Annotated in this window: 37 protein-coding genes and 4 pseudogenes (2 of these 41 cut by a window edge); 14 read left to right on the forward strand and 27 right to left on the reverse strand. The window is 70.4% G+C overall.

Going from position 1 to position 57,671, the window contains the following annotated elements:
- The 4 genes from ACWDEN_RS23250 to ACWDEN_RS23265 all read right to left on the reverse strand — a co-directional run.
- A protein-coding gene (locus ACWDEN_RS23250) for an HEXXH motif domain-containing protein (protein ID WP_450860025.1) crosses the window boundary here: on the reverse strand, positions 1-988 show its 5' portion. It extends 770 nt beyond the left edge of the window; 988 of the gene's 1,758 nt are visible here — the first part of the coding sequence; it begins with the start codon at positions 986-988; its stop codon lies beyond the left edge, outside the window.
- A 93-nt stretch (positions 989-1,081) separates the two neighbouring features.
- Complete coding sequence (locus ACWDEN_RS23255) at positions 1,082-1,309, reverse strand: hypothetical protein (RefSeq protein ID WP_351612507.1); 228 nt, start codon at positions 1,307-1,309, stop codon at positions 1,082-1,084.
- A 105-nt stretch (positions 1,310-1,414) separates the two neighbouring features.
- The gene (locus ACWDEN_RS23260) at positions 1,415-2,545 is read right to left on the reverse strand and encodes an effector-associated domain 2-containing protein (RefSeq protein ID WP_450860026.1); all 1,131 of its coding nucleotides are present in this window, start codon (positions 2,543-2,545) and stop codon (positions 1,415-1,417) included.
- Positions 2,542-3,606, reverse strand: coding sequence for a hypothetical protein (locus ACWDEN_RS23265; protein WP_450860027.1), 1,065 nt, complete (start codon positions 3,604-3,606; stop codon positions 2,542-2,544). The genes ACWDEN_RS23260 and ACWDEN_RS23265 overlap by 4 nt, the downstream gene beginning before the upstream one ends.
- Positions 3,607-3,877: 271 nt before the next feature.
- On the opposite strand from ACWDEN_RS23265, the gene ACWDEN_RS23270 reads away from it, so the two are divergent.
- Positions 3,878-5,200, forward strand: a complete 1,323-nt coding sequence (locus tag ACWDEN_RS23270) for a cation:proton antiporter (RefSeq protein WP_351618863.1) — start codon at positions 3,878-3,880, stop codon at positions 5,198-5,200.
- Positions 5,201-5,261: 61 nt separating this feature from the next.
- Here the strand turns inward: ACWDEN_RS23270 and fxsT are convergent, their stop codons facing one another.
- The 6 genes from fxsT to ACWDEN_RS23300 all read right to left on the reverse strand — a co-directional run bounded on the left by fxsT (position 5,262) and on the right by ACWDEN_RS23300 (position 17,770).
- Positions 5,262-9,719 carry an FxSxx-COOH system tetratricopeptide repeat protein gene (fxsT, locus tag ACWDEN_RS23275; protein ID WP_450860028.1) on the reverse strand — a complete coding sequence of 1,486 codons (4,458 nt, stop codon included), beginning with the start codon at positions 9,717-9,719 and terminating at the stop codon, positions 5,262-5,264.
- A 75-nt stretch (positions 9,720-9,794) separates the two neighbouring features.
- Positions 9,795-10,877: an AAA family ATPase gene (locus ACWDEN_RS23280; RefSeq protein ID WP_351618857.1), complete on the reverse strand. Its 1,083-nt coding sequence runs from the start codon at positions 10,875-10,877 to the stop codon at positions 9,795-9,797.
- An 11-nt stretch (positions 10,878-10,888) separates the two neighbouring features.
- Positions 10,889-12,424: a VMAP-C domain-containing protein gene (locus ACWDEN_RS23285; protein WP_450860029.1), complete on the reverse strand. Its 1,536-nt coding sequence runs from the start codon at positions 12,422-12,424 to the stop codon at positions 10,889-10,891.
- Positions 12,425-12,602: 178 nt separating this feature from the next.
- Positions 12,603-15,179 (reverse strand): polynucleotide kinase-phosphatase, encoded by a 2,577-nt coding sequence (locus ACWDEN_RS23290; RefSeq protein WP_450860030.1) that lies wholly within the window; start codon positions 15,177-15,179, stop codon positions 12,603-12,605.
- Positions 15,176-16,660: a 3' terminal RNA ribose 2'-O-methyltransferase Hen1 gene (locus ACWDEN_RS23295; RefSeq protein ID WP_450860031.1), complete on the reverse strand. Its 1,485-nt coding sequence runs from the start codon at positions 16,658-16,660 to the stop codon at positions 15,176-15,178. The genes ACWDEN_RS23290 and ACWDEN_RS23295 overlap by 4 nt, the downstream gene beginning before the upstream one ends.
- 45 nt (positions 16,661-16,705) lie before the next feature.
- Positions 16,706-17,770: a DUF6215 domain-containing protein gene (locus ACWDEN_RS23300; protein WP_450860032.1), complete on the reverse strand. Its 1,065-nt coding sequence runs from the start codon at positions 17,768-17,770 to the stop codon at positions 16,706-16,708.
- 122 nt (positions 17,771-17,892) lie between these two features.
- Between ACWDEN_RS23300 and ACWDEN_RS23305 the strand changes: the two genes are divergently transcribed.
- The gene (locus ACWDEN_RS23305) at positions 17,893-18,186 is read left to right on the forward strand and encodes a hypothetical protein (RefSeq protein WP_351618842.1); all 294 of its coding nucleotides are present in this window, start codon (positions 17,893-17,895) and stop codon (positions 18,184-18,186) included.
- Between the two features lie 430 nt (positions 18,187-18,616).
- Here the strand turns inward: ACWDEN_RS23305 and ACWDEN_RS23310 are convergent, their stop codons facing one another.
- The 5 genes from ACWDEN_RS23310 to ACWDEN_RS23330 all read right to left on the reverse strand — a co-directional run bounded on the left by ACWDEN_RS23310 (position 18,617) and on the right by ACWDEN_RS23330 (position 22,483).
- Positions 18,617-19,540 (reverse strand): LLM class F420-dependent oxidoreductase, encoded by a 924-nt coding sequence (locus ACWDEN_RS23310; protein ID WP_450860033.1) that lies wholly within the window; start codon positions 19,538-19,540, stop codon positions 18,617-18,619.
- A 132-nt stretch (positions 19,541-19,672) separates the two neighbouring features.
- Positions 19,673-20,203 carry a DUF6099 family protein gene (locus tag ACWDEN_RS23315; RefSeq protein ID WP_450860034.1) on the reverse strand — a complete coding sequence of 177 codons (531 nt, stop codon included), beginning with the start codon at positions 20,201-20,203 and terminating at the stop codon, positions 19,673-19,675.
- A gap of 166 nt (positions 20,204-20,369) precedes the next feature.
- Positions 20,370-20,738, reverse strand: coding sequence for a nucleotide pyrophosphohydrolase (locus ACWDEN_RS23320; RefSeq protein ID WP_351618835.1), 369 nt, complete (start codon positions 20,736-20,738; stop codon positions 20,370-20,372).
- Positions 20,735-21,931, reverse strand: coding sequence for an AAA family ATPase (locus tag ACWDEN_RS23325; RefSeq protein WP_450860035.1), 1,197 nt, complete (start codon positions 21,929-21,931; stop codon positions 20,735-20,737). The genes ACWDEN_RS23320 and ACWDEN_RS23325 overlap by 4 nt, the downstream gene beginning before the upstream one ends.
- 132 nt (positions 21,932-22,063) lie before the next feature.
- On the reverse strand, positions 22,064-22,483 hold the full coding sequence (locus ACWDEN_RS23330) for a cell division protein SepF (protein ID WP_351618830.1): 420 nt from the start codon (positions 22,481-22,483) through the stop codon (positions 22,064-22,066).
- 196 nt (positions 22,484-22,679) lie between these two features.
- Between ACWDEN_RS23330 and ACWDEN_RS23335 the strand changes: the two genes are divergently transcribed.
- Positions 22,680-24,461: a hypothetical protein gene (locus tag ACWDEN_RS23335; RefSeq protein ID WP_450860036.1), complete on the forward strand. Its 1,782-nt coding sequence runs from the start codon at positions 22,680-22,682 to the stop codon at positions 24,459-24,461.
- Between the two features lie 29 nt (positions 24,462-24,490).
- Here the strand turns inward: ACWDEN_RS23335 and ACWDEN_RS23340 are convergent, their stop codons facing one another.
- Positions 24,491-25,006 carry a YceI family protein gene (locus ACWDEN_RS23340; RefSeq protein WP_450860037.1) on the reverse strand — a complete coding sequence of 172 codons (516 nt, stop codon included), beginning with the start codon at positions 25,004-25,006 and terminating at the stop codon, positions 24,491-24,493.
- 137 nt (positions 25,007-25,143) lie between these two features.
- Between ACWDEN_RS23340 and ACWDEN_RS23345 the strand changes: the two genes are divergently transcribed.
- The 4 genes from ACWDEN_RS23345 to meaB all read left to right on the forward strand — a co-directional run bounded on the left by ACWDEN_RS23345 (position 25,144) and on the right by meaB (position 30,730).
- Positions 25,144-25,653, forward strand: a complete 510-nt coding sequence (locus tag ACWDEN_RS23345) for a MarR family winged helix-turn-helix transcriptional regulator (protein ID WP_351618824.1) — start codon at positions 25,144-25,146, stop codon at positions 25,651-25,653.
- Between the two features lie 85 nt (positions 25,654-25,738).
- Complete coding sequence (locus ACWDEN_RS23350) at positions 25,739-27,538, forward strand: methylmalonyl-CoA mutase family protein (RefSeq protein WP_450860038.1); 1,800 nt, start codon at positions 25,739-25,741, stop codon at positions 27,536-27,538.
- Entirely contained in the window at positions 27,538-29,736 is a 2,199-nt protein-coding gene (gene scpA / locus ACWDEN_RS23355; RefSeq protein WP_450860039.1) for a methylmalonyl-CoA mutase, read from the forward strand. The genes ACWDEN_RS23350 and scpA overlap by 1 nt, the downstream gene beginning before the upstream one ends.
- Before the next feature lie 7 nt (positions 29,737-29,743).
- Positions 29,744-30,730, forward strand: a complete 987-nt coding sequence (meaB, locus tag ACWDEN_RS23360) for a methylmalonyl Co-A mutase-associated GTPase MeaB (protein ID WP_351618816.1) — start codon at positions 29,744-29,746, stop codon at positions 30,728-30,730.
- A gap of 161 nt (positions 30,731-30,891) precedes the next feature.
- Here the strand turns inward: meaB and ACWDEN_RS23365 are convergent.
- From ACWDEN_RS23365 to ACWDEN_RS23380, 4 genes and pseudogenes are all read right to left on the reverse strand, one after another.
- A pseudogene (locus ACWDEN_RS23365) lies at positions 30,892-31,192 on the reverse strand (LysR family transcriptional regulator); the annotation flags it as partial.
- A 163-nt stretch (positions 31,193-31,355) separates the two neighbouring features.
- Positions 31,356-31,452 (reverse strand): annotated as a pseudogene (locus tag ACWDEN_RS23370) (LysR family transcriptional regulator); the annotation flags it as partial.
- Positions 31,453-31,804: 352 nt separating this feature from the next.
- Positions 31,805-31,990: a hypothetical protein gene (locus ACWDEN_RS23375; RefSeq protein WP_351618813.1), complete on the reverse strand. Its 186-nt coding sequence runs from the start codon at positions 31,988-31,990 to the stop codon at positions 31,805-31,807.
- Between the two features lie 318 nt (positions 31,991-32,308).
- Complete coding sequence (locus tag ACWDEN_RS23380) at positions 32,309-32,686, reverse strand: hypothetical protein (protein WP_450860040.1); 378 nt, start codon at positions 32,684-32,686, stop codon at positions 32,309-32,311.
- Between the two features lie 1,306 nt (positions 32,687-33,992).
- Here ACWDEN_RS23380 and ACWDEN_RS23385 point away from each other — a divergent pair.
- The gene (locus tag ACWDEN_RS23385; RefSeq protein WP_450860041.1) at positions 33,993-34,955 is read left to right on the forward strand and encodes a hypothetical protein; all 963 of its coding nucleotides are present in this window, start codon (positions 33,993-33,995) and stop codon (positions 34,953-34,955) included.
- 40 nt (positions 34,956-34,995) lie between these two features.
- On the opposite strand, the pseudogene ACWDEN_RS23390 reads toward ACWDEN_RS23385, so the two are convergent.
- A pseudogene (locus ACWDEN_RS23390) lies at positions 34,996-35,604 on the reverse strand (tyrosine-type recombinase/integrase); the annotation flags it as partial.
- Positions 35,605-35,691: 87 nt separating this feature from the next.
- On the reverse strand, positions 35,692-37,764 hold the full coding sequence (locus ACWDEN_RS23395) for a bifunctional polysaccharide deacetylase/glycosyltransferase family 2 protein (protein ID WP_450860070.1): 2,073 nt from the start codon (positions 37,762-37,764) through the stop codon (positions 35,692-35,694).
- A 91-nt stretch (positions 37,765-37,855) separates the two neighbouring features.
- Here ACWDEN_RS23395 and ACWDEN_RS23400 point away from each other — a divergent pair, with 91 nt between their 5' ends.
- Positions 37,856-38,194 carry a hypothetical protein gene (locus tag ACWDEN_RS23400; protein WP_351607661.1) on the forward strand — a complete coding sequence of 113 codons (339 nt, stop codon included), beginning with the start codon at positions 37,856-37,858 and terminating at the stop codon, positions 38,192-38,194.
- Between the two features lie 526 nt (positions 38,195-38,720).
- Here the strand turns inward: ACWDEN_RS23400 and ACWDEN_RS23405 are convergent.
- Positions 38,721-39,581 carry a chitosanase gene (locus tag ACWDEN_RS23405; protein WP_351607659.1) on the reverse strand — a complete coding sequence of 287 codons (861 nt, stop codon included), beginning with the start codon at positions 39,579-39,581 and terminating at the stop codon, positions 38,721-38,723.
- 183 nt (positions 39,582-39,764) lie between these two features.
- Here ACWDEN_RS23405 and ACWDEN_RS23410 point away from each other — a divergent pair.
- Positions 39,765-40,094, forward strand: a pseudogene (locus tag ACWDEN_RS23410) (IS5/IS1182 family transposase); the annotation flags it as partial.
- A gap of 79 nt (positions 40,095-40,173) precedes the next feature.
- Here the strand turns inward: ACWDEN_RS23410 and ACWDEN_RS23415 are convergent.
- The 4 genes from ACWDEN_RS23415 to ACWDEN_RS23430 form a co-directional block, all read right to left on the reverse strand.
- Positions 40,174-40,371: a hypothetical protein gene (locus ACWDEN_RS23415; RefSeq protein WP_351607673.1), complete on the reverse strand. Its 198-nt coding sequence runs from the start codon at positions 40,369-40,371 to the stop codon at positions 40,174-40,176.
- 120 nt (positions 40,372-40,491) lie between these two features.
- Positions 40,492-40,944: a hypothetical protein gene (locus tag ACWDEN_RS23420; protein WP_450860042.1), complete on the reverse strand. Its 453-nt coding sequence runs from the start codon at positions 40,942-40,944 to the stop codon at positions 40,492-40,494.
- Between the two features lie 262 nt (positions 40,945-41,206).
- Positions 41,207-41,755, reverse strand: a complete 549-nt coding sequence (locus ACWDEN_RS23425; protein ID WP_351607653.1) for an SMI1/KNR4 family protein — start codon at positions 41,753-41,755, stop codon at positions 41,207-41,209.
- A gap of 48 nt (positions 41,756-41,803) precedes the next feature.
- Positions 41,804-51,823: a LamG-like jellyroll fold domain-containing protein gene (locus tag ACWDEN_RS23430; protein ID WP_450860043.1), complete on the reverse strand. Its 10,020-nt coding sequence runs from the start codon at positions 51,821-51,823 to the stop codon at positions 41,804-41,806.
- A 340-nt stretch (positions 51,824-52,163) separates the two neighbouring features.
- Here ACWDEN_RS23430 and mycP point away from each other — a divergent pair, with 340 nt between their 5' ends.
- The 4 genes from mycP to ACWDEN_RS23450 form a co-directional block, all read left to right on the forward strand.
- Entirely contained in the window at positions 52,164-53,429 is a 1,266-nt protein-coding gene (gene mycP, locus ACWDEN_RS23435; protein ID WP_351607648.1) for a type VII secretion-associated serine protease mycosin, read from the forward strand.
- 67 nt (positions 53,430-53,496) lie between these two features.
- The gene (locus ACWDEN_RS23440) at positions 53,497-54,027 is read left to right on the forward strand and encodes a type 1 periplasmic-binding domain-containing protein (protein WP_351607645.1); all 531 of its coding nucleotides are present in this window, start codon (positions 53,497-53,499) and stop codon (positions 54,025-54,027) included.
- A 208-nt stretch (positions 54,028-54,235) separates the two neighbouring features.
- The gene (locus tag ACWDEN_RS23445) at positions 54,236-57,007 is read left to right on the forward strand and encodes an N-acetylmuramoyl-L-alanine amidase (protein ID WP_450860044.1); all 2,772 of its coding nucleotides are present in this window, start codon (positions 54,236-54,238) and stop codon (positions 57,005-57,007) included.
- Positions 57,008-57,142: 135 nt separating this feature from the next.
- Positions 57,143-57,671 carry the 5' portion of a hypothetical protein gene (locus ACWDEN_RS23450; RefSeq protein ID WP_450860045.1) on the forward strand. Its footprint extends 404 nt past the window's final position, so only the first 529 of its 933 coding nucleotides appear in the window; its start codon is at positions 57,143-57,145; the stop codon falls past the right edge of the window.

A 57,671-nucleotide genomic window follows, 5' to 3' on the forward strand; every position in this document is an offset into this window, starting at 1 on the left:
CGTAGGAGTCGCCGCTCGAGCCGGACAGGGGAACCGCGGGCGGTGCCGGTGGCAGGACGCCGGTGCGGCCGAAGGGGACGACGGCCCGAATCGCGGCGGGGTCCACACGGCCCGGCCCGGTTCCGCCGGGTGTCCCGAGAATGCCGACGGCGTCGTCGAACAGCCGCTGCCACTCGTCCGCCTCGTCGGCGTCGAGCCGGGCGGGCGGGACCGGGTCGTCGAGGTCGCGGTACGGGTCGAGGTCGTCGAGGGGAATCGCGGTGACCCCGGCCCGGCCGATGTGGGTGAGGGTGCGCAGCGGGTGCCAGGTCGCGGGGCTCCGGGTGTCCTCCGCCCTGCCGCGTCTGCCGGGGCCTTCGGCCCTGTCGTCCCCGGGCACCGGCACCCGGGCGGTCCTGCGGCTGGGCAGCGGTGCCGTGGCCGGACGGCAGGTCAGGGCCGTCGGCACGGAGTGCCGTCCGGGGCCGGTGAGGGTGAGGATGCCCCGGCTGGTGGCGGCCACGCCGACCGTCCGGCCCGGGGCCGCCTGCGGCAGCCGGGCCTGACCGAGGCCGGGGAGGGACAGGGCGCCGTCGGTGAGCGGGATCCGGAGCTCGGCCTCCGTCCCCGCGCGCAGGGACGCCGTCACCGCCAGGGCGCACAGGTGACCGGCCTCCACCCACAGCGCAGGGCCCGGCGCCGTGCCGTGCACCCGGCGCAGCATGTGGGCGAGCCAGCCGCCGGTCGCCGGGGCGAGCAGCAGCCGCTCGACCGGGCCGGGCGCCTGCTCGGCGGCATCCTTGAGGACGCGCCAGGCCTCGGCGGCCGGGGTCAGTGGCGTGGGCAGCCGGTCGAGGTGGTCCAGCAGCGTCCGCAGGAGCAGCAGCCGGCGCGTCCGCTCGCCGCGGTCGAGAAAGGCGAGGGCCTCCGCCGAGCCCCCGCCCGCGGCCAGTTCCGCGAAGAGGCGCTCGGGCATGCGGAAGGGGTCGGTGCGCGGCTCACTGGGCATGGACGGGGACCTCCGGTAGCGCGGAAGGGGCGCACGTGGGCCCCCGCGGGCAGACGGGGACCGGGCGAGGGTTCGGCCGCTCGGGCGGTACGGCTATTCCGCCCGGGCGGTACCTTCGCCTCCGCCTCTCATGCTGTTGCGGGCACGCAGGACTTCCGTCAGAAGGCGGCCGGCCGGGTGCAGCGGGGCGAGGTCGTCCACCGCGGCCAGGGGCAGCCCCGTGAGGTCGGCCAGATCCGCCTCCCAGAAGTCGGTCCCCGCGACGGCGACCGGCTCACGGACGGCGGCTTCGGCGTGCAGCCGAGCAGGCGGCTGGTCCAAGGTGCTCCCCCCTTCACGAAAAAACGGTGGCACGCAGTTCCCCGTGTCCCTTTCCATCATGGCCATTACTACCCCCGTCGAAAACCATACGATCACGCCACCTGATCACCTTCGGTCACGCGGGCGCCTGAACCATTCCCCGAACTCCCCCAGTGCCGCCTCCAGTTCGGCCCCGCGCCCGGGATCGTCGTCGACAGACACCACCGCGTCGTACAGCGACCACAGGGCCTCGGCAGGGCGCTTGGCAAGGTGGTTGAGCAGATGGGTGGCGTCCGTACGGGCCTTGGTGTGACGAGGGAGCGTCGCGGTGTGGGACGGGTCCAACGCGGCGACCACCGCCTGCCGTTCGGCGGGGTCGGCCATCAGCGGATAGGCCATCAGGGCGTCGACGGCCCGCAGCAACGGCGAGGCCGGACGTGCCGCCGAGGGCGGTGCGGAGGGGGGCAGTGTCTCGGTGCGCTCGGGGCTCTGCAGACGGATCTCGGGATACTGCAGAGTACGGCCCGCTTCCCTGAGGGCCCCGATGCGTGCCCGGACGGCGGGAAACAGTTCTTCCGGATCGGGTGGCGCGGGCAGTACGGCGGCCCGATCGGCCAGCAGGCCGAGCAGGACGTCGGAGAAGAGGCCCGTGCCACGCACGGGGTCGTTGGCGGCGGCCCGGCCGCGGCCCGCCGCGCGCAGCAGGGTCTGGTGGTGGACGAGGTTGCGCCCGCCCACGGGCAGCGCGTCGGGCGGCAGTTGCTCGCGGAAGGCGAGGTCCTCCTCGAAGGTCTCGCAGGCGTCCACGACCCACATCTGCCGGGCCAGGCCCGGCACGGCGTCCCCGGCGTACCTCTCGAGCGCCGAATCGAGGTCGATGCCCAGCTTGTCGGCGGTGGTCGCGTCCGCGCAGAACAGCCGGAGCCGCCCGGACCTGTCGAGGACGCCGTGCCCGCCCCACCACACCCACAGGATGTCGCCCTGAGCCAACGCCAGTTCGCGGACCAGCACGCGGCGCAGGGTGGCGTGGTCGGCCGCCGCGTACGGCAGTTCCGGGACGTGGGGCGGCAACGGGGCCAGATGCAGCCGCAGTTGGTGCTCGGGCACTCCGGCGGTGCGCAGCAGGCGGTGGAAGCGCACGGCGTCCCGGGCCGGTCCCGGCAGGTCCCAGGCGGGACCGGCGTCGTAGGCCTCGACGCCGACGATCAGGGCGTGCACACGGGACGGATCGACGCGGGAGGGCGAAGCGGCGCTCACGGCAGGCGGTCCGCGATGTGCCGGTACACCTCGGGGTTGGTCCAGTAGGCGCTGTGCGCGGCCGGGAACGGCTGGCGGCTGTCGACGGCGATGTCGGTCACGCGGCCCGGAAACAGACCCGCGCCGAGATAGCCGAGCAGGTCGCGGGGATCGTACAGATTCAGCCAGTCGGGGAAGTGGGGCGGCAGGGGCGCGGGGTGTTCGAGGCAGGGAAGGGAGCCCGACTCGTACAGGAACGGCCCCTGGGAGCCGGCCGTCACCAGGAGCCGGACCTGGGGCAGGGGGTCGGAGATCAGCGTGTCCAGGGCGATGATGCCGCCCAGGCTGTGTCCGACGAGCGCGACGGGCGGCTCCAGGCCCGCGACGAGGGTGCGCAGGCCGGCCCGGACGCCCGCGCCGCGGCTGAGGTAGCGCAGGACGTCCCCGGCGGCGGGGTGGGCGGCCTCGGTGAGGGCGCGCCGGCGGCGTACCACCGCACGGGAGGCGGCCGAACCGGCGACCCGCAGCAGCAGGGAGCGCATTCCGCGTTCCGTGCCCCGGGGTGGCGCGCCCAGGGCCTCGGCGAGCCGGTCGACGGCGGCGTCGCGTGTGCCGCCGACCGGGACGAGCGGGACGTCGGCGTCGAGGGCGTCGGCGATGATCCGGGCGACCAGGCTGCGGGCGGCGAGCGTCGCCAGCTCTGCCGGGGCGAGGGCCTCGGCCGCGGGCGCGAGCAGCGGGTGGGCGGCCAGGTCGGTGGCGGCGCGGGCGAGCCCCGGGCCCAGTTCGGCGGCGGGTGTGTCGCCGAGTGCGGCGAGCGCGGCCAGGTGCGCCTGGAGCTGTTGCTGAGGCGGTACGGAGCCGGGCGGACGTTCGCCCTTCGGCTCCGCTCCGGCTGCCGCGAGGGCGAGTTCGGCGTAGGGGTCGGCGTAGAGCGCGGCCCAGGCCGCGGTCGAGTCGTCGCCGGTGTCCACAGCGGCGGGTGTCTCGTTGAGTCCACGCGTGGTGCCCGCCTCCGGCGGCAGGCTCGCACCGGCGGCCGCGAGCGTGGCGCCGTGCGTGCCTCCCCAGTAGTAGGGCACGATGCGAAGTCCCCCACGCAGTGCGGTCAGCCCGGCCGCTACGCGCGCGGCCAGCGCAGAGAAGTCAGGTTCGCGAACACCCGTCCCATGAATGAAGACGACCGCTGTCATGTGCCCCCCGTGACACCTGTGGAGCGCCGTGTACGACTCCCGTCCTGGCGTCAACTTACCAGTATCATATGGAAGTTGGGATCGAGCAAACTTGCGAGAGCTGTGACACCCACAACCGGCCGGACGGACGGCCTCTGCACCTGGACACAAGGGGGACAGCGTGAGCCCTGACGAGTCGGTCATGCACATCCTGCTTGCCACAGCCCTCATCCTCGTGGTCGCCCATGCGGCGGGCTGGGCGGCGCAGCGGCTGAAGCAGCCGTACATCGTGGGCCAGCTGACCGCGGGCATCGCTCTCGGGCCCTCACTCCTCGGCAGCGTGTGGCCGGACGGGCACGCCTTCTTGTTTCCGAAGGAGATCGACACAGCGCTGACCGGCTTCGCACAGCTCGCCCTGGTGCTGTTCCTCTTCGCGGTGGGCTACGAGCTGGATCTGAAGGTCCTCGGCGACCGCGCGCGTTCGGCGGTGACCGTCGCCGTGGCCGCGTTCGTGGTGCCGATGGCGGCGGGGAGCGGCTGTGCCCTGCTCTTCCAGGACCAGCTGCGCGGTCTGGGTATGCCGGATCCGACACCGGCCCAGGTCGTGTTCGCCGGGGTCGCCCTGTCGATCACGGCGGTACCGGTGCTGACGGCCATAGTGCGGGAGAACGACATGTCCCACACGGTGCCCGGGGTGGTGGCCGTCTCGGCGGCCGGGCTGCTCGACGTGCTCGGGTGGACCGTGCTGGCCGGCGCTCTGCTGGGCGGCGACCGCGCAGGGCAGACGCTGAGCTGGGGGTGGCGGGCGTTACTCGGGGCCGGCTTCATCACGCTGATGCTCGTGGCGGCCCGGCCGGTGCTGCGCAGGCTGCTGTGGCGCACCAGCATGGAGCCCTCGCTGCGGCTGGCGCTGCTGACCGGCTTCGCCCTCGCGTCGGCCGCGGTGACACATGCGCTCGGACTGCATGTGATCTTCGGCGCGCTGCTCGCGGGTGCGGTGGTGCCCCGCGAGGAGGACGGCACCCTCGATCCGGACCTGATGCGCGCGCTGCACACCGTCAGCTATCTCCTCGTGCCGTTCTTCTTCGTCGTCTCGGGCAAGGCCGTCGCCCTGGGCAGCATGGACGGCACAGGGTGGGCCGTCCTGGTGGTGGTGACGCTGCTGGCGGCCACGACGAAGATCGGCAGCGGCACGGCGGCGGCCCGGTTGAGCGGGCTGGACCGTGCAGACGCGTGGACCGTCGGCGTCCTGATGAGCACGCGCGGCCTCACCGAACTGATCGCCCTCAACGCGGGCTACCAGGCGAACCTGCTGAGCAGGCCTCTCTACACGGTCCTGGTCTTCATGGCCCTGGCCACGACGCTCTTCACCCAGCCGCTGCTCATCCTGGTCCGCAGCCGGGCCGACCGGGGCAGGCACGGCCGTCCGGTACCGCCCCCCGAACCGTCGCTCCGGCACCCGCAGGACGGCGCGCCGACCGCCCCCGCGGCCGACATGAGCTGACCCGGACGGGATCCCGCCCCCGGCCGGGCCTGCGCACGACGCAGGCCCGGCTCCGGTCGGCCTACAGCGGCATGGGCGCCATGTCGCACTCGATGCGGCGGCGCGTCCGGGCCGCGTTGAACCAGGGGTGGTCGCCACGGACCACCCCGGCGAAGCCCTCCACCGCCGTGCGCTGGAGCTCGTCCGCCTCCTCCCCGCGACCCAGGCCGCGCAGGTCGAGGGAGAGGTTCGCGGTGCAGGACAGGGTCAGTGGATGCTTCTCACCCGCGATCTCGACGAGCCGCGGCAGGTTGGCCTCGTCGATCTCGCGCGCCCGCTCGAAGTCCAGGCGCGCCGACGCCGTGTTGGCCTGGCCGATCGCGACGCTCAGCGACGTGACGTGCTCCGAGCCGACCGTGTCGGCCAGCCGACGGGCGGCGTCGTCCTCCAGCTCCTGCGCGCTGTCGAGGGCTCCGAGCGCCCGCAGGGTGGCGGCCAGATTGGCCTTGGCCAGCAGGGTGTACGCGTGGTCCTCCCCGAGCCGCTGTTCGAGGCGCCGCACGGTCTCCTGGGCCAGGTCGCGGGAGGCCTCGAGGTCTCCGGCCAGGCGCTGGTCCACGGACAGGTTCGTCGCGGTCGCGAGCGAGTCGAAGTGGTCCGGGCCGTAGCGGTGGTTGAACCGCCGCAGCGTGTCCTCGCAGAGGCTGCGGGCGTCCTCGAGCGCCCCGTCCCGGCGCCGGCACACCGCGAGGTTGCGGGCGATGCGCAGGGTGAGCGGGTGTTCCTCGCCCATGGTGCTCCGCGCGCGGCGGTGCACGTCCTCCTGGAATTCGCGGGCGCCGGGGTAGTCGCCGGACTCCCGCATGTCGATGGACAGGGCGTTGAGGGTGTTGAGGGTGAAGAAGCTCGCCGGACCCAGCAAGAGGTCACGCTGCCGGGCGTTCTCCTGGTCCAGCGGCAGGGCCTCCCGGAAGTTCCCGCACAGCCGCAGGTCGACGCCGTAGGCATGCGTGGCACGCATCGTGAGCGGGTCGTCGGGGCCGAACAGGGACCGCGCCAGGTCCCTGGCCTCCTTGGTCAGGTCCCGTGCCTCCCGGAACCGGCCCTGGTACCCGTACGCGTCGGCCATCTCGCACAGGGAGTCGATCATCTCCTCCGGCTCGACCTCGATGCGGCGGGAGGTCTCCAGCGCCCGCTCGGTGAGCGGGATGGACTCGGGAACCTGGCCGATCTGGCGCAGCAGGAACCCGAAGCTCTTCGTCATGCGGATGACATGGATGTTCTCCTCGCCGGAGGCCGCGAGCCACGCGTTCCAGGCCTGACGGCCGAGGTTCGCCGCGCCTACGTGGTCGCCCCAGTAGTAGAGGAACCACACGGTGTCGAAGACCAGGTCGCGCACATAGGTGTCGGCGCTGGTCACCGCCTGCGAGGTGAGGACATGGGGCAACAGCGCCTGGTACGCGCGCCACTCCAGGGAGGACCCCGGCGGACCCGGCTTGGCGGCCGACAGCAGCTGGTGGGCGGCGTCCCGCATGCGCTCCCGCTCCTCCGGCCCCAGCTTGGCGAGGAGCACGGTCTGCAGCAGGCGGTGCATCTGCAGGGTGTCGGACCGGGGGTCCACCTTGACCAGCGAGAACTGGTTCAGGTCGCGGATGGCGCGGTTGAGTTTGATCGACTCGCGCAGCAGCGGGTCGACCTCGGGCGTGATGTTCACGCCACGGCTGCCACGCAGCATGGACCGCGGGATGGGCTCGGGGGCCATGCTGGCGCAGATGTCGAGGAGTTGCCGGGCACCCGGGTTGTTCTCGAGGATCCGCTCCAGGGAGATGTCCCAGGCCGCCGCGACGGAGACCGGGTAGTCCGGGGACGGGTCGAGTTCGAGGATCTCCGGGCTGCGCTGGGTGAGCAGGTCGAGGTACTCGGCGACCTGCATGCCCGTGACGGCCCGCCAGGCGCCCGCCTGCTCGACGGCGAGCGGCAGGTCGCCCAGTGCCTCGGCGAGGCGGCCGGCGTCCTCGGTGCTCAGGTCGGGCGAGCGCTTCTGGAGCAGCTCGACGGACTCCTCGCGCTCGAAGACGTTCACCGGCAGGGAGGTCGCCACGCGCTCCCAGGCGCGGTTCCGGGAGGTGATGATGACCTTGCCCGGACCGTTGGTCGGGAAGTACTGGCGCACCGCTTCGATGTCCTCGGCGTTGTCGAAGACCAGCAGCCAGTTGTCGTACGGCGCCCCGGTGCGCAGCGCCTCCAGGACGGCGGGCACGGCGGTGTTCGCGGCGGGGGCACCCGCGCTGTCCTGCGCCGTCGGGGCGACGCCCAGATGGGCCGCCAGGGTCGCGAGCGCGGTCAGGACGAGGCTCTCCCGCTCGGCCGGGATCCAGCAGATCACCCGGTAGTCGTGCTGGTGGGTGTAGACGTACTCCAGTGCCAGCTGGGACTTGCCGACACCGCCGAGCCCGTGCAGCGCGTTCGGCAGTACGGCCGCGGTGTCCTGGGATGCGAGCTGCTCCTCCACGGCCCTGAGCAGCGCCTGGCGGCCGACGAACGACGTGTTCCTGAGGGGCACGTTCACCAGTAGGGCCGGCGTTGCGGTCGTGGTGCTCGTCATGAGCGGCTCAGCCTCCGGGGCTTCGGGTTGGGTGGCGTCGGTTACCAGCACGGGTTCTCCAGGCTCCTCGGGGACGCTCGACGCTGGAACACTGCCTTCTCCGCCGCCGGATGATCCCGCGCCGCCCGCGCGTTTCACCCGCTCGGCGGCATCGGTCGTTCGCGTGGCGAGATTCGGTTCGATGCGTTTGGCGCGTTCGGAGTACGGCCCCGACAGGGCGCGCATCACAGCCAGCTCGCTGCGCGCCCAGCCGAGCTCGGCGGGGTCGGGCAGGGTGGTCCCGATCGGGTCGCGCAGGGCGGCACGCAGTGCGACGCCCCGCGCGCCGGCGGCGGGCAGGTCGCCCACCACGCTGACGGTGCGGGCGAGTTGGCTGCGCGTCGTGGTGGCGAGCAGCGCCTCGCGGACCCCGTCGGCGAACTCCGGGCGTCCCTCGCCGCCGCTGTTCCAGTCGATCAGCCCGCCCATCAGGATCTCGGCGAGATGCCCGGGCCCGGTCTCCGGCATGGTGCGCCGCCGCAACTGCTCCACCAGGTCGAACTCGAAGGGGACAGCGGCCAGTTGGGTCGCCAGTCGGCGGGCGGCCGGAGTGGCGAGGGTGAAGAAGCGGCGTACGGCGGCGGGAGCGGCGCGCGGGAAGCGCGGGGCGCGCAGGCCGGGCGCGGGCGCGCCCTTGGTGAGGGTGCCGGCCAGGACGACGGGCAGGGAGCGGCGTACCCCGCGCTCACCGGTGACCAGGTCGGCCCAGGCGGCCAGGGAGCCCGGCTTGAGGGACAGCACGGGCACCGGCACGGAGCCGTCGCCCGCCTCCGGCAGCGGCCGCAGCGGGTCGGGTCCGCCGGGCGGTGCCCAGTGCCCGAGGCTCTGGTTCGGGGCGCCGAAGCCGCCGGCCTCCAGGGCCGCCGGGTACGGGTAGAGCGAGGAGCGGTGACGCAGGTGCGGCGGCAGCAGGTGGACCAGCGCGGTGGGTCCGGCGTGGGCGAGGCGGCCGAGCAGGTCGTCGGCGGCGGGGGCGGCCCAGCCGTGGGCGAGTCCGTCGGTGACGACGAGGAACACCCGGCCGCCGCGCCCGTCGAGCAGTTCGCCGGGGTCGGCGGCGGTCCGCCCGGTGGGCCAGCGCAGGGTGGCGGAGCCGGTGCGCGGCACCTGCACCCGCACCGTGCGTACGGCCCGGAAGGCGCCGCTGTGCTCGGCGGCCTCGGCGAGCCGGGCGACCGTGTCCTCCCAGATCCACATGGTGGGGGCCGCGTCGGTGAGGAGGACCAGATCGAAGGCGGAGATGCGGGCGGGCCGGAGGAAGGGCATCCACATGCCGTCCACGACTCCCTGTTCGGCGGTGGTCTCCTCGTCCAGTTCCAGGGTGTCGCGGGAGGGGATGCGCCGGGCCAGCCGGTGCAGGGCGCGAGCGAGCAGGGCGGTGGCCCGGCCGGGTCCCGGCTGCGCGGGTACCTCGGGGGGCAGCAAGGGCCGTCCGACGTGCAGGCTGTAGGGGCCCTCGGGGTGAGGTAACAACTGTGCCGGTACGAGGCGTTCGCCGGGGCTCGCCGGTGCGGTGGGGACGGCGGGATCGCGGGGCGGGATCGGCTCCGGCCGGATGCCGGCATCGACGGCGGGCGTCGTCACGGGGCCCGGGTCGCCCACGGCGGGCGGGTCCGCGGGCGCCTCGGGGCGTGCCCTCCTGCGGTCCGGGAGCGGGCGGGTACGCTCCCCCGTCTGCCCCTGCCCGGCCACGGCGGGACCACCGTCGCGGCTCCAGTGGGCGGCGAGCCACACGGCGTCGGCGATCTCCTGCCAATGCGGCGCGAACCGCTCCTCGGCTTCCGGGCCTTCCGCCCCGGCCGAGGGGTAGGACCGGGCCGACGCCCGGGTGCCGGACTCCGGGGCGCCAGGGAGCGCCGCACCGTGCTCACGCGCGTACGCGCCTGCCTCCGGCATCGCCGAAGCGGGCGACGACGACCCCGAAACGGGACCTTCGTCGCCGAGCCCGGATGCGTGCTCCCTGGGAGTCATTCAGCGGCCCTTCGCGAGGTCGCGGAGGAGCATTTCCAGAAGCTTACGCCCGTCGCCGTCCACCTGAAAACCACCCGCAGTAGTGATCTGGACAGCGTTGAGCAACTGATCCAGCGAGTGGGTGCCGCCCGCCTGGACCCGCTGCACGAACAGGTCCGCCAGGTCCTCGGCGCCCTGCGGGAGGGCACCGAGGTGCCCCTCGACCATGGCCAGAAGCTGCTCCCGGGTGGGGGTGCGCATCTCCAGCGGCAGGCACCTCCGGCGGAACGCCGCCGGGAACTCGCGTTCCCCGTTGCTGGTGATCACCACGACCGGGAACTCCCGGCATTCGACCCGCCCGTCGGCCAGCTCGGCGCGGCCTGAGGGGTCACTGGTGTGGACGCACGCGGAGTCCGCGGCGTCACGCACCAGTTCCGGGATCTCATAGCTTCCGTTCTCCAGGACGTGCAACAGGTCGTTGGGCAGGTCGATGTCGCTCTTGTCGAGCTCGTCGACAAGAAGCACACGCGGACGATCGTAGGGCAGCAGAGCGGTGCCCAGGGGACCCAAGGTGATGAAGTCCCCGATAACTGGGGGAAGTTGACCGTCACTCGAGGAAGTCGTGACGTTGACATTGACTCCCGCGCCCGCCCGGTCCGGGGTCCCGCCCCGCAGTCCGGCCTGCCAGGCGGCGATGGCCTGGGCGCGGCCCATGGCGTCATGGACGTACAGGCCGTCCCGCAGCGTCGTCCGGCTGACGATGTTCCACTCCAGGACCCGCCCGAGCCCGAGTTCGCGCGCGATGACATAGGCCAGCGTGGACTTGCCCACGCCCGGAGGGCCGGTGATCAGCAGGGGCCGGCGCAGCAGAAGGGCCGCGTTGACGGTGTCGACGTCGTCCGCGCCGAGTTGCGGGGTGACGTCTCCCGGGCCGAGCCGGCGCAGCGCGGCCGCCTGGTCGTCCGGCGGGGCGGGCTGGGCCGGGCCGCCGCGGAAGCGCCGCCAGGGTGGCGCCTCCGGCAGCCTCGGCGGGGCGTCGGGTGCCCGGCCGGTGGCGTGGAACACCCGCCAGCCGTTCACGACCGTCTGCTCCTGCGCGCTCATGCCGATGCCTCCTAGCTGGCGAGGTCCGGGTCAGCGGGGTGAAGATCGACGACCCGATTGGGATCATCCCAGAGAAAACCGATATGTCGACCGAGGAAGCGTCCCGGCCCCTTGGCATGGAGCACCGCGGTCTGCCGCAGCCGGTGGATCGCGACCGGGATCTGCGCCGGCGTCTGCACGGACGCGAACACCGCGGTCACCACCTCTCTGCGCTCGTCGTCGAACACGCCCCTGCGGTCCCAGACGGCAAGGCCTATCCCCTCCGCGATCGCGGCCTTGAGGGCGTCCATCGCCAGGACGTCGGCCGGCGCGTCCAGCACCACAGCCGTCCTCAGCGATTCCCCGGCGAGGGCGGCCTGCCAGGCGTCGAGGCGACCGCCGTCCGGCTCGCTCCAGCCGTGCACGGTCACGCCGTGCCGCCGCAGTGCCAGCCAGCGCTCCCGCCACTGCTGGAGAACCACCGCGTCGTCGGTGCGCATCCGTTCGAGGCTGCGCAGATGCACCCCGTACTTCAGGCCGAGCGGCATGGGACGCCCGTCACCGATCTGGTAGGTCAATCCCGCCACATCGTGGTTGAGGAGATCGTACGGAAGGACGAACTCGACGTACGGCGGAGGCAGGAGGCGCTCCCCCGCGTCCGGCTCACGCGAGACCGACCAGAGCCGGGCGCCCTGCCGCAGCGCGGTCTCGACGGCCGTGCCCAGGCCTGCCAGTGTGGTGGTGGCCGGTTCGCCCGGCTGTGGATCCCAGCGGCCCTGCGTGGTGTTGAGCCATGACCGTACGACGACCTCACCGCTGCCGTCGCGGGTCGGTTCCACGGCGACGATCAGGCAACGCGGGACCTCGGGGTCGGCCGGGGCGTCGGGGCGGGCGCTGCGGCGCTCCTTCAACTCGCCGGACAGGCAGGCCCGTTGGGCCCAGTCGTCGACCCAGTCCGACAGGGCGATGCGGTGGGAGCGGGTGCGGGCGAGCCGGGACGCCCGGTCGAGGAGGAGGACGGCGGGCGGCAGTCCGTCCGGCTGCGCGTTCCATTCGAGCACGTGTGCCAGGAGCTGCTCCGGGGACAGTCCGGCGGGCAGGTCGAGACCGTTGAGTTCCTCGACGAGGTCGTCCCGCAGCCGGCGGGCCGGCAGCTCGCCCCGGGCGAGGAGGGCGCGCGCCTCGGCCTCCTCGGCCGGGGACAGCGGGCCTGGCGGAATGTCGGGGGCGGCCCCGGGTAAGACCACCGGTTCGATCAGACGGTCGAGTTCGTCACCTGCGGGGCTCCCCTCGAGGATGCGGACCACACCGACGAGTACGCGCTCGCCGCCCGCCACGTTCAACGCCGCGCGCACCAGGGCCGCGACGTCCTCGCGCAGCTTGACGCCCCGCAGATCCACCGGCCGCTGCAACTGGTCCGCCAGCATCGCGGCGAACTGGGCCCGCCCCGGCGCGTCCTCCATGCAGCCCAGCAGACACAGCGCGTCGGTCAGCTGTAACAGCAGCTCCCAACCCCTGCCCTGCCCGGCACAGCCCTCGAGGTCGCCGGATCCCGCTCCTGTCTCCACCGACTTTCCCCCTGAGCCGGTACATCTGCCTGACCGACCAGCGAAGTTAGCACGGCTACCTGCGGTTAACCAGGGACCAGTGGGACCGGAATCACCGGCCCCGGCCAGGGCTGTCTCATACCCGGCACCCCTGGCCGGTATCGATCGCTCCGGCATGCCGTACCCGGAGTCACCCCGCTCACAGCCGTGGGTCCACCGGCTCCGACTCCAGGGCCAGCACCCCGAACACCGCCTCGTGCACCCGCCACAGCGGCTCCCCCTCCGCGAGCCGGTCCAGGGCCTCCAGGCCGAGGGCGTACTCGCGCAGGGCGAGCGACCGCTTGTGGTTCAGGAACCGCTGCCGCAGCCTGGCGAGGTTGTCCGGCCGGGTGTACTCGGGGCCGTAGATGATCCGCAGGTACTCCCGGCCGCGGCACTTGATGCCGGGCTGGACCAGGCGGCCGTCGGCGGTGCGGACCAGCGCGCCGAGCGGCTTGACGACCATGCCCTCGCCGCCGCGGCCGGTCATCTCCAGCCACCAGTCGACACCCGCCAGAACCGACGCCGGGTCGCCGGTGTCGACGTACAGCCGCCGGGTGGTCCGCAGGAGTCCGGTGCCGTCGTGCTCCACCAGGCGGTCGATCAGAGCCAGTTGCTCGTCGTGGGGCAGCGCGGCGAGGCTGCGGCCCTGGACCGCCAGCAGCTGGAAGGGGGCCAGGTGTACGCCGTCCAGGCCGTCCGTGGTCCAGCAGTAGCGGCGGTAGGCGGCGGTGAACGCGGCCGCGTCGGCGGCGCGGTCCCGCTGCCGGTCCAGCAGGCCGGTGAGGTCGACGCCCCGGGCCGAGGCGGCCTCCAGAGCGGCCAGCGCGCCCGGGAACACCGCGCCGGACGCGGCGCCGACGGCTGCGTACTGGCTGCGCAGCAGCCCCGCGGCCTTCAGCGACCACGGCATCAGCTCGGCGTCCAGCAGCAGCCAGTCGGTGTCCAGTTCGTCCCAGAGACCGGCGGCCTCGATCGCCGCGCGCAGCCGGCCGAGGATCTCCTCGGTCACCTGCTCGTCGTCGAAGAACGGCCGCCCGGTACGCGTGTAGAGGGACCCCGTCGGACCTCCCCCGCTGTCGGCTTCGCCCGGGCGGGAGGTGCCCCCGGCGCCGAAGCGCTTGCGTGCCGCCTCCGCGTCCCGGCACACCAGGGCCACGGCCCGCGAGCCCATGTGCTTCTCCTCGCACACGACCCGCTCGACCCCGTCCGCCGCGTACTGCGCGAAGGCCTCGACCGGGTGCTCCAGGTAGCCCTCTGCCTGCGAAGTCGCCGTCGGTGCCATGGTCGGCGGCAGATACGGCAGCAGGCGCGGGTCGGTCGCGAAGCGGCTCATGACCTCCAGCGCCGCCGCCGCGTTCTCCTCGCGGACCGCGACCATGCCGGCGTGCCGCGTCTCCACCGCCCTGCGGCCGTGGACGTCCGCCAGGTCCAGCGGCCGGCCGTCGTGTCCGCCGGGCGCCTCCGAGCGCAGCGGCTTCGCCGGCTCATACCAGACCCGCTCGGCCGGTACGTCGACCAGCTCGCGCTCCGGCCAGCGCAGCGCGGTCAGCTTGCCGCCGAAGACCGCGCCGGTGTCCAGGCAGATGGTGTTGTTCAGCCAGGTCGCCTCGGGGACCGGCGTGTGCCCGTACACCACCGCCGCGCGTCCCCGGTAGTCCTCCGCCCACGGGTAGCGCACCGGCAGCCCGAACTCGTCGGTCTCGCCGGTGGTGTCGCCGTACAGGGCGTGCGAGCGGACCCGGCCGGAGGTGCGGCCGTGGTACTTCTCGGGCAGGCCGGCGTGGCAGACGACCAGCTTGCCGCCGTCGAGGACGTAGTGGCTGACCAGGCCCGCCAGGAAGGTCCGCACCCGCTTCTCGAACTCCTCGCTCTCGCCCTCCATCTGCGCGATGGTCTCGGCCAGCCCATGGGTGTGCTGGACCTGGCGGCCCTTGAGGTAGCGGCCGTACTTGTTCTCGTGGTTGCCGGGCACGCACAGCGCGTTGCCCGTCTCGACCATGGACATCACCCGGCGCAGCACGCCCGGGGTGTCCGGGCCGCGGTCGACCAGGTCGCCCACGAACACGGCGGTACGGCCCTCCGGGTGGACGCCGTCGACATAGCCCAGCTTGGCGAGCAGCGACTCCAGCTCGGCCGAGCAGCCGTGGATGTCGCCGATGATGTCGAAGGGGCCGGTGAGGTGGGTGAGGTCGTTGAAGCGCTTCTCGGTGACGACGGTGGCGCTCTCCGCCTCCTCGACCCCGCGCAGCACGTGCACCTTGCGGAAGCCCTCCCGCTCCAGGTGCCGCAGCGAGCGGCGCAGTTCGCGGATGTGCCGCTGGATGACCCGGCGGGGCATGTCGGCGCGGTCGGTGCGGGCCGCGTTGCGCTCGGCGCACACCTCCTCGGGCATGTCCAGCACGATGGCGACGGGCAGCACGTCGTACTTCCTGGCCAGCTCGATCAGCTGGCGCCGGGCGTCCTGCTGCACGCTGGTGGCGTCCACGACGGTGCGGCGGCCGGCGGCCAGCCGCTTGCCCGCGATGTAGTGCAGGACGTCGAAGGCGTCCCGGGTGGCGCTCTGGTCGTTCTCGTCGTCGGAGACGAGACCGCGGCAGAAGTCCGAGGAGATCACCTCGGTCGGCTTGAAGTGCCTGCGGGCGAAGGTGGACTTGCCGGATCCGGAGGCGCCGACGAGGACGACCAGGGAGAGGTCGGTGACGGGGAGGATCCGTCCCGTTCGGTTCTCGGTCATGCGGCCTTCGCCTCCTTCTCCTTCTCGGTCTTGATCGCGGCTGTGTTCCTTACGAACGCGGCCATCTGGGTGGGCGGACCGACCTCCGGGTCGTTCGGTCCGACCGGCACGAACTCCACGTCGTAGCCGTGCCGTTCGGCCACCGTGCGCGCCCAGGTGCGGAACTCCTCCCGGGTCCACTCGAAGCGGTGGTCGCCGTGCCGGGCGTGTCCGGCGGGCAGGGTCTCCCAGCGGACGTTGTACTCGACGTTCGGGGTGGTCACGAGGACCGTGCGCGGACGGGCGTGCCCGAACACGGCGTACTCCAGAGCGGGCAGCCGGGGCAGGTCGAGGTGCTCGATCACCTCGCTCAGCACGGCGGCGTCGTAGCCCTTGAGCCGTTTGTCGGTGTAGGCGAGCGAGCCCTGGAAGAGCTGGACGCGCGAGGCCTGCCGCTCCCCCATGCGGTCCAGCTTCAGCCGCCGGGAGGCGATGGTCAGGGCGCGCACCGACACGTCGACGCCGACGATCTCGGTGAACCGCACGTCCTTCAGCAGCTCACGCACCAACTCGCCCTGACCGCAGCCGAGATCGAGTACGCGACCGGCGCCGCTGTCCCGCAGCGCGGCCAGGATCGCCTCCCTGCGCTGCACGGCGAGCGGGGTCGGCTTCTCCTCCGTCCCGGTCTCCTCCTCGACGGCGTTGTCGATCTCCTCGACCTCGCTGTCGTCGGCCTCCGCGAGCCGCACCAGCTCCAGCCGCTCCATCGCCTGCCGGGTCAGCGACCAGCGGCGGGAGAGGTAACGGCTGGTGATCAGCTTCTGCTCCGGGTGCTCGGGCAGCCAGCCCTCGCCGGCCCGCAGCAGCTTGTCGACCTCGTCGGAGGAGACCCAGTAGTGCTTGGCGTCGTCGAGGACCGGCAGCAGGACGTACAGGTGGCGCAGGGCCTCGGCGAGGGTCAGCGCCTCGGACTCCAGGACGAGCCGCACATAGCGCGAGTCACCCCACTCGGGGAACTCCTCGTCCAGGGCGACCGGTTCGACGGTGACCGTCCAGCCCAGCGGCTCGAACAGACGCCGTACGAGCTCCGGGCCGCCGCGGGCGGGCAGCGCGGGCACCTCGATACGCAACGGCCGTGTCCGGCCGGGGAGTTCGGGCCTGGCGTGGCAGGTGCCCTTCATCGCGCTGGAGAACACGCCGCTCAGCGCGACCGCGAGCAGCGAGGAGGCCGCGTAGGGGCGGTCGTTGACGTACTGCGCGAGCGCCGCGTCGGGGGCTCCGCCGCGGCCCTTGCCCTTGCCCCGCCGGACCAGGGCGAGCGTGTCGATCTCCAGCAGCAGCGCGGCCGTGCAGCGCCGGTCGCCCGCCTCGGGGTAGAAGACATGCGCCGTGCCGTAGGACGTGGAGAACTTCTGCGCCTTGTCCGGGTGCTTGTGCAGCAGGTAGCCGAGGTCGGTGGCCGGGTGGGCGGCGTCGCCGCGCATGGAGATCGTCAGGAACACATGACCGAGTCTTCCGGGATCAGGACCTGCCGACCACCGTTTTTCTCACCGCGCGCCCCGTTCGGGGATCGTGGGCAGGACCTTCTCGGCGATGTCGATCAGGGCGCTGTCGTCGGGGAGGGCTCCGGACTGGCTCCACACCGTGAGGTCGTAGTAGCCGCCCCGGTCCTTCCCGTCGAGGGCCACGGTCAGCGTCCGGGCGAGGGGACCTTCTTCGACGGGTCCGCCGCTGGTTCCGCCACTCCCGAGACTGATCCTCAGCTTCATGGTGTGGTCCGAGGAGAAGACCGCCGGCCGGCCGAGCACCGTACGCGTCTCGACGTTCTGCTCGTTTCCGATCTTCTTCAGCTTCACGTACTGGGCGATCGACAGGTGGTTGTAGGTGGCCGACAGGTTCACGGTGTACGTGTCGAACCCGATCTCGGCCTCCGGCTGGGCGACCTTCCCATCGGTCAGGGGAGCGGTGTCGCTGTTGCCGGAAGCCGTGGACGCGGTCTCCCCCGGCGTTCCGAGGAGCCGGGCGAGATCGGGCCGGTTGAGTGCCTTGCACAGCTCGTCACCGGTCACGGGCCGGGACGTCTTCCTGTACACCTGCGGCAAGTCCTCATGTCCCCCGCCCGCACACGAGGCGGCCCGCTGCGTGGCGCTGTCGGACGGCAGCACGTGCGGGGCCACCCACAGCGCGGCCCCGATCGCTCCGAACACGGCCACGGCCGCGACGGCCTGGCCCCACGCGCTGGGCTCCTTCTCCGGAGTGAACGAAGCCGGGGCCGGGGCTGGGGCCGGGGCGTGGGGCGGGACCTGGGCCGGGGCCTGGGCCGGGGCCGGGACGTGGCCCTGGGCCCGGGTGGCCGCGACGGCTGCCGAGCCGACCGCGGGCGCGGGCGCGGGAGCCGGCGTGTCCGGGTTCCGGCGTGCGCGCAGCGCCCGGACCACCGTGTGGACGCGTACGGCCGTGAACACGAGGAACACCACACCGAAACCGGCCAACGCCCAGTCGTGGTCGCGGAACGCGAGGTACATGAGGCGTACGCCGAGAACGGAGCCGACCACGACGAGCAAGGGCTCGCGGACCCAGAACGGCAGCAGGCGCAGGAGGAAACCGAGCATCCGGCGATCTCACCAGGACCCGAACGATCACGCTGTGGCGGAGCCCACACTTCCCACACGGAACGTACACAGTTACGGCATAGTGATCAACCGTCAACTGACCACTGACTGCACGGGGAACCATGTCTCACGGCCACCACGTCCGCGTCGGCCGGAGAGCCGTCGTCGCGGCACTGGCGGGTACGGTCCTCGGTACGGGGGTCCTCGCGGCCGCGCCCGCCGAGGCCGCCACGGCACCGCAGGTACAGGCCCAGGGAGCGTTCGCGCTGGACCCGGCCACCGGCAAGACGCTGTTCGGCAAGGCGCCGGATCCTCGACTACGGCTTCGCCCAGAGCGGCTGAGACAGGCGAGGCAGGCGGTAGGCCACCGCCGTGGCGCACGACGGCGGCCTTTCACCCAGGGGGAGCTCCTGTGAAGTCAGCCTCGGCTAGGTGAACCGGTGTCCACGGCCGGGAGGCCATGACCCGGTGACCGTGGTTCCGGAGGCCGGGGCCCAGGGGCCGGGGCCCCAATGTCGTAATCCGGAGGCCGTGGCCCAGGACCTCGAGGCCGGGGGCCGGGGGCCCGTGGCCGAGACCCAGAAGCCGTCGGCAGGTGGCCGGGACCGGAGTTGGAGCTCAGAGTCCGGGACCCCAGCGCCGTGACCCGGAGGCCGGGGCCAGGGCCGGGGGCCGGGGTCCCGAAGCCGTGGCCCAGAGGCCAGGACCCCAACGCCGTGCCCGGAGGCCGGAGGCCGGGACACGAACGCCGTAACCCGGAGGCCGGGGACCGGGACCCCAACGCCGTAGCCCGGAGGCCGGGAGCCGGGGCCGGAGGCCGGGGGCCCGGGAGCGCCCCGGAAGGTGTTACGGCAGCTGTGGTTGCACCTGGGTGGAGATCAGTTCCAGGTGGTCCAGGTCCTCGAGGTCCAGGATCTGCAGATAGATCCGCCGGGAGCCGATCGCGGCGTACCGGCCGATCTTGTCGACGACCTCGGCCGGCGAGCCGGCCAGGCCGTTGGCCTTCAGCTCGTCGACCTCACGGCCGATCGCGGCGGCGCGGCGCGCGACCTCCTGGTCGTCCCGGCCGACGCAGACCACGAGCGCGTTGGAGTACGTCAGCGCGTCCCCGCCCCGGCCGGCCTCCTCGGCGGCGGCACGCACGCGGCCGAACTGCCGCTCGCTGTCCTCGATGGAGGCGAAGGGGATGTTGAACTCGTCGGCGAACTGGGCTGCCAGCCGCGGCGTACGGTTCGCTCCGTGGCCGCCGATGAGCACCGGCAGCTTCTTCTGCGCCGGCTTGGGCAGCGCGGGCGAGTCCGTCAGGTCGTAGTACGTGCCGTGGAAGTCGAAGGTCTTGCCGGCCTCGGTCGCCCACAGCCCGGTGACGATCGCGAGCTGCTCCTCCAGCCGCGCGAACCTCTCCTTCGGGAACGGGATGCCGTACGCCCTGTGCTCCTCCTCGAACCAGCCCGCGCCGAGGCCGAGCTCCACCCGGCCGCCGGACATCTGGTCGACCTGGGCGACCTGGATGGCGAGCACGCCGGGCAGCCGGAACGTTCCGGCGGTCATCAGCGTGCCGAGGCGGATGCGCTTGGTCTCGCGGGCCAGCCCGGCGAGCGTGATCCAGGCGTCCGTGGGGCCGGGCAGGCCGTCGGCGCTGCCCATGCGGAGGTAGTGGTCGGAGCGGAAGAAGGCGTCGAAGCCCAGGTCCTCGGTGGCCTTCGCCACGGTGAGCAAGGTGTCGTAGGTGGCCCCCTGCTGGGGCTCGGTGAAGATTCGAAGGTCCATACATCCATCCTGCACGCCGTGCACCACGTCGACCTCGCCGGTACCGCCGGGCACGGCCGTACCCGGTCGGGTGAAAAATCGCCCGGCGCCCCGGATGCCCGGCGGGCGCGCCGGTGCCCACGAGGCTCGTCCTCAAACGCCGGACGGGCTGCTGCGGTTGCCGTCCAGGCTGTTCTCGTCGCCGTTCGTACCCTTCTGGCTCTCGTCCTCCCGTAACACCTCCTCCCGCGCCGCCAGCTTGCGCAGCATCTCCAGGACGCGGTCGCGGGACTCGTCGGCCGCGTCGATGGCCTCCATGCACTGCCAGTACGTCGTCTCGTCGTCGGCCCCGCTGGCCATGCCGACCAGGGCCATGCCGACCTCGCCGAGCAGACCCCCGAGGCAGAGCAGGGTCTCGCGGGCGTCGGCCAGCTCGGTGAGCTGGGCGGCGCGCAGGTCGCCCAGGTCGAGTTCGGGCGGGTCCAGGACCCCGCAGCCCCGGCCCGCCAGTTCGGTCAGGCCCAGCGCCTCGCCGCGCAGCTCGGGCGGGCCGGAGACCGCGAGGCGGCTGCCGACCGCCTGGGCCAGGGCCTGCGCCTGCCACACCTCCGCCATGATCTCGGCCGAGTCGGCGGCGCACGCCAGCGCACGCCTGCTGGTGAGAATGAGCCGTATCGCGTCCACGCGTCGCCCCCGTCCTTCCGCGTGCTTCCTCGCACGCCCTCTTGAACTCTCTAGTCCACTACCCAGAGTGAGGGTGGTCGGGACGAAAAGCCAGAGGTAGACGGAAATCTGTGGACAACAATTCGGATTCGACAGGCGGTTCAACTTCGGAGAGTAATAACGGAGTTCAGCCCTCCGGTGGTTGAGGGCGCTCGGGCGCACTCTGCGCCCCCGGCGCCGGGAACCGCCGTTCGTTGCGGTCGATCTTGGCGGCCAGGGCGGCCGGCGCATCGATGCCGAGGACGTCGCAGAACTGCAGCAGATAGGCGAGGACATCCGCGACCTCGTCGGTGACCCGGTGCGCGGTGTCCGGGTCCTCCATCACGCGTGCGGACTCCTCCGGCGTCAGCCACTGGAAGATCTCGACCAGTTCGGAGGCCTCCACGCTGAGCGCGGCGACGAGGTTCTTGGGGGTGTGGTAGGGCTGCCAGTTCCGCGCGGCCGCGAACTCGGCGAGTCGGCGCTGGAGTCGGGCCAGGTCGAGAGGTTCGGTCACGCGTCCAGATGTACCACTGTGACGCCCTCGGTCCCGGTGGCCCACGAGGCGTCGCTCACCGCGCCCACACACCGGATGTGCCCGCGCTCGCCCATCCGGACGGCCGTCCGCAGCAGTTCCCGGCGCTGGGCGGGGTCGAGGCCGCGCTCCAAGCCGTCGGCGAGGACGGTGAGGGTGCGCAGGGCGTCGGGCACCTCGCCCGGGGTGTCCACGTCCAGGACGCCGGGCCCGGTCAGCAGCACCAGCGTCAGCGCGAGATAGCGCAGTTCGCCGTCGCCGAGCCGGGCGAGTTCGGTGCGCAGGCCGTCGCCGCGGTCGAGCAGCGCCCGTACCGTGCCGTCCGGCAGCGGCTCCGCGACGAGATCGGTCACCGGACCCGCGCAGCCCGCACGCAGGGCCTCGATCAGCAGGCCGTGCCGGCGGCCGCATTCCGCGCGGGTGCGCCACAGCACGTCGGGGAGGTTGCCGCAGCCCGACAGCAGCCGGCCGGAGCCGGTGGGCACAGGGGTGCGCATGCACTCGGGGCGGGGGTCGCAGGGGAAGACGGAGCGCAGGGCGACCACCATCTGCTCGGCGGCGGCGAGCACATGACGCTGCCCGTCGGTCTTGCCGGCCACGCGCAGCGGCAGCAGGGCGGTGCCGAGGCGGTCGTCGGGCAGCGGGGCGCGGGTCACCGGGGCGGAGCCGGCGGTGTGCCAGGCGGCCTGGACGGTACCGCGTCCGGGGTCGCGCAGTGCGGTCTCCAGCAGGACGACCCCGCCCGCCGTCAGCCGCTCCCCCACGATCCTGAGGTCCGGTTCGGCCTGTACGGCGACGTCGAGCCGGACCGGCCCCTCGGCGCCGTCGGCCGTACAGCCGATCCGGAAGCCGCGCCGCCCTCCGGCATCGGGGCGTGCCCGTTGCGGCACGCAGGCCACCGGGTCCGGGAACACCTCGTGGAGCGAGGCTCCGCCGCCGAGCCGGGCGAGCGCCCCGTACGCCGTGAGCGCGGTCGTCTTACCCGCTCCGCTGGGCCCGGCGAACAGGGTGACGGGCCCCAGCGGAAAGCCGGCGCGCCGATGCCCGGCGAAGGCCGACAGCCGCAGTTCGGTGATCCGGGCACGCGCGTCGGGGGACCGCCGGGACCGCGCGGGTGGGGTCCCGGCCGGTGGGTCGGCGACGGGGGGCTCAGCGGACACGGAGGGCACGGCCATGTCCGGACCGTAGAACTCGCCCCGCCTGCCGAACCGTTTCCTGCCGACACCGTTCCCACGAACGGGCGGTCCGGCAGTCCCGAACGGGACCGGGGCCACTCGGCCGGGTGACGGCCGTCGCACGCGCCCCCGTCAGCCGCCCGACACCCCAGCCCCCTCCATCAGCCCGCTCACCTCTGTGCCGGGCGGGGTGAGGAGGAACACGTTGCGGTCGACGCGGTGCATCCCGCTGCCCAGGCCGAAGACAACGCCCGTGCTGAAGTCGAGGACGCGCTTGGCGACCTCGGTCTCCGCGCCGGAGAGGTCGAGCAGGACCGGCGCGCCGGCCATCAGGGTCTCGGCGACCTCCCGCGCGTCGGCGAAGACGTTGACGCGCAGGACCACGAACCGGCGCCGGGTCTCGGTCTCGGCGTCCGGCAGTGAGCGGTGGTTCACCGCGGACGGCCAGGCGTCGCGGCCCCGCAGCGGCACGACCTGGGCGAGCCCTTCCCACTGTTCATCGGTGACGTCGTAACGGCTCACCGGCTCCCCCCGACCTGACTCGCATTCCATGCCTGCACCAGCCAATTCTTACGCCAAGTCACCCGTTCGGCCCAACAACGACACACTGCGCGACCGATCCGGTGCCGTCCGACGGGGAGCGACCTGCCATCACATGTACGATTAAGTCCGCCTCTTACCTCGCTCATATCCGACTCTTCACATGCCGCCACGCCGTGTTCATCGGCTGCCACTAGCGTCCGGTGCCGTGCACTTGGCAGAAACACAGCAGGTGACAGCTGGCCGGCGGACGCAGTCGGCGGTGTCCGCCGTACCGGTCGCCCCCGCGGAGCTCCAGGCGCCACCCGCGCAGTGGCACCGCGTACTGACGCTGCTCGCCGACGTCAGCCTGTTCATCGGCACGCGCACGGTGTGGACGCAGGCGGCCACGCACCAGCTGATCCTCGCGGGGGTCATCTCCGCCTGCTACGCCACGATCCTGGTGACCGGCGTGCTCACGCTGACGGTCCGCCGGGCGCGTTCGCTGGTCCGTCTGGACGCCGTGGTGCTGGTGACCGCGATCGCACTCACCCTGTGCACCTGGGCGCTGAACCACGCGGGCGGCGACGAGGCGGTCCTGACCACGCAGGCCGCGAAGGAGATCGTCGGCGGACACCAGGTGTACGACCAGCCGTGGCCGTGGCTCTTCCACATCAAGGGCGTCGCCCTGACCGCCACGACGACCGGCGGTTACGACTACACGTACGGCTATCCCCCGCTGACGCCGCTGCTCACCGTGCCCTTCCTGTGGCTCGGCCACGTCGGCGCACCGGCGACCCTGGCGGCGACCGTCGTGCTGATCGTGGGCGCGGTGGTGCTGTGGCGGCTGCTGCCGACGCCGTGGCGCTCGGCGGCCACGATGGTCTGCCTGGGCTTCGGTTTCCTGCCGATGTACGCCCGCCAGGGCTACCCGGCGATCGTCGGCCTGGTCCTGCTGGTGCCGGTGGTGGTGCGCTGGCCGCGGTTCGGCGCCGGGGGCCGGCTGGGTGCCGCCGGGATCGCGCGGGCCGCGTGCATCGGGGCCGCGTGCGCGGCACAGCAACTCCCCTGGTTCGTCACCCCGTTCCTGCTGGCCGGGATCTACGCCGTGCGCCGCGGGGAACTCGGCGGGCGACAGGCCGCGCGGGTGGTCCTGCGGATCGCGGGGATCGCCGTCCTCACCTGGCTGCTGATCAACGCGTACTTCATCGTCAGCGAGCCGGGCCCGTGGTTCCGGGGCATCGCCCTGCCGCTGACCCAGGGCGCGGTGGTGCACGGCCAGGGTCTGGTCGGCATCTCCCTGTACTTCACGCACGGCAGCGACCGGCTCGACTGGTACGGCCACGCGAGCATGCTGCTCGCCGCGGCCCTGCTGGCGCTGTTCGTGCTGTTCGTACGGCGACTGGGCCCCGCCGCGACCGTGCTGCCCTGGTGCGCCTTCTACCTGGCGACCCGGTCCCAGGACGGCTACTACCTGATGTACACGCCGCTGTGGCTGGCGGCGGCGATCACCGTGCCCCTGTCGGAGTTCAGGAAGGCGTGGCAGCCGCGGCCCCGGTGGCTGACCGGTCCGCGCCGTCGGCCGGCCCTGGCCGCCGCGGTCGTCCTGCTGATCACGCCCCCGCTGGTGAGCGCGACGCTCGCGGTGACGGGCAGGCCGCCGCTGCGGATGGACATCACGGCGGTCCGGCACGGCCCGGCGCACACGCTGTCCGCGATGACGGTGCGGGTGACCAACACCGGCGGCGGCGCGCTGAGCCCGCACTACATGCTGACGACGGGCCAGGGCATGAGCCGGTACTGGTCCCTGGCGCACGGCCCGGCCACCATCCCCGCGCACACCACGGCGACCGTCGAGCTGCGGGCGCCCAAGGGCGGCTTCCCGGTGCCCTCGAAGAGGTCCACGCACTTCCGGCTGCGCGCCTTCACGGCGACCCCGCAGACGCTCTCGACCAAGGACGTGAGCTGGGCCGAACTGGGCCTCGAGGGCCCGGGAGCACCCAGGGGCTGAGCCCCTTCCTCAAGGGCTGAGCAGGCGGCTCACGCCTGGGCCCGCGTGAAACGCAGCTTCGCCGTCACCGTGGTGAGCCCGCGCATCATGCCCAGCTGGTTCCAGCCCATGCCGAACTGCTCGCGGTCCACGGTGAACTCGGCGTCCAGGGTGAGCGCCTCGGCGCCGGCGTCGGTGAGGCGGGCGGTGAAGGTCACGGGCCTGCTGACGCCCCGCACGGTCAGCTGTCCGCTGACCCGCACGTCGTCGCCGTCGAGGCGGTCGGCGCCACGGACGGCGAAGGTGATCTCCGGGTGGCTGCCGGCGTCGAAGAAGTGGGCCGAGCGCAGGTGGGTGTCCCGCTTGGCGTGCCTGGTGTCCAGGGAGGCCGCCTCCAGGGTCACGGTGCCCGTGGCCGAGCCGTCGGCGTGCACCTCGCCGCCGCCGGTGACAGCGGCGAACGCGCCCTTCACGGTGACGAGCCCCCACATGGTCTTGTGCCGCAGTCCCACGGTGGACGCGGCCGGGTCGAGCTGCCAGGTGCCTGTCTGCACGGCGAGGGTCATGGTCGTACTCCGGAGTCGAGTGGTTCAAATTTGGATGACTGACGCCACGCTAGCGCGTCCTCCAAATTTGGACAACCTGCTGGTCCAAAACTGAACAACCGGCTGGTCCAAAATTGGACAACAGGTAGACTCGACGCATGTCCGCCTCCGACGCGCACCCCGCCCACCAGCTCGAATGCCCCGCCTCAGCGGGCGGCCTGCTGCCCGCGGAGCTGCGCGCCTGGATGGTCCTGCTGGCCGCCACGGGCACCGTGGAGCAGCGGCTGCGGTCGGTCGTGAAGGAGACCCTCGACGTCTCCCACGACGAGTTCCTGATCCTGTGCCTGCTGGCGGAACGGCCCCGCGAGGGACTGCGCATGACGCAGGTCGCCGATCTCCTCGGCCGCCCCAAGACCCGGCTCACCTACCAGATCGCCTGCCTGCAGCGGGCCGGTCTGGTCGCCCGCACGTCCGTGTGCGGCGACAAGCGCGGTGTGCAGGTGGCCCTCACCGCCAGGGCGCGCGAGCTGCTGAGCGAGACCTCGGCCCTGCTCGCCGGGACCGTCCGGCAGGCCCTCGCCGACTCCATGGGACCCGAGCAGCGCATGGCCATGTGCGCCCTCGTACCGGACCTGCCGGCCCCGGACGGGGAGCCCTCCGAGGGCTGAGCGGCGCAGGTCACAACCGCGAGGAGGGCAACGTCACAGCCCTCGCTTTACTCTCATTCGAGCGTGCTGCCCTAGCATCCGAGCCATGACGGTCCTGCCTGACGACGGGCTCTCACTGGCCGCCGAGTTCCCTGACGCGACACACGAGCAGTGGCAACGCCTGGTCGAGGGCGTGCTGCGCAAGTCGGGCAAGGAAGTCTCGGGCGCGGCAGCTGAGGACGCCCTGTCCACGACGCTGGAGGACGGGCTGCGCACCCGGCCCCTGTACACCGCTCGCGACGCCGCGCCCGACCCCGGCCTGCCGGGCTTCGCGCCGTATGTGCGCGGCGGCCGCCCCGAGGGCAACACCGCGGGCGGCTGGGACGTACGGCAGCGGCACACCGCCCTCTCGGAGCACGCCGTCCTGGCCGACCTGGAGAACGGCGGCACCTCGCTGTGGCTCGTGCTGGGCGAGGGCGGCATCCCGCTCGACGGGCTGGGCCGGGCGCTGGAGGGTGTGTACCTGGACCTCGCGCCGGTCGTCCTGGACGCCGGCCGGGACACCGAGCAGGCCGCCGAGGCGCTGCTGCGGCTGTACGACGGCAACGGCGTGGACGCGGCCGCCGTACGCGGCAATCTGGGCGGCGACCCGCTGGGCCACGAGGCCCGCACCGGCACCGCCCTGGACTTCGCGCCGTACGCCGCCCTGGCCGCGCGCTGCGCCGAGCAGTACCCGGGTCTGCGCGCCCTGACCGTGGACGCGCTGCCGTACCACGAGGCGGGCGGCTCGGCCGCGCAGGAGCTGGGCGCCTCGCTCGCCACCGGTGTGGCGTATCTGCGGGAGCTCACCGAGGCGGGGCTCGGTGTCGAACAGGCCGCCGGGCAGCTGGAGTTCCGCTACGCCGCCACCGCCGACCAGTTCCTCACCATCGCCAAGCTCCGCGCCGCGCGCCGGCTGTGGGCCCGGGTCGCCGAGGTCTGCGGCGCGCCCGGCGCGCAGGTGCAGCACGTGGTCACCTCGCCGGTGATGATGGCCCGCCGCGACCCGTGGGTGAACATGCTCCGCACGACGGTCGCCACGCTCGCCGCCGGGGTCGGCGGCGCCGACTCGGTGACCGTGCTGCCGTTCGACCACGCGCTCGGGCTGCCCGACGCGTTCGCCCGCCGGATCGCCCGCAACACCTCCACGATCCTCATCGAGGAGTCCCACCTGGCCCGGGTCATCGACCCGGCGGGCGGCTCCTGGTACGTCGAGCAGCTCACCGACCAACTCGCCCAGGCCGCCTGGGAGTTCTTCCGGACGATCGAGCGCGACGGCGGCCAGGCCGCCGTACTGCGCTCCGGCCGGCTGCGCACGGACCTCGCGACGACCTGGGCGGAGCGTTCCAAGAAGCTCGCCAAGCGGCGCGAACCCATCACCGGTGTCAGCGAGTTCCCGCTGCTGGCGGAGAAGCCGGTGGACCGCGAGCCCGCGCCCGAGCCGCCGTCCGGCGGTCTGCCCCGGGTGCGCCGCGACGAGGCGTACGAGGAGCTGCGCGCCCGCTCCGACGCCCACCTCGCGGCGACCGGCGCCCGCCCCCGGATCTTCCTGGCGACCATCGGCTCGGCCGCCGCGTACACCGCGCGGGCGACCTTCGCGGCGAACCTCTTCCAGGCGGGCGGCATCGAGCCGGTCACGGACGGCACCTTCGAGGACAGCGGCGCCACCGAGGCCGTGCTGTGCTCCAGCGACGCCCTGTACGCCGAACAGGCCGAGCAGGCGGCCGAGTCGCTCAGGGCGGCCGGCGCCCGGCATGTGTTCCTGGCGGGCCGGGGCGAGTACGCCGGCATCGACTCGTACGTCTTCGCGGGCTGCGACGCCATCGACGTGCTGTCCGCGACCCTCGACCGCATGGGAGTGTCCTGATGGGAATCCCCGACTTCTCCGGCATCGAGCTGGGGACGCCGGCCGTCGACGGCAGTGCCGATCAGTGGCGTGCGGCCGTCGCGCGGGCGACCGGGAGCGAAGAGCCGCTGTGGGAGACCCCGGAGGGCATCGGGGTCAAGCCGCTGTACACCGGCCGTGACCTGGAGGGCCTGGACTTCCTGGGCACCTACCCGGGCATCGCGCCGTATCTGCGCGGCCCCTACCCGACGATGTACGTCAACCAGCCCTGGACGATCCGCCAGTACGCGGGCTTCTCCACCGCCGAGGAGTCCAACGCCTTCTACCGGCGCAACCTGGCCGCCGGCCAGAAGGGCCTGTCGGTCGCCTTCGACCTGCCCACGCACCGGGGTTACGACAGCGACCACCCGCGCGTGACCGGTGACGTCGGCATGGCGGGCGTGGCCATCGACTCGATCTACGACATGCGGCAGCTGTTCGACGGGATCCCCCTCGACAGGATGACCGTGTCGATGACGATGAACGGCGCCGTGCTGCCGGTGCTCGCGCTGTACATCGTGGCGGCGGAGGAACAGGGCGTACCGCCCGAGAAGCTGGCCGGAACCATTCAGAACGACATTCTGAAGGAGTTCATGGTCCGCAACACCTACATCTATCCGCCGAAGCCGTCGATGCGGATCATCTCCGACATCTTCGCGTACACCTCGCAGCGGATGCCCCGCTACAACTCCATCTCCATCTCCGGCTACCACATCCAGGAGGCGGGCGCGACGGCCGACCTGGAGCTGGCGTACACGCTCGCGGACGGCGTGGAGTACATCCGCGCGGGCCGGGAAGCGGGCCTGGACGTGGACGCGTTCGCGCCGCGCCTGTCCTTCTTCTGGGCGATCGGCATGAACTTCTTCATGGAGGTCGCCAAGTTGCGGGCGGCGCGCCTGCTGTGGGCCAAGCTGGTGAGCCAGTTCGAGCCGAAGAACACCAAGTCCCTCTCCCTGCGCACCCATTCGCAGACCTCGGGCTGGTCGCTGACCGCGCAGGACGTGTTCAACAACGTCACGCGTACGGCCGTGGAGGCGATGGCGGCGACCCAGGGCCACACCCAGTCGCTGCACACCAACGCCCTCGACGAGGCCCTGGCCCTGCCGACCGACTTCTCGGCGCGCATCGCCCGCAACACCCAGCTGCTCATCCAGCAGGAGTCGGGCACCACCCGGGTCATCGACCCCTGGGGCGGCAGCGCGTACGTGGAGAAGCTGACGTACGACCTCGCGCGCAAGGCCTGGGCCCACATCCAGGAGGTCGAGCAGGCGGGCGGCATGGCACAGGCCATCGACGCCGGCATCCCGAAGCTGCGCGTGGAGGAGGCGGCGGCCCGCACCCAGGCCCGCATCGACTCCGGGCGCCAGCCGGTGATCGGCGTGAACAAGTACCGCGTGGAGAACGACGAGGCGATCGAGGTCCTCAAGGTCGACAACTCGTCCGTGCGCGCCCAGCAGATCGAGAAGCTGCGGCGGCTGCGCGCGGAGCGGGACGAGCAGGCCTGCCAGGACGCCCTCGACGCGCTCACCCGGGCCGCCGACGGCAAGGAGAACCTGCTGGAGCTGGCCGTCCACGCGGCCCGCGCCAAGGCGACCGTCGGCGAGATCTCCGACGCCCTGGAGAAGGTGTACGGCCGGCACGCGAGCCAGATCCGTACGATCTCCGGCGTGTACCGCAACGAAGCAGGCCAGTCCCCGAACGTGGACCGCACCCGTGCCCTGGTGGACGCCTTCGAGGAGGCCGAGGGGCGCCGCCCGCGCATCCTGGTCGCCAAGATGGGCCAGGACGGCCACGACCGCGGCCAGAAGGTGATCGCGACCGCGTTCGCCGACCTCGGCTTCGACGTCGACGTCGGCCCGCTGTTCCAGACGCCGGAGGAGGTCGCCCGGCAGGCGGTCGAGGCCGACGTGCACGTGGTCGGTGTGTCGTCGCTGGCCGCGGGCCACCTGACCCTCGTCCCGGCGCTGCGCGAGAAGCTCGCCGAGGAGGGCCGCGAGGACATCATGATCGTGGTCGGCGGGGTGATCCCGCCGCAGGACGTGCCGACGCTGCGGAACATGGGCGCGGCGGAGGTGTTCCTGCCCGGGACGGTGATCCCCGACGCGGCGTACGACCTGGTCAAGCGGCTGTCGGCGGACCTCGGCCACGAGCTGCCGGCCGACGCCGGCCACGAGCTGTAGGGCGCCGATGGCAGCGATCGATCTCGATGCATATGTGAAGGGCGTGCTCGACGGGAAGCGGGCGATCGTGGCCCGCGCGATCACGCTCGTCGAGTCCACGCGCCCCCAACACCGGTCGCTGGCACAGGAGTTGCTGACGCAGCTCCTTCCGCACAGCGGCCGGGCGCGGCGGATCGGCATCAGCGGGGTGCCGGGCGTCGGCAAGTCGACGTTCATCGACGCGTTCGGCACGCTGCTCACCTCGCTGGGCCACCGGGTCGCGGTCCTGGCGGTCGACCCCTCCTCGACCCGCACCGGCGGCTCGATCCTCGGCGACAAGACGCGCATGGAACGGCTGGCGGTCGACCCGGCGGCCTTCGTCCGCCCCTCCCCCAGCGCGGGCACACTGGGCGGGGTCGCGAAGGCCACCCGGGAGTCGATGGTGGTGATGGAGGCCGCGGGCTACGACGTGATCCTCGTGGAGACCGTGGGCGTGGGCCAGTCGGAGACGACGGTCGCGGAGATGGTCGACTCCTTCCTCCTCCTCACCCTGGCCCGCACCGGCGACCAGCTGCAGGGCATCAAGAAGGGCGTCCTGGAGCTGGCCGACGTGATCGCCGTCAACAAGGCGGACGGCCCGCACGAGCGCGACGCGAAGGCCGCCGCCCGCGAACTGGCGGGCGCACTGCGCCTGATGCACGGCAAGGAGGCCTTCTGGACCCCGCCGGTGCTGAGTTGCAGCGCCCGCGAGTCGACGGGGCTGGACACGGTCTGGGAGCGCCTGGAGCAGCACCGTACGCTGCTCGACTCCACCGGCCGGCTGACCGCCAAGCGGCGCGACCAGCAGGTCCGCTGGACCTGGGCCATGGTCCGCGACGAACTGCTGGACCGCCTCCACTCCGACCCCGCGGTGCGCGAGACCGCGCCGGACCTCGAACGACAGGTCAGGCAGGGCCGCTTGACGGCGACACGGGCGGCGGAACGCATTTTGGAGGCGTTCGGGGGACGCGACTGACGTGCCTCGTGCCCGCACTGAGGGCCCGGTAGAGAAGATCAGCGGCAGCACCTTGCTGGTCTGGCCGATGGTCTCCGCGAGCTGCTCGTAGGGGTGGTCGAAATGCCTCCCGGAGCACCATGCACAATCCTTGCTGCTCGGCGTCGGGGATCGCGGCGGGTTCAGGCGAGCCAGTCCGTGTAGTGGGTGGGGGGCGATGCGGGCGTCGTGCCCGGCGGTGAGGACGTCACCGTGGACGGCGGCATACATGCCGGCGGTGTCATCGGTGACGACGGAGCGCCCGTCGCCTTTGGCCGCGAGGGTCAGCCGGCCGATTCCGTCGAGGGGGTACACGTCGGGTCCGGCGATGTCGAGGACGCCGTTGAGCGGGGTACCGGCGGCCACTTCGGCGATGATGCGGGAGACGTCCGCGGCGGCGATCGGCTGGAGCGGCGTACGCGGCAGACGGACGGTCTCGCCATCCGCCCGGCCACAGGCGTGGACCTCGTGAACGGCCGGGGCGTCGAGGAAGCCGTGGCGGGCGTCGATGTCGTCATCAACCTGACGAACTCCCCGGCCTTCGGCGAAACCCGGTCGTAGATGGGCAGCCTTCTCGCCGCGAGCGTGAAGGGCGGCGTCGGACACTTCGGGGAGTGCGGGACGGCCTGGTGGCCGGCCGCGTCGAGGTTCTCCACAACCCGTGACCCGATCAGCCCGGTTCCGCCGATGACCGCGAATTTCATGGTGCCGCTCGCCCATCTCTCGACGGTTATGCCCCGTACATCACTTTATGCACCAAACATACCGTCGCCAGGAATCGATGCGCCTGGGCAGAACCTGGAGAAGCAACTGGCGGCCACGTCGTGCCCGGTGGACTTCCCCATCGGCTGGGCGTGGCGGCGGCTCTGCGTCGTATGAGTGCTCCTTCTCCGCCATCGCGGCAGCGGTGTCGCCGCGGCCTGGACGTCGGGGACACCGGTCGCCCGCAGGTGGGGTCCACGCTCAGCCGTCCCAGCCGATCGCGTTCACCCGGGACCAGCGCCGCCAGAGGGCTCGCGACCATGCCCGCGGTCCACCCGACGGTCGCCGCGGGCATCACCTCGCCGTCCGACCCAGCGTTCCGTCTTCAGTTCGTCGATCGCGCTTCGGTTCGTCGATCGCGCCGCCGATGCGCGGGCGGGGTCCGGGGCCGAGCTCCAGCCGGATGACGTCGGAATGGTCGACCAGGACGACCCGCACCTCCTCGCGGGTCACCCGCACCGCACCCCCTTCCTCACGCACGGCACCCACGGCTCCTGCCGCACTCCACACGCCGCGAAACCCCCACCACCCACCGCGTGGTCACCCGTGCGGGGGCGTCCCGGTGTGTCCGTCACTCATGAGGTGGTGGCGCCCGCCGTCTCCCTCGCCCGCTGCTCGGACCGGGGCCGGCACCCATCCGGGGTGCCGGCCCCGGATGGGGGACTGCCGCGCCGTCGCGCGCGGCGGGCCCAACTCGCCGTCCGCGCCGCAGACCCCGGTCCGCCATATGTCGTACAAAACCTGGGAACGGACATCTCGCACGCTGCCGGAACGCCCTCCTTCCACTCAGGCGAGGCTTCAGCCGCCCCTCAGCCGCACCCCGAACCGGGTGCGCAATCGGTGGACCTCCCACCATGCGATCGCCGTCACCGTGGCCGGACCGCCGATGAGCAGCACATAGGCGATCGGCGTCGGTCCGCTGGGCAGTCTGGCAGTGACCGCGAACGCCCAGACCAGGAAAGTGGCCAGCACAGGCGGGGCAGCGGGGTGAACCGAGACCGCGCCGAAGCCGGTTCGCGCGACGGCGGAACAAGCGAACAGGAACAGGAACACCGCCCACACGACTCCCGCCAGGAACGCGAGGGACAGCCACGTCCCCGCAGAGCCGCCCACGCGGGACGGGTTGGCCACGCTCCAGGCGACGACCAGTACGACGATGAGCAGCAACGTGCCCACGAACAAACCGATTTGGCGCAATGATCCACGCAGAGCGGTCCACATCGCCTGGCGGCGGCTGGGAGGCGCGGACCAGGCGGTCGGAAGCCGGTGGACCCACCAGACACCCTCTGCGAGGATGCGCACCCCTGGACTCGGCTGCCCGGGATCAGGAGAGGTGGCTGCCGCCCCCCAGGATCCGGGCCTCGTCCCTCTCATCAGCCGCCGCTGCCGCTCGTCCAGATGCGCGAACAACGCCCCGGTACTTGATCGTCTCCGGTGGCATCGGCGTCCACTACGTAGTGCGACATCCGTGGCCCGCTGCCTCCCCGGCGGCTGGTCACGGGCGGGGATCTGAGCCGGCCACTGGGGCGAGGTCGTTCTCTTCTGCCTCGACCACATCGGCGTCCTGAAGGACATGGCGGAACTGGAGGACAGCCGAGGTGGTCGGGATCGAGCGTGTGTTGTGCTCCAAAGAGGTCGAGCAGACCTGTCAGAACCACGAACGTGCAGGTCAGAGGCCCTTTGCCGCAGGCTCCAGAATCGCCACGCACTCCACATGATGCGTCATCGAAAAGATGTCGCAGCGAGCGGGAGCTGGAGAAGTCGCAGGTCAGAGGAGGTTTCTTGGCTCGGGAGACGGGCTGCCAGGGGCCCAGAGCGTCAAACGAGCGTCACGCACGAAGCGCGCTGACTCACTTCAACGACCGACCTCAGCGCGTCCGGACGGGGCCGTGGAAGCCATACGTGGGATGGGTTGTGGTTCTCGCTGCTCGCCCCGGCCTATCGTGGCCCTCCGCCCACAGCTCGTCGACTGGAGGCCGGGAACCGTGAAGTATGCACTGACGGAGAAGCAGGCCGACATGCTCCGGGAAGTCGCGGGTGCTTCTGATGCCGTGGCTCTCCCGCCCGAGAGCATCCATACGGCTTGGCCCTTGAGAAGCGCGGGCTGATCAAGAGGACCTGGCGCGGCAGCAGCCACGTGGTCGTCGTCACAGCGGATGGCCGCTACTACCTCAAGCACGGAATGCACCCTCGTGAGGTGTAAGCAGAGAAGGACCGCCTGGAAGGAGATGCTGATCAGGCTGTAAAGGCCCCCACTGACGGAGCAGACTTGATCTCCCGGCTACGAACCGCCTCGGGAAAAATCACCGTACCGAACCCTGGACCGCAGACCCGCGGGCGGTGGCGGGCGGCCTACTAAAGTGCGCTGCACCACGGCCACGTACTGGAGGGACACAAGCTGCGCTGGGCCGGTCGGCAGTGGGGCGACTGCGTCTTCACGCTGGTCGACGAGAAGGCGGAGAAGGCGGCCCAGCCTCCCCCAGTGCCGACCATCGATGTACCCGAAAGCGTGGACCGCCTTCACCGTCTGGTCCGCGCGACGTGCAAGGCTCTCGGCAGGTCCCGGACTGTGGTCGACACCCGAGGAAGGCCCGAGGTCATTCCCCTCTACCTGTCACGTCTACTCGTCGACCGAGCCCTGCGGATCATGCACGCGCTCCTGACGGCGGCCGAGAACCGCGGCTACGCGCTGGAGACTCAGACCGACCTCCACCGTGGTGAAGCCGTGCACTCGCTGGTTATCGCCTTTCCGCTCGCGCTCACGGAGCGGACGACCAAGGTGCGCCACGAGCCGACTCCCCAGGAGGTTCGCCAGCAGCAACGCAGTCCCTGGACGCGTCTCCCCAAGTACGACGAGGAGTTCAACGGACGCCTGGCGATCGGCGCACCGGCTGGAAGCCGGTACCAGCATTCGTACTCGTACAGCGACGGAGCCCGATGGTCACTGGAGTCCCGACTGGGGCACCTTCTGCGCGATCTCGAACACCTCGCGTCGGAGGCCGAGCGCCAGCAGCGTGAAAGGAAGCTCCGCGAGGCCGAGCAGCAGCGCCAGTGGTACGCGGCGATCGCTCAGGCGCGGGAGCAGCAAGTTGAAAGGCATCGAGCGAGGGTCCTGATCGAGCAGGTGAAGGCGTGGCATCAGGCTGTCGAGATCCGCGCCTTCTGCCACGCAGCACGCGCACAAGCCGACAGCGCATCGACTCTGGCGGTCGAGCCGGAATGGCTGCAGTGGGCCGAAGAGTACGCAGCGAAGATCGACCCGCTTGGCTCGCCACTGCGGACTCCGCCGGACAGCCGTGAGGCTCTGCGAGAGCTGCTGCGCGGCGACCTCTATGCTCACCCCTGGCCGTCGACGCCCAGGGCCGCTGATCGCTTCCCACGGAGGACCACCCCGACCATCCGTGATCACGGTCCCGCCCACTGGAGGTGCCTGGTCCTCACATGACGCCTCCGCCCTGTCCGTGGAGGACAGGGCGGAGAAACGTTTATGCGGCGATTGTCAACGGAACGTCCAGGCGTTCCCAGGCTCCGAGGACGGCCTTGTGCGCGTCCGGTTGCAGGTGAGCGTAGCGCTGGGTGGTCTGGAAGCTCTCGTGTCCGAGGAGGTGCTGGACCTCGTAGAGGGAGACTCCTTTCTGGACGAGCCAGGAGGCGCAGGCGTGGCGCATGGAGTGCGGTGGGTAGTGCGGGACGAGGTGTTGCTCGCCGTCGGTGTCGAAGTAGTAGGCGCTTTCGACGGCCGGCCACCAGGTTTGCCGTCGCCAGTTGCCGTCGTCGAGGCGGCGTCCGGAGCGGCCCTTGGTGATGGTGGTGAAGACCAGCGCGTCATGGTCGAGCCGGTGGATGTGACGGTCGAGCGGCTCCAGGACGTGCGGTGGGAGCGGGACTTCCCGGCGGCTCTTGGAGCTCTTGGGGTACTCCTTGATACCGCTCTTGGTGTTGACCTCCACCGCGAACAGGCGCGAGCGGCGCCGGTCGATGCGGTGGCGGTGCAGGCCGGAGAGTTCACCCCAGCGCAGTCCGGTGTAGAAGCCAAGCAGACACATCGTCCGCCACTCGGCGGGGAGTTCGTCCAGGATGCTCTGCGCTTGGTCGACGGTGAACCACTGCGGGGGTTGCGGCTGCGGCTATGACGGCGGTTCGGGCTGTGACTGTGGGTGCCAGCAGGGCAACCGCTGCCGTCAGCCCCGGGCCCCCGTTGCCGGTGACAGTGGTGCTTCCTGGTGGGAGCCGTAGCGTTCCATGCGCTGCCAGCGCAGTCGGCTGCCGGACAGGGCCGTGGCGACCGACTGGACCACCACGAGGTACATCAGCTGTCGGTACACGAACTGCTGGAACGGCAGGCTCCACAACGGTCCGCGCCGTTCGCCGTCGAGGCGGAACGCATAGGCCCCGGTGACTACCTGGATGAGCAGGAACGAGCACCACAGCAGCAGTACGTGGACAGGGTCGAGGAAGATCACCCCGTACACGCTCAGCACGTCGACCAAGGGTGCGAACAACGGCAGCAGCACCTGGAAAAGCAGCAGGAAGAGCAGCCCGCGACGGCCGAACCTGCCGGCCGCGCCGCTCTGGCGGACGGCCCGGCGGTGCTTCCACATCGCCTGCAGGGTCCCGTAGCACCAGCGGTAACGCTGCCGCCACAGGGCTCCGAGGGAAGCGGGAGCCTCGGTCCAGGCAACGGCCTTCTCCTCGTAGACCACGCGCCAGCCATCCCGCCAGATCGCCATGGTGAGGTCGGTGTCCTCGGCGAGTGTCGCCTCGGAGACACCGCCGACGCGCACCAGTGCGGCCCGGCGCCAGGCGCCGATCGCGCCCGGCACGGTGGGCATGCACCGGGCCAGGTCGAAGAGCCGCCGGTCCAGGTTGAAGCCGACGACGTACTCGATGTGCTGCCAACGGCCCAGCAGGCCGCGCCGGTTGACGACCTTGGCGTTGCCGGAGACCGCTCCGATCCGTGGGTCGGAGAACGGTTGCACTAGATGGCGGACCGCGTCCGGCTCGAAGACCGTGTCGCCGTCCATCATGACCACGATCTCGTGCGAGGCGGCGGCGATCCCCGTGTTGAGGGCGGCGGGCTTGCCCGCGTTCTGCTGGCGGATCACCCGTACGCCCGACAGGCCGAGTGCCTCGACGATGTCGGCGGTGCCGTCGGTGGAGCCGTCGTCCACGACGATGATCTCGACCGGGTGGTCCGATGCGACCAGGGACCGGACGGTCGCCTCGATACCGGCCGACTCGTTGTAGGCGGGGACGATCACCGACACCGGTTCGGTGACGGGCGGTCCCCACGCCGTCTTGGCGTGCCGCCGGTGCCTGGCAGCGGCGATCATGGAGATCACGGCGCGCAGGATGCCCAGCACTCCGGCTACGAGCAGTAGCAGGTCGAGTCCGTCGAGACCCCAAAGCGCCCCCTTGAGCAGCCACAGCAGCCCGACGCCGAGCAGGTACTGGCTCGTGGAGGCCGGGCGGTTGGCGCCGGTGAGGTGGAAGGCTTGGCTGACCGTCTGGAAGCGGTAGCCGCGCGCCTTGAGTCGTGGGATCAGTCTGTCGAGCGCGGCGATGGTCTGTGCGCGGTCACCGCCAGCGTCGTGGAAGAGAATCACTTGGCCGGTGGACTTGGGCGGGGTGGCGTTGTGGACGATCCGCTGCACGCCGGGCTTCTGCCAGTCCTCGCTGTCCTGGGTGACGAGCACGGTCAGGTAGCCCTGCCGGCCGAGCTGTCGCATCACGGACCAGTCGGCGTTGCCCACCGCGTCGGCGCTGGAGGAGTAAGGGGGCCGGAAAAGGCTGCTGGTGACTCCCGAGGCGCCGGCCACCGCGAGCTGGTCCTCCCGCATCTCCAGCGTGCGCTGCCAGCTGGGCAGGGCGGGCAGGTAGGGGTGGGTGAAGCTGTGCAGGCCGAGTTCGTCGTGATCCTTCGCCATCCGGGCGACCAGTCCGGGGTGTGTGGCCACGCCGGTGCCCACGAGGAAGAAGGTCGCGGGCACATGGTGCCGTTCCAACGTCGCCAGGACCTTGGGGGTCCAGGTCGGGTCCGGGCCGTCGTCGAAGGTGAGTACCACGGTGTGCGCCGGTGGGGTGAGCGAGACCGGTGTGGATCCGGTGGACGAGATCACCGGGCCGCCGTTCTCGACCGAGGGCGGCACCTTGTCGGCGGGTCCCTGCGGGGGGTTCCCGCCATCGTCCTGGAAGCCGAACATGTGCTGCGTGTAACCCTCGACGAGCAGCGTGAGGGTGAGGGTCAGCACCATGGTCGCCAGCAGCACCCAGTGGGTGCGCACCGGCGTTTCGCGGGCGGTACGGCCACGCCGTGGGGAAGAGCTCACATCGGTGATTTCTGGGATGAGTGACGAGTTCTGGAATGGAACTGCGGGCGTGGAGCAGAGGACGGAGGACCTGGTAGGCCGTCAGAGCCCGAGTGTGCCGTGGGTGGGTGAGGCAGAGGGCGGCCCGGTCGGGGTCTGCTTCGGGTGCGGGGGCGGCTTGGGGCCCTTGGACCGCGTCGGACTCGGGGACCGCGTCGGACTCGGGGACCCCGTCGGACTCGGGGACGGCGTCGCGGTCGGGGACGGTTTCGGCGTCGGGGACGATTTCACCGTCGAGGGTGACTTCGCCTTGGCGGACGTGCCGCCGATGGCCTTCGACACGGTCGTCGCCAGGCCCGCGCTCCGGTGCCGCTGAGCGGTGCCGGCCGCCGCGGCCGTCGGGGATGTCCCGGCCCGGTGCATCTCGTGCGCGTGCTCTGCGACGGCGCCCGGTTGGGGCCGAAGGGGGTGCGGCAGGAGCGCCGGCAGGGTCGGGCCGCCCAGGAAGGTGCTGACGAGCAGGGCGACGTAGGCCGCTGCCGGAGTCACCAACGCCGCCACCAGGATGCGCAGCCGCCTGCGGCGGCCTCCTGACATGTCGACGAAGATGGGTTTGGGGGTGAGGCGTCGTATCGGCAGGCCACTTAGGTTCCGTGTGTCGCCGGTGGGCTCGGCCGGGGAACCGGCCACGGCAGGCCCGTGGGGCGGCTCCTGAATGGGGATGTCGGGAGACGGCGACGCCTCTCGCGTCACGCTGTCCCCGGCGGGCGCCGAGCCCTCCGGAATGGTCTGCACGAGATCCAGACACTAGTGGCTTAAAACTGCTTGTCGTACAGAAACTGTTGAAGCACGCGAAAAAAGTCCGCAAAGCAGATGAGCGGGTCGGCGCCGTGAAGGACGCGTCAGTCCCGCGGCCTGCCGATGGTCAGTCTGAAGTCGGCGCCCACGGTCAGCGGAGCCTTCAGATCCCACTCGCCGTGGTCCGCGAGCTCCTGCAGAGCCTGCGACCGGTCGACCGCCTGCGGCCAGTCGTTCTCGCGGCCGGCGGTGCAGGGGTGCTCCATGTGCTTGCGGCGGGCAGTGTTGAACCGGGCCAGCCATGTCACCTCGTTCACCCCGGAGGCCGGGTTGCCCCCGAGCAGCTTGTCGGTCTCGTGGGCGATCTTCAGCATGCCGTCGCAGTCGTCGGAAGTCTGGCCCATCATCAGGGCGGTGTCGTAGAGGTTCTCCAGACCCAGCTCACTCTTCACCCCCTCCTGCGCGGCCAGCTTCATGGCAGGGGCGAGGTACGTGTCGTGTCCCACCTGGATCTGCAACCTCCGGAAGGCCGGGTCCAGGGCGGCCTTCTTCCAGTCGCGCACGAACGCCGCGCCCAGCGCGCCGGTGTCGTCACTTCCCGAGTCGGCCAGTCGCTGAAGGACGGAGGAGTACTTCGCGAGCACGTTGTGGGCTGCGACTGCGTTGTACCTCTTGACCAACGCGAGCATGTCGCCGCTCTGGCTGCAGAACCCGATCCACCCCGCCGTGTATCCACAGCCGTCGTGCAGATCGGTAATGTAGGCGTATTGCGGAGCGGTGGCACCGTTCTCGAACACCGCGGTGATGTCATCCATCATCTCGATCGCCGCTGGACCCGCCGCGGACGTTGCCGGAGCACCGGCTGTACTGCTGGCCTCGTGGGCCGTACCGGACGTGCAGCCACCCACGGTGAGCACCGCGCCGAGGACGACGAGCATGGTGCAACGCATTCTGGTCAACTCCACGAAACACTCCGGTCTGTTCCTGGTTGACTGCGCCAGTTCACTGAGGTCTTCACGACAACGCGACGGTTGCTGTGCCCGATGACAGGCCGGTCGGCGGGATGTCGACCTGGCGTCAGGCAGGGATGAAGCCCCTGGTAAGAACACGTCTGCGAAGATCACGTTCCGTACAATCAGAGGCTCCACGTGCCCTCCAGTATCACCTACACCGCTGTCCTGGATGTCCGCAGGGGGACCGCGGAGCATCTCACGAAGCTGCTGCGCGGGCATCGTGAACTGCTCGGCACTCGCAGGGGCACTCGCGCGCTGGGCGTCTTCCGGCAGGCGGTGCTCGTGCTGCGCTGGTTCGTCGACGACACCCGGCTGGCCCAGCTCGCCCGGGACGACGGAATCTCGCTGCCGACCGCCTACCGCTACCTGCACGAGGGGCTGACGATGCTCGCTGACCACGCGCCCGACTTGTCCACCGCACTGGAGCGGGCGGCAGCGGCCGGGTACACCCACGCCCGACGCGACGAGAAAACCGGATTGCTCTGCCAGGCGGCGGCCGGACAGAGCAGTCGGTCAGGGTCTCATTCCTGTGTGGTCAGTTGTGTCAGGGCACGTCCTTGTAGGTGTCGGTGGACCACAGGGCGCCGCCGGTGCTGGGGCCGCCGCCGCTCTTGTAGACGACAAAGTTGCCGTCGTTCTGGAGGGTGGCGTAGGCGCCGGAGTGGCCCCAGGTGCCGGTGGACCAGAGGGGGGTCTGCGGTGAGGGCGAGCATGGCCGCCAGGGGAAGCTGGTGCTGGCCATGCCCCGCAACCGCCCGCACCGAAGTACGCGGGTAAGTCTGGCAGTTGGCTCGTGAAGTGCCAGACGCCAGCCGCGCGCCCGCTTCCTGGGCACGAGGCTGCGCCTGGTCGACGGCGAGGCTCAAGCGTCCGGCCAAGGGCTGATGCCGAGCCCCCGGAGACGGGCCTCTTCCCTGCGATGCACGAATCTGGGACGGGTGACACCTCCCAGAAGTCCCTCGCTGAGGGGATACGGCTGTTCTTCACTGAAGATCCGAAGCAGCAACTCTGCCATGCCACAGTCGAACTCGATGAACGCCTCGCCGTCGAGACCGCCGGAGTCCCAGACGATGACCGGCCACCCATCCGGATCACTGCCTCGGGTGGACCAGCACAGAACGTTCTGGTTCGAATCCTCCCCCCAGCAGATCAGACTTCCCGCTGCCGGCCAGGCCGGATACAGCGCCGAAACGCCCTCCAGCCAGTCCGGGGACGGGACGAACCAGACGTCATGGGGCCCGTCACCCGGGGCGCCCTCATTCTGGCGGGAGATGGCGAGGCCATCCTCGATCACGCCTGATCCGTAGACGGACATGAAGTCTCCTCCTCAGTGCCGCGCTGGCTCACCTCCTGCGCGGCACCCGGCCGGGTGGTTCGGCACGTCCTACGACTAGGGCGTGTCCCCGACCGAAACCTGGTCCCCGGCTCACCGGCCGCGCAAGCACCGCTGAGGGCCTCCGCCACTACGCCCGCAACCCCGCCAGGCCCCTCGCCCCCTTGGACATCAGGTGATTAAGCACCCCGCGAGAACGACGCAGCCCTGGGCTGCCGAGAAGGATGCCAGCAGCAACTGGCTTTCAGAAGCCTCTCATGGCCCGCCAACCGAGAAATTCGTGCGGCCCTTGGGTAAGGGTGCGGTCACTGAAAGGCTGGAGGTTCCCGCCAAAGACGGCCAGCAGGAACTCCACCATCCCGCCACTGAAAACCGTCCAGGGAACGGTTCCGTAGGGTGACTGGCGCCTAAAGGCGGCGACACTCCATTTGTCGGGATCAGTGTCAGTGCACAGCCAGAAGACTGCGTCACCGCTCGCAGTGCCACCGAAGGCCAATACCTCCGGCGTTGCACCGCCGGCAAAGTGACCTGCCAAGAACTCCAGATCTGCTGGACGGAGCGATGGGTTCAACCCATCCAGCAGATCGCCATAGGCTGACTCCGCAACCGGCGGGGTACTTACCGAAAGGTACTCATCGATTTCCCCCCCGCCATAGACCTCGACGAAGGCACGGTAGTCCTCGGGCAACCGCAGACCCGACTCCTCGAACAGGGCGTCCCAGTCGACGCGGTCACCACCGGTCGGAGGCGCTTCGAGTGCCTGACCAAGGCGCAGGATCGCGGGGTGACTCATAGCCGGCTGGCCCATATACGAGTCCTCTCTCGTGGAACATCCACGGCGCTACTGACCGGCGACGGGGGCATCGGCGCCGGTTCGGCTGTCGACCGCTGTGCCAAGGTTCTTCCATCCGCTACCCGCAGTGTATATGAGGTTGGAAACGGTGTCCGATGCGGCACCGCTGAGTCTTCCGGAGCGGTCCCAGGAAACGTATGACATTTGCATCTCGTACGGCACGGTTCGACTACCGGAATATACCGGCGTCACCCGATAGAGAACGATGTTGCCGTCATCCACTGCCTGCCGCACCTTGTCTTCGAAATGCAGCATGCTATCCATCGGCTTGATCGGCTTATTGGGCTTCCCGACGTACGAGTTTCCATCCGTTCCGCAGGTCGCAAGATTTTCGAGATTGGTGCCGGAGCCGCTCAATTGTGCGCCCAGGAGGTGGCAGGCGTTCACACCACTCGGCTTGCCGCCCAAATAACCGACGTACTTTCGCGCCCAGTCATAGCCTGGCGGAACGATCCCCTCGCCCTTGTTGGTCTCGGTCGAGGTGCCCGGATGTGACTCCAAGTAGCTGCTGTCCAGGCACGCCGTCACTCCAGTCGCGCGTCCGCCATGGCCGATGTCGACTGGTCCATAGTCGGTCCATCCAGCACCGTCGACTTGACACCCCGGGTCCGACTGATCGTCTTGGGGCGTGCACGCCCCCGTCAGGGTGCAGAACGCCGCGGTAGCCCCCGCCGCGGTGAGCGAGGCCAGTGCGTTTGCGGCAGCCGCTGAGGTTCCGCCGTTGGCGAGCGGCTGGTGGCCTGCCTGGGCTGCGGCAGCGGCAGCCACAGTGGCGACCACCTTGAACTTGGACGGGTCGATCTTGGGGCTGGCACCGTCGGCTTGGCCACTGGGGCGAGCGCCCGGGTTTTCACGCAGGCCCATCTGCGCGGTCGGCGGCGGGGGCGGCGGCGGTGCGGGGTGGCTGATTGCGACGTCGCAGCTGGAGTACCCGAAGTCGAAGGCGGCTGCGAGGCCTGCGCCTATCGCTGCCAGTCCGGCGGCGACTTCGCCCACCCCGGTGACAACGGCGGCTACAACAGCTACGCCGAAAATGATGCCCAGGCCCACCACTTCGAGGGTGTTCCAGATGTCGTCGCCCTGAGTCGCGTCGTACGTGCTGGTGACATCGTGCGGCGCGGTGTAACCCCCTCCGCCGCCTCCGCCACCGCCGCCGGTGTCTCCGCCACCACCGTCGCCTGCCGGCTGCCAGTTGGAGCTCGGTTCCGGAGCGGGGGTGTAGGGCGCGCTGTAGCAGGAGCTGTTGCCGGAGGGGTCGGCGTTGGTGAGGGGGTTGTCGTTGCCGTAGGTGTAGGGGTTGGCGTTGACGGAGGGGGCGGGGGGCTGGGCGGTGGCGTCGTGGCTGGTGAAGTTGCCGGTTGCCGGGTCGTACCAGCGGCTGGCGGTGGCGGTTCGGCTGGTGGTGGGGTCGGTCCAGCCACCTTGGTAGCCGAGGTCGTGCCTGGTGCCGCTGCTGGCGATGACCTGCCCGTAGGGGGCATAGGCGGTGGAGCCGGCCAGGGCTGTGCCAGTTGCGGTGAAGGTGGCGCTGAGGTCGCCGTGCTGGTCGGTGTAGGCCAGGGATGCGCCCGCACTGTTGCTGATGCCGATCAGCTGGTTACCGAGGCCACGGCTGTAGGTGTCGGTGCCGTCGGAGACGATGGTGTTGTCGGTGCCGTTGTAGGTGAAGGTTGCCGATCCTGCGGTGGCAAGGCGGCCGAAGGCGTCGTGGGTGTAATTGGTGGTGCCGTCGGTGACGAGTTGGTCGAAGGCGTCGTAGGTGAGGGTCTCGGTGCTGGTGCCGGTGACCGTCGCCAGGGTGCCTCGGGCGGTGTAGCTGTAGTTGGTGGTCGCTGAGCCTGCGGTGGTGGATGTCAGCTGGTTGCGGGCGTTGTAGGTGGCTGTGGCGGTGGTTGAGCCACTGGCGGTGCTGGTGCGGTTGCCTGCGTTGTCGTAGCCGTAGGAGGTGCTGGTGGTCCCGTTGTTCCAGCTGGTCAGCCGGTTTGCCTGGTCGTAGGTGTAGGTGTTGCTGGCGGCTGCGGCAGTGCCGGTGGTGGCCTGAGAGGTGATGTTTCCTGCTGTGTCGTAGCCGTAGCTGGTGGCCGCTTCAGTGGCACCACCGGGGGCGGTGAGGGTTTGGCCGGTCAGCCGGTGCTGGGCGTCATAGGTGAGGCTTTGGCTGGCGGCACCGCTGCCGTAGGAGATGCCGGTGACCTGGCCGAGGGTGTTTCGGGTGTAGGTCAGCGTGGTGCCGGTCAGCGGGTCGGCGGCAGTCGCAAGGTTTCCGGCGTTGTCGTAGGTGAAGGCGCTGGTGCCGGCCTTGTCGGTCCGGGAGGTCAGTTGACCGTTGGAGTTGTAGGCGTAGCTGGCGGTGCCGGAGGGTCCACTGGCTGCGGTGATCTCGCCGCGGTCGTTGTACGTGTAGGTGTTGGTGCCGTTGGGGGCGCTGGCGGAGGTGACGCGGCCGGCGGCATCGTAGCTGAAGGTGCGGGTGGTGGTGGTTGCCTCGGCTCCGCTGCCTGACTGGCTGGTCAGCTGTCCGTCGGCGTTGTAGGTGCTGGTCTCGGTGACGCCACCGGGTCGGGTGACGGTGACGGGATGGCCGTCGGCGTCGTAGGCGATGGTGGTGGTGCGGTCGGCGACGTTCGGGAAGGAGGGAGTGCTCGGCTCGATGGTTGATTCGGCCAGGCCGAGGGTGTTGTAGGTGGTGATGGTGGCGTTGCCGTTGCCGTCGGTGTAACGGGTGTGCTTCCCGGCCGCGTCGTAGCCGAAGCTGGTGGTGATGGACGAGGTGGCAGTGACCGGTTCGGTCTGCTGTGTGAGGACGTTGGTGGCGTCGTAGGTGTAGCTGCTGGTGTGGCCGTTGGCGTCGGTGACCGCGGTGGGATTGCCGGCCGGGTCGTAGCTGGTAGAGGTGGAGGCCAGTGTGGTGCCGGACGCGTTCAGCTTTGCCGTACCGGTCTGGCGTCCGGCCAGGTCGTAGGTGCGGGTGATGGCCGTGCCGTCAGGCAGCGTGGTCTGGGTCAGCCTGTTGTCGAGGTCATACGTGTAGTGAGTGCTGTTGCCCAGCGGGTCGGTGGCGGTGATCCGGTTACCGGCAGCGTCGTAGGCAGCCGTGGAGATCTGACCGCCGGGCAGGGTCGTCGAGTTGGGGTTGCCTGCCGCGTCGTAGCCGTAGGTAGTTGTGTCCGTGGTGGTGGTCGGTTGCCGGACCACCTGGCTGACGGTCACGGTGCGGCCGAGGTCGTCGTAGGTCGACGTGGTGACCGCCCCGGTCGGGTCGGTGATGGACAGCTTCTCACCGTCGGCGTCATACGTGGTGTGGGTGGTCGGTGCGCTGCCACTTACGGCGGGCTGAACCGCTTGGGCCAGGTTGCCGAACTGGTCGTAGGTGTAGCTGCTGGAGTTGCCGTTGCCGTCGGTGGCGGCGGTGATGTTTCCGGCCGCGTTGTACTGGGCGGTGACGGTGGGAGTGATGGAGGTGGTGGACCCTGGCGGGGTGTAGGCAGCCCCCGAGGTGGCGACCCGTTCGCCGTCGGCATCGTAGGTGTAGGTGGTGATGTTGCCGTCGGGGTCGTCGACGGAGGTCTGGTCGCCGAAGGTGTCGTAGCCGTAGAAGGTGAGGGGGTGGATCGCCTGCGGGGCGGCCCCGTTCTTCTCGGCGTTCACCGTCGGCGCTGTCACCTGGGTGAGCTGGCCGGCCTGGTCTGAGGTGAAGGCGGTGGTGTAGTTCGCGGGGGTGGCGCCGGAGACGTTGCCGCGCGGATCGGTGGTGGATGTGAGCAGTCCGCGCTGGTCGTAGGTGTGGGTGGTGATCAGGTTGGTGGAACCGTCGTGGACGGTCTGCGAGGTGACGTCGCCCAAGGCGTCGTAGGCGTAGTCGGTCTGTTCGGTGGTGCTGCCCTTGGTGACGGACGCGGAGATGAGGTTGCCGTCGACGTCGTAGCTGTTGGAGGTGGTGGTCTTGTTCTGGCCGTAGGGGTCGAAGACGGAGCTGGTGACCAGGCCCGCGGGGTCGACGGTGTAGTCGGTCTCGATCAGAGCGGCGGTGTTCTGCTGTTCCGTCAGATGGCCGGCGGCGTCGTAGGCGTCCTGCTGGAGGACCTTGGTGGTGGTGGAGCCATCCGGGTTGTGGAAGTTGGCCAGGTAGGCCTGGATGAGCTTGTGGTTCCAGTTGTAGTAGTAGCCGGTGGTCCGCCCCATCGCGTCGGTGTCGGAGGCGAGCCAGCCCGCCGGGTCGTAGGCGCGCGAGTCCAGCACCAGCGATGTGGGCGAGGAGGGGTTGACCGGGTCTCCGATGTAGTTGGTCAGTGTGGTGGTGAGCAGTTCACCGGTCGGTGAGTACGCGTAGGTGTAGGCGTTGCCATTGGGATCGGTCTCGGCGGTGCGGTTGCCGTAGGCGTCGTAGCCGTAGGTGGTCTTGCGGCCCGCGGGGTCGGTGACCGAGTCGAGCTGGTCGTGGGAGTTGTACGTCCAGGCGCTGGTGCGGGTGGTGTCCCCGCCGGTGGTGTCCGCGACCGCCTGCGCGATGGTGTTGCCGTCGTCGTCGTAGGTGTAGGTGGTCTGGGGGGTGTGGTTGGTTCCCTTGACGGCATCCGTAGTGGCCGGTTCGGTGGCGGTGACGATGCGGTCCTGGCCGTCGTAGGTGTAGCTGGTGGTCACGCCGGCTGGATAGGTATCCGAGGTCTGGGTGCTGGTGAGGCGCCGGCCGAGGTTGTCGTAGGTGTAGGTGGTCTTCAGTCCCGAGGGCGAGGTCACCTGGGCGAGGTCGCCGGCGCTGTCGTAGGCGTAGCTGGTGATGTTGCCCTTCGGGTCCTTGGCGGTTGCCAGGAGCCCGGCCGGTTCGGTGCCGCCCCCGACGGCGGACTCGGTGCCCGCCGTGTATGTCTTGGTGACCGCGTGCTGGTCGGGGTCTGTGGAGGTGAGCAGGTCCCCGGCGGAGTTGTACGTGTAGGTAGTGGCGTAGGTGGTGTCGGTGGCGCTGGTGGAGCGCGGGTCGGCGGTGGAGGTGGGCTCGTCGTTGCGTGGGTCGGTGATGCCGTACGTGCCGGCGGCCGGGTAGCTGGAGTAGCTGGTGGTGGTGTCACCGTGCATGTCGCTGGTCGTGGTCGACAGCACGTCCCCGCGCGTGTTTTGCGTGGTGGTGGTGAAGTTGCCGTCCGGGTCGGTCACCGTGGCGAAAAAGCCGCCGGAGTCGTAGGAGTAGGAGGTGGTGTGGCCGAGCGCGTTGGTGACCGAGATCAGGCGGGAGCCGTTGGCCGGGTCGTAGCGGTAGGTGAGGGTCTTGTTGGTGGGGTCGGTCACGGTCGCGGTGGTGACCGGGGTGGCGCCGTTGGAGGTGCCGCGGGCGGCGTACTGGGCTGCGACGGTCTGCGTGCTGAGGGCCTGGTTGAAGGTGGAGACCTCGGCGATGGAGCCGTTGAAGTAGCCCTGGGGGTTGTTCGAGGGCAGGGAGGGCCAGGATCCTGACAGGTAGCCGGCGCCGATGGAGACGACGTTCTCGCCGGTGAAGTCCAGTTGCTGGCCGGTGCGGGTGTCGGCCTGCTGGCCGTCCAGGTTGAGGGTCTGCTCACCGTTGGTGTTCACGGTGAGCACGGCCTGGTGCCACTGCCCGTCGTTCACGGGGTCCGGGGACTCCATGGGTGACAGCAGGTGGTCCCACCACTGTCCGTACAGGTGTCCGTCGGCGCCGACGTACAGGGCGGGGGTGTAGTTGGCCGACAGGGTGGTGCCGATGGGGCCGCTCTGGTAGCTGAACAGGGTTTCACCGGAGGCGCTGGTCTTGAACCACAGCTCGATGGAGAAGTTCGCCGAGACCTTGCCGCCGTAGATCGTGGTGGACGGCAGCGACACGTAGGAGCTGGTGCCGTTGAAGGACGCGGCGGTCTCCGGGCTGCCGGTGAACAGCCCCGGGGCTCCCAGGGTGACGTTGTTGTAGGTGGCGGGGCCGGAGGACCACCAGTTGGAGGCCGTGGTTCCGGCGACTTCGTTGGCAGCTTGGTTGCCGGAGGTGTCCTGGAAGCGCCAGTAGTTGGGGGCGGCCTGGGAGATGACCGCGTCTCGGTAGTAGGCGCCGGAGCCGGTGGTGGTGGGCTGGCCGAGCTTCCAGGTGCCGCCGTCGGCGTCGGTGATCTGGGTGGCCTGGTCGCGGGAGGCGTCGTAGGAGGCGGCCAGTGCGGTCTTGCCCGAGGGCAGGGTGGTGCCGGTCAGCTCGCTGGCTGCGTGGGTGCCGGCGGTGTACTGCTGCTGGACGGCCGGGAGGCCGAGCGCGTGGGTGTAGAAGGCGGCTTCGGCGACGGAGCCGTTGAAGAAGGTGCGGTACCCGGTGTTGCTGGAGGTGCTGTAGTGCGGCTCGTCGGGCCAGTGGCCGCCGATGAATCCGGTGCCGATGGCGTCCACCGGCTGGCCGGTCACCGACACCTGCCCCGACAGGGTGCCGACAAGGTTCCCGTCCAGGTACAGCGACTGCGTGTTGCCCGCGGCGGACAGCACCGCGTAGTGCCATGCGCCGTCGGCGACCGAGGACGAGGTGGAGATCGGGGAGACGCTGCCCGCCCAGAACTCGCCGTAGAGCTTCCCGGAGGTGCCGACATACAGCGCCGGCGTGTAGTTGCCGGGCGTGGAGGTGCCAGTCAGCGCGTCCTTCTGGTAGCCGAACAGCACACCGGAGGCGCTGGTCTTGAACCACATCCCGACGGAGACGTAACTCGCCGAGGTCAGAAGGCTGTTCGGCAGGGAGACGTAGCCAGTGGAGCCGTTGAACGTGGCGGCGGTGGTCGGTGAGCCGGGCAGCGGTCCGGCCGCGCCGAGGGTGTAACCGCCGGTGTAGGTGCCGTTGTCGTTGCCCTCGTTGACGGCGACCTCGCTGGCCGCCGAGGTGCCGGTCGACTCACCGAGGCGCCAGTAGGAGGAGGGGTTGGCGTCCAGTACGGACGTGCGGTAGTGCGAGCCGGAGGACGACCCCGAGGTGTAGGAGTAGGCGGTGCACGCCGTGGAGGACGTGGGCGGGCACACCCCAGTCAGGTTGCCGCCGCTGTAGGAGTACGTCCAGGTTTCGGCCGTGCCGCCGGGGGAGGTGGCCGGGTCGGTGGCCACCTGGGTGACGTGGCCGCCGCTCCAGGTGAAGTGCAGCGAGCGGCTGCTGGTCGTGTTGGTGACGGTGGCCAGGGTGCCGTCGGCGTTGTACGAGAGGGTCTCGCTCCGCCCGGACGCGTCCGTGATCGTCTTCAGCTTCCAGGCCGAGCCGACCTGCTGACCGAACGTATACGTGGTGCCCGACTTGTCGGTCAGGGTGTAGCCGCCGCCGCTGACGGTCTGGAACGTGGCGTAGGTGCCCTGCGGTGGGGTGAAGGTGGTCCCGTCCGCGTTCAGGCCGAACCGCGTCGCCTGGCCGTTCGCCAGCGTGACCACGACCGCGCCCGAGCCGTCGTTGTCCGGCAGCGCGGACATGTCGTACAGCGTCGACCAGCCCGCACCGAAGAGGTTGCCAGTGCGCGGGTCGAGCGAGTTGTAGGAACGCCTCACCGACAACGCCGGGCCCGCCACGGACACCTCCGCGTCCGTCGCGGCGGTGGTGTAGTTCCCGACCCTGGGGGCGAAGGTCCGGCCGGCCGGGCCCTGTGCCGCCTCACCGAGATGCGAGGTGATCAGCGGCTGGGGGACGGTCGTGGAGAAGTACGAGGGATAGGACCACGCGCTCTGGGCGTCGCCGTCGCTGTCCGACACGATCCAGTAGTACGACTGGTTCCAGGCGAGTTTGCCGGCCGGAACGGTCCACTGGGTCTTGCTGATCGAGCCGGAGTCCACCACCAGGGACGGCTTGCCGGACGTCGGGTTGGTGTAGACCTGGAAGTCGTAGGTCAGGGCGTTGCCGGGGTAGTTGTCCGGGTCGCTGCCGCTGGCGAACAGCTGCGGCGTGAGGGAGCCGGCCACGACGTTGGAGGGCGGCGAGGTCGAGTCGATCTGTGGCGGGGTGTCCGCGGAGGTGAACTCAGCGCACGTCTGAGGCACGTTGTAGGTGGTGTAGAACGAGGTGCCGCTGGTCAGCATGTCCCAGCACACGTAGTACTGGCCGGGTGGCTCGGCCGGGAGCGTCCCGGTCATCGTCAGTGAGGAGTTGGGGCTGACCGAACTCGTCACGTACGTCTTGGTGGCGTTGGTGCTCAGCTTCGTCCAGGACGTGTTGTAGATGTCGGTGGCGAGCTGGGTGCTCGACGTCGACCAGGAGGCGGTGCCCCGGTTGGTGAGCGCCACCTTCATCGAGCCGGTGGTGCTCGCGGTGGGCTGGGTGTACGTCTGCTTGGGAATCGAGTAGTCGGCACCGTAGGAGCTGTAGGTGACCGACAGGTAGGGCGGGTAGGAGGAGTTGACGCTGGCGAACTGCTTCCACGCCGCGACGACGGAGTTGTCCGCGGTCAGCGCCAGACCGTTGTTGTAGGTCGTGCCGTGGGCCCAGCCCTCCAGCAGCTTCACACCGGCCGCGCCGGGGTTGTCACCGATGTCGATCCCGTGCCAGGAGGAGCCGCCGCAGCTCGCCCCGGCCTCGAAGCTGGAGGAGCCGATCGTTGACCCGTACGACAGGCCGGGATAGTCCGCGATCGTGCCGACGTTCCAGGAACTGGTGATCCCGTGGACGTAAACGGGTTCCGCGGTGCAGCCGCCGGACCACACGTCATCCAGGTACAGCGACGCCTGCTCGATGTAGTCGTTCTGGAACGTCGAACCGAACGACCAGTTCAGAACATAGCTGTTGGCCTTGTGGCTGCCACCGTCGTACGAGCCGACCTTCAGCACCGAATCGGTGGAGAAGTTGATGTCGTACGGCGTCTCCACATACGTGCTGGAGGACGCGTTCAGGTTCGTCGGGTCGACCTTGACCGGGAACACCCGGGCCTTGTCGTGCAGCCAGGACGCGTCCAGCGACACCCGCAGCGCCGGAGCCCCGTCCACGCTGGTCAGACTGTAGGTCACCCCGGTGGACGTCGCACCCTCACCGGACACCTTGCCGATGTTCGAGTCCTCCATGTAGCCGTGCGGAATCGTCACCCGCACAGCGCCCTTGGAATCCTTGAACACCACGCTGCCGTCCGAGGTGAGGGACGGGGTCAGCCCGGTCATCTGGAGCGGGAACACCCAGCTCGTCGGGGCCGAGGCGTCATGCAGGAGGAGAGTCTCCTTCACGCCTCCCGACGTGACCGAGTACTTCAGGTCCGAGGAAGCGGCGATCCCCGGGTAGGTGATCGCGTTGCCCGACGCCTGCCCCGTCACCGCTGCCGCGCCCTGCAGGGAGTAGCCGACCTGCTCATTTGCCGACGGCCCATACGAGACCAGGAGCGAATCGTTTCCGCTCGCGGCGAAGCCAGCGGGCGACGAGTCCGCACGTTCCACCCAGCGGCCGTCCGAACCCTGCACGAGAGTGCTGTCGATGTCAGCCCAAGCGCCCTTTGCCGTGCGGTAGTGCACCGGGCGGCTGTAGACGCGCGCGGTGAGGGTGCCGTCCGCGTTCTTGAACACCGACGTGTTCCCGGTGCGGTCCTTGACCACCTCCGCGCCGGCGGCCTTCGGGCCAGGTATGTGCGGGTCGCCCGCAAGCGCTGAAGAGTCGGCGCCGGCCGCCTTGGCCGCCTTTCGCTGAGCCTCCTTCAGCAGAGCAGCTCGGATCCGCGCCGGGGGCGAGACGCGCTTCGTCGACAGATGCCCCTGCGGACGGAACGAACCCCGCTCCTTCGCCTTCGGTACATGCGTCGAGGACGGCGGAAGCGCGCCCCGCACCGGCTTGGCCTTCGGGCTGGAGGCGCTTCCCTTCGTGCGCAGTGCCGCCGACTTCACCTGGTGCGACAGCCCGGCAGCGGAACCCGTCCGCTGATGGGGCAGCACCGCAGAACCCGATGCCAGGGCGTGCTCGTCGATGACCGCCTGGGCTGACTGCGTCCCCAGCGCCACGAGCAGGACGCCACTGACCGCGAGGGCGATCCCCCGTAGCCAGCGCCCTTGCACGCCGCTAGCCAGGTGGGCGATGACAGATGCCAACCCTCTACCCGCACCAGACGACACGCGGAACTGACGGCGACTCATCGCACAACCCCCACAGGCAGGACACATCAATGCCTCACCCATGGAGGCGCAAGCGGAAGTTGTAGCGGGCACCTGGAGAGTTGATCAACAACTCGACGACACTTTCACGCCACGACTTGGCGTGATCACACCCCCTTGCGCCGGATTTGCCCCTGCGATCTTGGGCAAAGCTTGGCCTCTCGATGCTCGGCCTTGACCAGTATTCCGGCCCCCGGTCACCGCCCCAGGCAATGTGGTAGAACCTGGCTGGCTCCGTGCGCTCCCCGTGCATGCCGTACGGAAGACCCCGCACCGATTGGAGCTGTTCGTGCTGTTCCCGATCCCACGAAGACGGTCCGGCAGAAAATTCGCGCCCATTGCGCCACTGCCCCTTTGCCGATTTCTTGTCGGCACTGCTCTTGCGGGGCTCCTGGCCGTCACAACCGACGCTCCCGCCGAAGCGGTGGTCATTCGCCAGTCCGAGTGGCCGCTCACGCAGTTCCAAGCGGACGAGATCTGGCACGTGTCACAGGGCCAGGGCGTCACCGTCGCCGTCATCGACAGCGGAGTCGACGCCGCTCATCCGGACCTGAAGGGCCAGGTCCTCCAGGGCGCAGGGTTCATCGGAGATGCTCGGGACAACGGCCAGACCGACATCTCGAGCGACTCGCACGGAACAGCCATCGCCGCCATCATCGCCGGCACCGGGAAAGCGAACGGCGGCACCGGAATGACCGGACTCGCACCGGAGTCCAAAGTGCTTCCCGTTCGCGTGTCCACGAACGCGACCGCAGATCCCACCGCTATCGCGCAGGGCATCAAATACGCCGCCGATCACCACGCACAGGTCATCAACGTATCTTCCGGAACGACCACACCCGACCCTCTGCTGCGCGAAGCGGTCCACTACGCACTCGGCAAGGATGCGGTCGTCGTCGCCTCCGCCGGTAACTCGGGCGAGAACGGCAACCCGGCGATGTATCCGGCCGCTTTCCCTGGCGTCGTCGACGTCACCGGAGCCGACTCCGACGGTCATTTCTGGCCGGTGAGCGAATCCGGGCCCACATCGACACTCGCCGCGCCGGCCGCCGGGATCTACTCCGCCAACGACCGCGGCCAGTATGTGAGGGCGGACGGCACGAGCTACGCGGCCGGCTATGTCTCTGCAGCGGCTGCGCTGGTCCGTTCCGCCTTCCCTCGCCTGAGTGCGGGCCAGACGATCCGCCGGCTGATCAGCACCGCCCAACGGCCCGGTGGCAGCGGCCACGACGACGAGTACGGCTACGGTCTCGTCGACCCCCTGGCGGCTCTGCGCGCGCCCGCCGCCGTCGACGGCTCAGCCGCCAACCCGCTTCTGTCCGCCGACCCGCTGGGCAAGCAGACGAACGCCGGCGTCGGGTGGATCACGGTCATCGCGCTGGGTGGGGCGGCAGTGGCTCTGATCTCCATGTCGTCGTGGATCGTCGTCCGGCGCCGCAGGAGCCGTTCCGCCAAGCAGGCAGACCCGACTCCGACGCCGTCACGCGGCACATCGCGTCCCGCTGCCAATTCAGGCAGGAAGAACCAGAAAAGCCGAGCCTGAAGGTGCGGCTCGCCTTCACCGGTCGGGCAGCAGGCCATTTTCGAGAACCAATTCCGGAGCACATCACGTGAACCTTCCCTTCAGCCTTCAGCGTCGCCTTGGAAGGGCCCGGCTCCTGGCTGCCGCAGGCGCACTGGTCGCCACCGGTCTGCTGGCATGGCTTGCCGTCGCTTTGCTGGCCGGTCCACGGACACCGAAGATCGTCGCCAACAACATCTCAAGGAATTTTCGCACCTGCCTCATCAACGGACAGCAGGACGCGGCGATGACCCAGCCCGTCTGGTCATCCCTGCAGAAGGCCGCTTCGGGTGCCGCCATCAACGCGCAGCACATCCAGGTCCCCAAAGGCAGCACGGCAGCGTCCCTGCCTTATGTCAACAGCCTCGTACAGCGCAAGTGCGGACTGATCATCTCCGTGGGTCCCGAACTCCATGATGCTGTGGCCACAGCCGCCCGGCACAACCCCCATCAGCGATTCATCGCCATGGGCCCAGCGGTCATGCTGCCCAACGTACGTAATTTTTCACCGGCGGACCGATCGGCTGTCATCAGCGCGGTACAACAGGCCGCAAACCCGCGGCCATCGCACCGGACCTGAGTTGCCGCCCCAACGGCACTACGGCCACAGCAGCGCCACACACCTTCTTCTCACCCAGTTCTTTCGATACTGACACCTGCCTCGCCTCAATGCCCGTCCCTCATCGGGTGATCCGCGGCCCACATCAGCAAAGGGATTGCAAACGTTGACTCAAAGACGGAACAGACACCGCAGATCGCACGTGCGGTTGTCACTGGGGATCGCGGGCGTGCTGGCGGTCGCAGCGGCGGGTGTCACAGCACTGGCGCAGGCGCAGCAGCCCGGTGGACCGCAACCGTACGCGTTGCAGCACGAATTCGCCGCGGCTGCCGAGGAGTTCCGCGTGCCGCAGAGCGTGCTGATGGCGGTGGCGTATCAGCAGAGCCGGTGGGACAGCCACGGCGGCAGCCCGAGCACCACCGGCAACTACAACGTGATGGGCCTGACCCAGGTCGGCCCGGACACGCTGAAGCGGCCCTCGGCCATGGACCGGAGGGCCGAACTCGACATGCGGGGTGACGACCACCGGGGCAGGTTTCACCCGGACGCGCGGCTTCTGGCGGACGTGGGGGCGGTGCGGACGTCCGCTCCGGCGCTGCACACCCTCGACCAGGCCGCGAAGCTGATCGGCAAGCCGGCCGGTGCCCTGCGCGGGGACATGGAACAGAGCGTGCGCGGTGGGGCCGCGTTGCTCGCCCGGTATGAGAAGGAGGCCACCGGCGCTCTTCCTGCGGATCCGGCGCAGTGGTATCCGGCGGTGGAGCGGTTCAGCCAGTCGCCGGACTCCGCGGGCGCTGCGCAGTTCGCGCGGCGGGTCTACGCCCACATCCGTAGCGGGCTGAGCCGCACCACGGCCGACGGGCAACAGGTCACCGTGTCCGCGCAGCCCACGTTGCGGCCGCGGATCACGAGTGCGGGCTACCGGCCGGCCGACTATTGGACCCAGGGCGGATCCACCACCGGATATGCCACGGCCGGCTACGCCGTCCCGGCGGACGGGACCACGGCGCCGACGCCCGAGTGCCCGTCCGGCCTGGTCTGCAACTTCGTGGCCGCCGCATACGCGCAGAACGACCCCAACGACAAGAGCAATTACGGCAACTACGACATCGCCAACCGCCCGGCGGACGGCGATACGATCCGGAACATCGTCATCCACGACACCGAATCGGACTACGCGACGGCGGTCAGCCAGTTCCAGGACCCCACCGGGTACGCGAGCGCCCACTACGTGATCCGCTCCTCCGACGGGCTGGTCACTCAGATGGTGCCCGACGCTGACATCGCCTGGCACTCGGGCAACAAGTACGTCAACATGCACTCCATCGGCATCGAGCACGAGGGCTACGCCATCTCCGGGGCCTCCTGGTACACCGAATCCGAGTACGAGTCCTCGGCCGCGCTGGTGAAGTACCTGGCCGCCAAGTACGGCATCCCCCTCGACCGTGAACACATCTTCGGACACGACAACGTTCCCGGCCCGCTGGACGCCTACGTCGCCGGTATGCACTGGGATCCCGGCCCCTTCTGGGACTGGACCCACTACCTGCAGCTCCTGGGCGCGCCCATCGGCTCCAACCCCGTCGGCGATCCGCTGCAGACCGGTGAACTGGTCACCATCACCCCGCCATTCACCACGGCCAACGAACCCCCCGTCGACAACGCTGCCGCGCAGCCGGCCAACTTCGTCTACCTGCGCACCGGCCCCTCCACCAGCGACCCTCTGATCGCCGACCCCTACCTGCACTCCACCGGCTCCGGCACCACGGCCGGATTCGACTGGGGCGACAAGGCTGTCGCCGGGCAACGGTTCGTCGTCGCCGCCCAGCAGGGCGACTGGACAGCGATCTGGTACGGCGGGCAGAAAGCCTGGTTCGACAACCCCGGCGGCAGGTGGACCATCCCGGCCGACGACACCAGCCAGACACTCATCACCACCAAGGACGGCACCGCCTCGATCCCCGTCTACGGCCGCGCCTACCCCGAGGCCGGCGCCTACCCCGCCGCCATCACCCCACAGCCCGTCACACCCCTGTCGAAGTACACCATCGCGACCGGTCAGCTCTACCTCGCCCAGCCCGCCGTGAAGGGCGACTTCGACAACTCCGTCAACATCGACGGCAGCGCCCCCGACGACCGGACCCTCGTCACCGGAACGACCACCTACTACCCGATCCAGTACAACGGCCGCCTCGCCTACGTCGACAGCGCCGACGTCAAGACCGTCACACCGGTCGCCCCGACGGCCGCCGGCTCCAGCATGCAACCGGGCCAGTTCCTCATTCCCGGCCACAGCCTGTCCAGCACCAGCATGACGCTGACCATGCAGAACGACGGCAACCTCGTCGCCTACCTCAAGACCGGCGGCAGCGGAAACGGCCCCGCAGTATGGGCCAGCGGCACCAACGGCCACACCGGCGCCTACGCCTACATGCAGAACGACGGCAACCTCGTCGTCTACGGCAGCAGCGGCGGACCCGGCACCGGCGGCGCACTCTGGTCCACCGGCACCTACGGTCACTCCAGTGCCTACGCCACCGTCCAGAACGACGGCAACCTCGTCGTCTACAGCAGCAGCGGACCCGGCACCGGCGGCGCACTCTGGTCCACCGGCACCTACAAGCGCGGGCAGAGCATCGCCTCCGGCCAGAAACTCTGGCCCGGCTGGTGGACCCAGGCCCAGTACACTCGGCTGGTCATGCAGCCCAACGGCAACCTGGTGATCTACCGCAACAGCGACGGCAAGGCCATCTGGTCCAGCGCCACCTCGGGCCACTCCAGCGCCTACGCCTACATGCAGAGCGACGGCAACCTTGTCGTGTACAAGAGCGGCGGCGGTCCGAGTAGTGGCGGCGCTCTCTGGTCAACCGGCACCTGGGGACACTCCGGTTCCTACGCCGTCATGCAGAACGATGGCAACTTCGTCGTCTACAAGAACGGCGGCGGCGCCGCCACCGGCGGTGCACTCTGGTCCACCGGCACCTACAAGGACGTGCCATGACATTGCTGACCGCGCGTAACTGAAAGCCTGACAGGCTGTCCTGCCCGGCCGACGCCGGGCAGGACAGCCCCGTCCGAAGGAGGAACGGGTGGCCCAGCACACCCTGAGAAGCGGATGCATCGCGGTCGCCGCGGCATGCGCCCTCACTTCCGGGGCCTGCCCCTGACCACCGCGACGGCCTCGGCCGACAGCCTCAGCGAGACGGTCATACCAGCCGCACTGCTGAGCAACCCGCCCAAAGACGTCGTCGTCTTCGCAGGCACCGGCGGCTTCCTGCACCAGCCCGATAACCAGTCCGCCTTCGTCTGGACGAAGTACGCGGGCGGACCGGACATCCCGGTACCGCATGTCACGGCCAACCCGGCACCCGGATACTGGGGCGCGGGTGCCGACGTGGTGGCAACCCCGTCGGCCGACGGCTACCACCTGCACGACATGGACTCGGATACGACTACGACCATCAAGCCGGGCCCTGGCCAGAGTTACGTCGGAACGTTCGGCTCACGCCTGTTGACGGTCACCAAGACCGCTGATGGAACCGTGACGGGCTTTCACGTGCTCGGCGTGGCGGACGGGCAGCAGACCGACACACCGGTCACGGGCTGGCCTGCGGGCGCCACACTGCAGGCCGTGGTGATGGCCGGGGACGCCAACTCGGTAGTAC

It is taken from the genome of Streptomyces sp. NPDC001153, assembly GCF_053598315.1.

Coding starts and splice junctions, on each gene's coding strand:
- fxsT (WP_450860028.1), bottom strand. CDS start 9,719: ATGCCGGAGGCAGGCGCGTACGCGCGTGAGCACGGTGCGGCGCTCCCT.
- ACWDEN_RS23280 (WP_351618857.1), bottom strand. CDS start 10,877: ATGAGCGCGCAGGAGCAGACGGTCGTGAACGGCTGGCGGGTGTTCCAC.
- ACWDEN_RS23290 (WP_450860030.1), bottom strand. CDS start 15,179: ATGACCGAGAACCGAACGGGACGGATCCTCCCCGTCACCGACCTCTCC.
- ACWDEN_RS23300 (WP_450860032.1), bottom strand. CDS start 17,770: ATGCTCGGTTTCCTCCTGCGCCTGCTGCCGTTCTGGGTCCGCGAGCCC.
- ACWDEN_RS23305 (WP_351618842.1), top strand. CDS start 17,893: ATGTCTCACGGCCACCACGTCCGCGTCGGCCGGAGAGCCGTCGTCGCG.
- ACWDEN_RS23310 (WP_450860033.1), bottom strand. CDS start 19,540: ATGGACCTTCGAATCTTCACCGAGCCCCAGCAGGGGGCCACCTACGAC.
- ACWDEN_RS23325 (WP_450860035.1), bottom strand. CDS start 21,931: ATGGCCGTGCCCTCCGTGTCCGCTGAGCCCCCCGTCGCCGACCCACCG.
- ACWDEN_RS23330 (WP_351618830.1), bottom strand. CDS start 22,483: ATGGAATGCGAGTCAGGTCGGGGGGAGCCGGTGAGCCGTTACGACGTC.
- ACWDEN_RS23340 (WP_450860037.1), bottom strand. CDS start 25,006: ATGACCCTCGCCGTGCAGACAGGCACCTGGCAGCTCGACCCGGCCGCG.
- ACWDEN_RS23345 (WP_351618824.1), top strand. CDS start 25,144: ATGTCCGCCTCCGACGCGCACCCCGCCCACCAGCTCGAATGCCCCGCC.
- ACWDEN_RS23350 (WP_450860038.1), top strand. CDS start 25,739: ATGACGGTCCTGCCTGACGACGGGCTCTCACTGGCCGCCGAGTTCCCT.
- scpA (WP_450860039.1), top strand. CDS start 27,538: ATGGGAATCCCCGACTTCTCCGGCATCGAGCTGGGGACGCCGGCCGTC.
- meaB (WP_351618816.1), top strand. CDS start 29,744: ATGGCAGCGATCGATCTCGATGCATATGTGAAGGGCGTGCTCGACGGG.
- ACWDEN_RS23395 (WP_450860070.1), bottom strand. CDS start 37,764: ATGGTGCTGACCCTCACCCTCACGCTGCTCGTCGAGGGTTACACGCAG.
- ACWDEN_RS23400 (WP_351607661.1), top strand. CDS start 37,856: ATGAGTGACGAGTTCTGGAATGGAACTGCGGGCGTGGAGCAGAGGACG.
- ACWDEN_RS23415 (WP_351607673.1), bottom strand. CDS start 40,371: ATGGCCAGCACCAGCTTCCCCTGGCGGCCATGCTCGCCCTCACCGCAG.
- ACWDEN_RS23420 (WP_450860042.1), bottom strand. CDS start 40,944: ATGTCCGTCTACGGATCAGGCGTGATCGAGGATGGCCTCGCCATCTCC.
- ACWDEN_RS23425 (WP_351607653.1), bottom strand. CDS start 41,755: ATGAGTCACCCCGCGATCCTGCGCCTTGGTCAGGCACTCGAAGCGCCT.